Here is a 49975-nt window from a genome sequence, read left to right on the forward strand (position 1 = left end):
TGGCGCCGCCTTTCGCAACCATAGTGGGCGTTGGGAGCCGTTGCCAGGCGCAGGCTCGCTCGACGAGATGGCCCAGGTGGTCGTCACGCTCCTGGAGCCGTACCTACAGCCTGATAATTATTAAATCTATTTACGGGATGTTGTACTAGAGCGCCATCCCGCCTACTCGCTGCGCCGTGAAGCCATCGAATCCGCACGACGAAAGGATGACAGAGTGAATGTGACACCCCGCCAACTCCGGATCTTCCTGGCCCTTGCCAAGTCGCTCAACTTCAGCCGCACGGCCGAGCAGTTCTTCGTGACGCAACCATCGCTGCGCAAGGCCGTGAAGGACCTGGAGGATGCGCTGGGCGTCGTTCTGTTCGAGCGCTCGACGCGCTCGGTGCGCCTGACGCCGGTCGGCGAGCGCATGACCTCGCTGGCAAGGCGCGTCGTAGGCGAATTCGACAGCGGCCTTCAACGCCTGCAGAGCCTGACCGACCTGGAGGCCCACCATATGGCCATCGCCGCTATCTCATCGCTGGCGAACACCGTGCTTCCGGGCGTGTGCGCCAAACTGGAGAGCCGCTTCGCCGGGACACGCTTCACCATCTACGACGGCACCAACGCCTCCACGATCCAGCGCCTGATCAACTACCAGGTGGATTTCGCCCTGGCCTCCGCCGCCCCCTCGCACCCCGAACTGGAGTACGAGGAAATCATGCGCGACCGTTTTGCCCTTCTGGCACCAGCAGCATGGAAAAAGATGGTGCGGCCAGTCATGCGCATGGAAGAGCTTCCCGAACTGCCGCTCATCAGCGGCACCGACGCAAGCACCGCCAAGGAGTACGTGAACGCGGCCTTCCTGCAGCGAGGCATCGTCTTCCGGCCGAAGCTCTCGTTTGACCAGGTGGCCACCGCAGCGGGGTTCGTGCGCCAAGAGGTGGGAATCGCGATCCAACCCTACCTGGGCATCATGCCGTTGCTGGATTTGCGGGGCATGCGCCTCTGCCAGATCGAGGATGGCCCGATCCGATCCGTCGGCATCGTCAGGCGCAAGGGCTCATCCTTGTCGCCCATCATCGAGCAAGCCGTGGCAGAAGTGCGCGCGGCGGCCAAGCAATTAGTGCAGCAGCTTCCGGCCTGGATTCATCCGCCCGCGGCTTCGTGAGCGGTTCTCCTGAAGCGACGGCCTTCGACCATGATATCCCGCGGAGCCCACGCATGCGTCGTCATGCTCGGCGGCGATGGAAAAACACGGTTTCTCAACAGGAATCAATTGCGGGGCCGCCGATCTACCGCGAGCGAGGCGGAAGGCACAGCGGTCCGATTGTGTCCGGTAGCAATGTGGCACAGCCACAGCCATTGAGAAAAGGCACTGAATGCGCAGGCACTCATACTGCGGGTCGACGCTCGCAACGCGCCAAGGTGATGTATGGGACAAAATTCGTGAAAGGGTGCTACGAGGCATCGCCCACGCAAGACAGCGAGGGTATTGCACCACTGTCTGCCAACCCGGCCAGCCGCTTGGCGTCGGGACTACTTTTGTAGGACCAGATCGGGAACTGCCGGATACCATACGCACGGATACGAACCTGAGCCAAAGGCCCGCATGGCAAGAGAAGACATCAATGATTTGCTCGCTTTCGTCCATGTTGCGCGCGAGGGCAGCTTTACGCGCGCGGCGGCGAAGCTGGACGTGACACCGTCCGCGTTGAGCCATGCAGTGCGGGGACTCGAAGCCCGGCTTGGCGTCAAGCTGCTGGTCAGCACGACGCGCAATGTCTCGACCACCGAAGCCGGCGCGCGCTTGTTCGCCAGCGTCGCGCCACGGTTCGACAACATCGACGCCGAGTTGTCCGCGATTGGCGAGTTCCGGGACAAGCCGGCCGGCACGATCCGGATCAATTCGGCCGAACACGCCGCCAACAGCGTGTTGTGGCCAAAGCTGTTGGAGGGCCTGAAGGACTATCCCGACATCCACGTCGAGATTACGGTCGATTACTCGCTGGCGGACATCGTGTCGCAGCGCTACGATGCAGGCGTTCGCATTGGCGATCAGGTGGCGAAGGACATGATTGCCGTGCGTATCGGCCCAGACCAGCGCATGGCCGTGGTCGGCTCCCCGGCCTATTTTTCCGGACGCAAGCAGCCGAAGCATCCACAGGATCTGTCCGCACACGACTGCATCAATCTCCGGCTGCCAACCTACGGTAGCCTGCTGCAGTGGGAATTTGCCAAGGGCAAGCACAGTCTCAAGGCGCGCGTGAACGGGCGCTGGACCTTCAATAGCAGTTCGCCAATGTTGCGCGCGGCGCTGGCCGGGCAAGGCCTGGGCTATGTGCCTGAAGGCATGGCGCTGGAGCATATCGCCAACGGCAGCCTGATCCGCGTGCTCGACGACTGGTGCCAGCCTTATCCCGGCTACTACCTCTACTATCCCAGCCGCCGGCAATCGTCCCGCGCACTCGCCATCGTGGTCGAGGCGTTGCGGCATCGGCGCTGATTCCGTTCGGTGATGGCGTCCGGGGGCGGCCAAACTGGACGCCATTCATGAATCTGGCTCAAGATCACATGCGCCGTTGCTGTCTTAATCTGCGGCTCGGCAGTCCGTAGCATTGGGGTAACCAAAAACGCCCAGTTTGGGGGCAAACCCGCCCCTGCTTTCAGAACGCATGATCCCGCCCCAGTCACCGACCGCCCCGACCCACGCCGCACAGCCCGAGGCAACGCTGCGGCTGATGCTGATCCTCAGCGCGCTGATGTCGTTCGCATCTATCTCGACGGACATGTACCTGCCCGCGCTGCCGACCATCAGCCGGATGATGCATGCGAACCCGGCCAGCCTCCAACTGACGTTCTCCGCATTCCTGATCGGGTTCAGCATTGGCCAACTGATCTGGGGCCCCGTCGGAGACCGTCATGGCAGGCGACTGCCCATTGCACTCGGCCTGGTCCTGTTCACTATTGGTTCGGCCGGATGCGCAATGTCAACGAGCGTTTGGCAGATGATGGGATGGCGGGTGGTCCAGGCCCTCGGCGCCTGTGTCGGGCCGGTGCTGTCACGTGCCATGGTCCGCGATCTGTACGCGCGCGACGATGCGGCGCGCGTCCTGTCGACGCTGATCCTGATCATGGGCGTGGCGCCGCTGCTGGGCCCCTTGCTCGGTAGCCAGATCCTGGCGTGGTGGTCCTGGCAAGGCATCTTCTGGAGCCTTGCCATCGTGGGCCTGCTGACGATGTTTGCATTGCGGGCATTGCCGGAAACGCTGCCGCCCGCCCGCCGGACGACCACGCCGATGCGCCATGTCGTGCGGGACTACCTCGCGCTCGTCAGCGACCCGCGGCTGATCGGCTATGCCTTCTCGGGCGGATTCTTCTATGCCGGGGCCTATACGTTTATTGTCGCGACGCCGTTTGCCTACATCGACTATTACCATGTCACCCCTCGGGCTTACGGCCTGCTGTTCGGCGTGAACATCATTGGGATGATGGCGGCCAATTTTGTCAACGCACGCCTGCTGAAGACACTTGGAAGCGAGCGCCTCTTTCACCTGGGCACCTGGGTCCTGGCGATTTCGGGTGTGGTCCTTGCGCTGGACGCCCGCTTCGGCTGGGGCGGTCTGACCGGCCTGGTCCTGCCTATCTTCGTGTACATGTCCATGAACGGCTTTATCGTCGCCAACTCGGTGGCCGGCGCGCTTGCCGCGTTTCCGCACAAGGCTGGCTCGGCATCGTCGGTAGTCGGCGCCATGCACTACGGCAGCGGCATCCTGAGTGCCGCCATGGTTGGCTGGTTTTCGGACGGCACCCCCTGGACCATGGCATGGATCATGGGTGCGGCCGGCATCGGCAGCCTGGCTACGTCACTGCTCTCGCGGCACCTCGCCGCGCAAAGGGCGGGGGCGTCGTGCCCGACATAGTCATTGACGGGCCGGCATGAACGTCTCCGACGCCAGTTTTGCCAACGGAACCATCCGGGCGAACGGCCGCAGCCGCTCCCTGGCATCGTTGGCCGGCAAGGACGGCATCGTTGCGCAAGACCACATCGAGTTCGGCGATCTGGCGCGGCGATTCCAGCAATCGACGGCCGATGCGCCCGTCGACCGTTCACACGTTCTCGCGCAGCGCCTCCACCAGCACGGCAAGCGCGCGCGACGAGTGTCGGCTATTGGGGTAGTAAAGGTGATAGCCCGGAAAGACCGGCGACCAGTCTGCCAGCACCCGCACCAGCTGGCCCTGCGCAATGGCCGTATCCACGGCGCTCAGTGGCACATAGCCGATCCCGAATCCGGCCAGACATGTCGCAACGATCTGCGCGACATTGTCGAGCACGAGCTGGCCATTCACCCGCACCTGCAATGAACGCCTCCCCTTCTTGAATTCCCACGCATACAGGCCACCTTGCGTCGGCAAGCGCAGGTTGATACAGCAATGCCCGGTCAGCTCCTGTGGAGCCGCAGGTTGCGGCCGCGTCGCAAAGTATCCTGGGGTGGCGACCACCGCCATTGGCATATCCGGGCCGATGCGTACGGCGGTCATGTCCTTGGCCACTTGGTCGCCCGGCCGAATCCCTGCATCGAACCGGTTCGCCACAATGTCGGTCAGCCCGTAGTCAATGCAGACCTCGATACGGATGTCCGGATACCGCGGCAGCACGTCCACCAGTCTTGGCCACAACACCGTATTGGCCGCATGCTCGGTCGCGGTGATGCGCAGCGTTCCGGCGGGCTTGTCGCGCAACTCACCCACGTTCGATAACTCCGCCTCGATCTCTTCAAACTGCGGCGCAACGGACTGAAGCAAGCGTTCGCCCGGCGCCGTGGTCGACACGCTGCGCGTCGTACGTGTCAGCAAACGCACGCCAAGGCGGGATTCCAGAGACCGGATCGAATGGCTGAGCGCCGACTGCGAGACGCCCAGCTGCCCCGCGGCGCGCGTGAAGCTGTGCTCCCTTGCGACAGCAATGAAGGCCAGCAGATCATTGAAGTTTTCGCGTGGCATTCACGAATCCAGCTCAAGAAGATGTGTGGATTCTATCGGCTAGTTGTCTCACATCCAAGCCGATGCAGTGGTGGCACAGTCAGGGCTGCAGCAGCACCTTGATCGCCCGGCGCTCGTCCATCGCCTTGTAGCCCTCGGCCACCTCGGCGAGCGGCAGCTTCAAGTCGAACACCTTGCCCGGCTCGATCTTGCGCTGGAGCACGAGATCGATGAGGTCTGGCAGATAGCGCCGCACCGGGGCGGGACCGCCATGCAGCCGCGTCTGGGTGAAGAACAGCCGCTGGCCTTCCAGCTCGACGCCATGCGGCACCCCGACATAGCCAACCGATCCGCCCGGCCGTGTGGCATCGATGGCTTGCATCATCGCTTCGCGCGTCCCGACGCATTCCAGGACTGAATCCGCCCCGATACCATGAGTCATTTCCTTGATCCGCTGCACACCGGCATCGCCGCGTTCCGTGATGATGTCGGTCGCACCGAACTCCAGCGCAAGGTCCTGGCGCGTCTTGTGGCGGCTCATCGCAATGATGCGCCCGGCGCCCATCTGCCTGGCGGCCAGCACGCCCATCAGCCCAACGGCACCGTCGCCAACCACGACTACCGTAGAGCCCGGCCGCACGTTTGCCGCGTCCGCCGCATACCAACCGGTTCCCAGCACATCCGACACCGCTAGCAGGCTCGGTATCAGATCCTCGGGCGGCAGCTCCGCCGTCGCGATCAGCGTGCCATCGGCCAGCGGCACGCGCGCGCGCGGCGCCTGCGCACCGCTCATGAATTCGCGCTGCTGGCATGAGGACTGATATCCGAAGCGGCAATGTGGGCATGTGTTGTCGGAAAGGCAGAACGAACCGACCACAAACTGACCCGGACGCACCGACGTGACCTCGCTGCCGACCTCCTCGACGATGCCGCAATACTCGTGCCCCATCGCCTGCGGTTCCGTGACCTCGTTGAGCCCGCGATACGGCCAAAGATCAGAACCGCAGATGCAGCTCGCCGACAGGCGGATGACGGCGTCGGTTGGTTTCAGAATCCGCGGCTCCGGGCGCTCTTCGTAGCGCACGTCGCGCGGGCCATAGAGAACGGTGCCAAGCATAGCTATGTTCCTCGTTGATGTGATGTCACCCACTCGACATGCTATCGAGCGGTCCCCTGTCAGGCGCTCCCCTCGTACTGCTCGGCGCAAACTTGTTCCATCCAGTCCACTACCTTGCCATCGAGAGACTCCGCGATGGCGATGTGCGTCATGCTCGTGGCCGCCGTCGCGCCGTGCCAATGCTTGGTGGATGGAGGGATCCAGACCAGATCCCCGGAGCGGATCGTCTGGACCGGCGCGCCCCATTGCTGCACGAGGCCCGTGCCTGCCGTGACAAGCAGCGTCTGGCCGAGTGGATGGCTATGCCATGCAGTGCGTGCTCCCGGCCCGAAGATCACTGTCGCACCGCCGACGCGCGCCGGCGCTTCCGCCTGAAAAAGGGAATCGATTCGTACGCTACCGGTAAAGAATTCCTCCGGCCCGTCCTTTGATGGTTGTGAGCCGATCGGTGTCACTTTGATCATCATTACTCCTGGTGTGCCGGCGCGAGTCATGCTCGCCATCAGACTGCGCTACGGAAGCGACCGGCATTGATCCACGAAGGTTACCGTGGCAGGAGAGTTGGAACTAGCCGGGAATATCGGCAAGTTGTCGTGAATTCTATTCATGAATCCTGGCGCCCCACGCCGCCCGTCCCGACCGCTGCTTCAGGCGCGCGAAAACCATCGCGACAATAGCTGGTTGACTTCGAGCGGGCGTTCATACTGGACCCAATGCCCCGCTCCGGGTACCACGCACCAGTCGCGATGCGATACTCCGCTGGCGAGTTGCTGTGCGGCCTCGACCGCCTGCGCAGTGACATCGTGCTCGCCCCACATCAGTAGCGTCGGGCCACTGAAACTCGATAGCGCATCGCGCAGCAGCGGCTTTCTGGAAAGCGCCTTGCTATGGAACCGGGTGGCCTTGCACATGCGCTCATGCAGATCCATGGCAAGTGCGTCGATGCTGCCCTGGTCGTGCAGCATGAGCGCGCCCAGGTTGTGCCTGAGCGCAGCGAGCATCTGGCCGCGGTCGTCCGTGCGCCAGTTGACCATTTCCGCCCCCTGGCGCCGGGGGCCGCCATGGCCGGCGGAGCCCAGCAATGCCAGCCGCTCGACATTGGGCATGCTTGCCGCCATGTGAGCCGCAACGACCCCGCCAAAGGAAAAGCCTGCAAGCCCGAACCTGCTGGTGCGACCCAGTAAATCGTCGAGGCTGCCTGCCACTGTGCCGACCAGCCGCGCAAGGCGGTCGGTGGCGTGCGGATCGCCGTCGAGGGTGCCGGAGTCGCCAAAGCCGGGTAGGTCGGGCAGCCACAGCGTATGCTCCCTGCCTAGCGCCTCGATATTCCTGATCCAGTGCATCCAGCTACCATGCCCGCCATGGATCAGCACCAGCGGCGAACCTTGCCCGAACTGCCGCCACACGACCTGCGCGCCGCCGCACTGGACCCGGTGAACCACGGCCATGGCATCGAGCCGGCTGAGCAGGTCATCGGTCCCTGGCCTGTTGCAAGCGGGCGATGCCCTTGTCACCACTTCAGCACCAGTGCATCTACCGCCAGTACCCCGTGGCCTTCCGGGAACACCATGAGCGGATTCACTTCCGCCTCGGCAATCCGCAGGTCCGGCTTCACTGCGAGCTGCGAGAGTGCGGAAACGGCCCTGGCGAGGGCTTCCAGGTCCCCCCGCTGTTTACCCCGCAAACCCGAGACTGTTTTCAGCGCCTTCACCTCGGTAATCATTTCACGCGCTACCTCGACGCTGACCGGCGCGAGCCGGATACTGCGGTCACGCGCGACTTCGGCCCAGATGCCACCGGCCGCCAGCATCACGATCGGACCCGCTTCGGCATCGACGCGGTAGCCTACGAGCACTTCCGTCAGACCCTTGCTCATCGGCTGCACCAGGACTTCATCGCAGCGCTTGCCCGGCGCGCGCTCCGCCAGGTTCTGTCGCAGCGTCGCCAGTGCCGCGTCAAGCTGGGCGTGGTCCTGAATACCGAGCACCACGCCGCCGACTTCGGTCTTGTGCGGAATCTCTTCCGAGCATACCTTCGCTACGACCGGGAAATCGAACGGAAGCCGGCCTGCCGGCCCGGCCAACGGCAGCGTGACTGCAGGTGCATGCGGCACACCGACCTCGTCCAGGATGCCGTATGCCTGCGCCTCGTTCAGCGGCGTTGCCGATACCGCTGGCGCAACGCCAGCCGTGGGCTGCACCCCCGGTAACCTGCGGGCAAGCACGGACGCAATTGCATCCGCGCAGGCCTCCGGCGACCGGAAGCACGGCACGCCTGCCTTGGTCAGCGACGCAAGCGCTTCGGGCGCGTCCGGCACCAGCATTGCCGCGAGCGGCTTGCGGCTCGCCGCGCTGTCGGTGATCGGCTTGACTGCGAGCTGGGGCTGGAAGCGAGCAGAGGAGCCCACCACCGCCAGCACCACGTCAAACTCGGGGGCGTCAAACATAATGTCGAGGGCACCTTTCATGACGCCATAGTTCGTGCCGGCCAGGGTCAGATCCAGCACGCGGCCGGCGGAGACAGCGATTCCGGCTGCTTCGAGCCTGGCCAGCGTGGCCGGCGATGCCGGCTCTACCACCACGTCGCGGATGCCAAGTTGGTCGACCACCATGGCTGCGCCGCCGCCCGTCGTGGTGACGACCCCGACGCGCCGCCGCGGGGCACCCTCGGCTTCAAGCGGAATGCGCCTGGCCAGCGGGAACGCTTCAAGCAGCGCTTCGATAACGCCAACGCGGGCAATGCCCAGATCCTTCAGGAAGGCATCGGCAATGTCGTCTTCGCCCGCCAGCGCGCCGGTGTGGGTGGCAGCCATTTCAGCGGCTGCAGCTGAGCGCCCCAGCTTGTAGGCAATCACCGGCTTGCCCCGTTTGGCCGCCTCCAGCGCAAAGGCTCGCAATTTGTCACCGTGGCGCAGGCTTTCCAGGAACAGCAAATAGCCTTCGATACCCGGATCGTCCAGGGTTGCGGCACAGATCTCGCCGACACAGAGATCAGCCTCGCCGCCAACCGATACCAGGCCGGCGAAGCCCACGCCACGTGCCTTGCCCCGTGAGACCAGCGCGCCAATCATGCTGCCGCTGTGGGATGCCACGAAGACCTTCCCGCGCGGCAGCTCCGGCTCGGCAAACGCGGCATTCGCGGTGAGCACGAGCCCCGCCTCCGGATTGATTACGCCAAGACTGCTTGGCCCCAGCACGCGGACCCCGGTGGCGCGGCTCAGTTCGCGCAGCGCTTCCTCCCGTGCGGCGCCATCCGGCCCGGATTCCGAGAACCCGCTCGCCAGGATGGTGACGACCTTGACGCCAAGACGCGCGCATTCGCGCACCGCATCCAGCACCGTGTCGGTCGGCGTCAGGATAAAGACATGCTCCGGAACCTCCGGCAGCGCGGCCAGGCTCTGATATGCGGTCTCGCCCTGGACAGTCTGCCGGTTCGGATTGACCGGGTAGACCTTCCCTGCGTATCCCGCGGCACGCAAGAACTTCAGGGGCCGCCCTGCAGTCTTCGCAGCATCGTCCGAGGCACCGAACAGTGCGACGCTGCGGGGGGCCAGCAGAGCTTGGGCGAGTGCATGATCAGGTTGGTTCGAAGCGGTATTCATGTTTAGTCCAACGTTACTTTCACTGTCTTGAAGGTCTTGGCCATGTGCTCGACATCMTTGTCGATATAGGCCTTGAACTCACTCGATGTATTGCCCACCAGCACAGCCCCTTGCGGCTGCAGGTTGTCCCGCATTTCCGTGGTCCCGACCGCCTTGATGACAGCCTGCTGCAGCTTCTCGACGATAGGTCGCGGCGTACCAGCCGGGGCGAACAGGCCGCTCCAGGAATCCACTTCGAGTCCGGGCACACCGGCTTCCGCCATGGTTGGCACGTTGGGCAGCAGCGCCAGCCGCTTCGGCGCCGTCACCGCGATGGGACGGAATTGCCCGGCCTTGAGATACGGCATCGCGGAGACCGAGGTCATGAATGCCATGGAAACATTGCCTGCGATCAGGTCGGTAATCACGCCCGACGCGCCCTTGTAGGGGACATGGATCATGTTGATGCCGGCGTGTTGTTTTAGCATTTCCCCGGCCAGGTGCTGGGTGCCGCCAGTCCCGGTCGAGGCAAACGACAGCTTCCCCGGTTGCTTCTTGGCGAGCGCGATCAGTTCCGCAACCGTATGCACAGGCAAGGTCGGGCTCACTGCCAGGATCGCAGGTGCCGACATGACCTGCGAGATCGGCTCAAAGCTCTTGCGGACGTCCCACTTCAGATTCTTGTAGACGAATCCGTTCGAGGCGATCGGCGCTGCAGCAAACAGCAGCGTATAGCCGTCGGCCTTGGCGCCGGCGACCTGGTCTGAGGCGATATTGGAGCCGGCGCCGGGCTTGTTCTCCACCACGAACGGCTGCCCGAACGTAGTCTGCAATTGCTTGGCCAGCAGCCTCGCAACCACATCGGTAGGGCCGCCTGCCTGATAGCCAACGACCACGCGCACAGGCCGGTTCGGATACTCAGATGCGGGGTCCGCGCTGGCGCCGCCGCTTCCCAGTGCCAGCACCAGCGAAGCCAGCGAGAGCGCTGGGGCGCGGCTTAGTCTTGCAAACATGGTTGTCTCCGGTTCGATTTTGATTATGGGGTGCGGGCGCGTCAGCCAGCCTTGGGGGGGCGCTGCGAGAACGAACGCTCGAACACGCCTTCGGCAATCCGGTTCTTCAGCATTTCAATCGAGCCGCCGGCGATCATCCAGCCGCGGATCCGGCGCAGGCAGTATTCGACAATCGACTCCTGGCTGTAGCCCATACCACCCATTACTTGCAGCGCTTCGTTGGCGACATCCCATCCGGCCTGGTTGCAAGCCAGTTTCGCCATGGCCGTGCTATGCGCCGAAGGCAGGCCATGCTCACCCTCCATGGCGGCGCGGTACAGCAGCAGTTGCGCGGATTCCAGCTTCAATGCCATTTCGGCAAACTTCCACTGGATCCCCTGGAATTCGCACAGTTCGCGACCAAATTGCTTGCGAATCCTGGCGTGCTCCCGGGCGACGTTGAAGCAGTGGCGGCCCAGCGCCAGCGATCGCGACGAATTGCCGAGACGTTCAACGTTGAAGCCGGAAATCTGTCGCTTGAAGCCGCCTTCACCAAGCAAGAGGTTGTTGGCCGGAATGCGGCAGTCCTCGAAATAGAGCTGGCACCACGCTTCGCCGCTCATGAATTTCGACGGCTCACCCACCTGAAAGCCCGGCGCGCCGCGCTCCACCAGCACCGAGCCAATCCCGCCGACGCCCGGACCAAAGCGCACGTAGATCAGGAACAACTCTGCCTCGGGACTGTGCGTCGAGAAGATCTTGCTGCCGTTGATCACATAGTGATCGCCGTCACGCCTTGCCGAGGTCTTCAGTTCCGTGACGGCCGAGCCGGCTTCCGGTTCGGTCATGCCGAGCGCAATGAGCTTTTTCCCTGCCAGCAGGTCAGGCAGGAAACGCGCCTTCTGCTCCGCCGTTGCGTACTCCACGAAGGTGCGGATTGGACCGAAGTTGCCCGCCTGCACGATATCCGCGCTCTTGGGACACACCAGGGCCACTTCCTGGATCGCGATCACGGCGTGCATCAAGGTGCCGCCTTGTCCGCCATCTTCCTCAGGGAACGCGATGCCAAGCAAGCCCTGTTCTGCCAGCATTTGTGCGGCATCCCAGGGATATTGGGCGGAATGGGCACGTTCGAGTGCACCGGGGGCTAGCTTGTCCTGGGCGAAACGCCGCACCGATTCCGCAAACGCCTGGTGCTCTTCGCTGAGTTCAAAGTTCATGTCTGCCTCGCTTATCTGGACTGTTGACTGTTGTCAGGATCGTCCATCGGAGCAGCGTTGTGAACTTCGCGTTTGGCACCCAGCCAGAACAAAATGTAATGTCAGCTAACCTGTGTCGCCCATGGCGCCATGCGTCGAGGGCTCACCGGTCGTTCGCCCGGCCGGCCTCCATCGCGACCGTTTCAAGAAGCCAGTCGCGAAACACAGCGATCTTTCTGGCCTCACGCTGCACCTTCGGGCGTACCAGGTAGTAGGCCTTCTCACCGCGGTAGGGCAGCGCGAAGGGACGTACCAGCCGCCCTGCCTCAATCTCGGCTTTCAGCATGGCAATCTGGCCGATGGCAATGCCCAACCCGTCAAGCGTCGCCTGCCAGGTAAGAACCGAACTGCCGAAGCTCATTCGCTCGGTGCCTGTCGCGGCTTCGGCCATCCCGGCAAATATCAACCAGTCGTCCCAGTCGTTGCGGCGATAGTGGGAAACCAGCAGGCGGTGGTGCAGTAGCGATTCCAGCTTCCCCCGCGGTCCACGATGCCCCTTCAGGTAATCCGGCGTGCACACCGGCTCGATCTCGTCGGGAAAAAGAAAGTCGCTGTTTACTCGTGGCCAGCGTCCGTCACCAAATTGGATAGCCAGATCCGCGGGATCACGGTCAAAGTCCACATCGGGCGTGGCGTTGTCTATGCGCACCTCGATGCTAGGATGCTGTCGACGAAAATCGTGCAGCCGCGGAATTAGCCACTTTGCAGCGAAGGTGGTATAGGTTCGCACGCGCAAGGCGCCCTGCGAGGTACTGCCCAGCAAACGGGCCGTCGCGCCGGCGATGGCATCGAAGGCAGGAACGACTTCCTCGGCATAGTCTTTCCCCATCCGGGTCAGCGTGACGCCGTGACGCTCCCGCCGGAACAGTTCGACGCCCAGGTAGGTCTCCAGCACGGCGATCTGGCGGCTAACCGCCGATTGCGAGACATGCAACTCCTGCGCCGCCAGCGTCAGGTTCTGGGTCCGCGCAACGACCTCGAACACGCGCAAGGGATTCAGGGGGGGAATGCGTCGCGCCATGCGGCCATTGTCATGAGGAATGACTTTTTATTATATCTGAACGCATGCCCCCCAGCGCTCGCATGCCGGCCTGGCTCGCCAGTGCCCGCCCTTTGGCAAGTGCCGGATCCTTCAGAGAAGGATCTGTGCGCCTTCTCCTCGGTGTACGGCTAGAGTTCATCTAGCCCCCGCTCGCGGCCAAACGGTGGACATGGCGCCAGCCTACCCCTCCTTTGCCAACCGCGCCGCTGCGAGGTGCAGCCTCAACGGCGTCCCAGCTTCACGTAGCGTGCCAGGTGGTAGTCCTCGTCGCCCAGCGCGTGGTCGGTCATGACGAGGCCCTTGGCAAGGTGCGAAAGTGGCAGCTCCCACGTCATGCCGATACCGCCGTGCATCTGAATGCACTCCTCGGCCACGCGCGTGCCCACGCGGCCGAGCGTGACCTTGGCGGCCGACAGAGCCCGCTCGCGCTCGATGCGCCCAGCCTGGAGCGCGTTGGCCGCATTGATGACGCTCGAGCGCGACTGCGCGATGCCCAGCCAGAGGTCGACCATGCGGTGCTGCAATGCCTGGTTGCTGCCGATAGGTGCGCCGAACTGCTTGCGCGTGCGCAGGTAGTCGAGTGTCCTCGCATTGGCGGCCTCCATCGCGCCGAGTGCCTGTGCACACAGCGCCAGCACACCATGCCCCAGGGTGCGCTCGATGGCGTCGAAGGCCTCGCCCTCGATGCCGATCAGCGCCCCGTCGGAAAGGCGCACGCCGTCGAGCACAAGATCGGCACCGCGCCCCCCGTCCACAAGTGCATAGCCGCGCAACTCCAGCCCCGCAGTGTCCGCCGGCAACACGAAGAGCGACAGGCCCGCCATCTCGTCGTCGTTGCCCGCGGTGCGCGCCGAGACGATGAAGAAGCCGGCCTGTTCGCCGTGACGAACCACCGCCTTGGCACCGTCGAGCACCCAATGCCCTTTGACACGGCGCGCCCGCGTCGCCACGCGCGCGTGCTCGTACCGCGAACCAGGCTCGCCGTGTGCGAAAGCCGCCAGGACGCGACCGCCGAGGATGTCGGCCAGCAAGTCGCGATGCGCACCGCTGCTGTTTAGCGCGAGGGCCGTGCCGCTCATCAGCGTAGCCAGGAACGGTTCGAGCACCAGTCCGCCGCCAATGGTCTCAAACACCACCGCGATGTCAAAGCCACTGCCGCCGAAGCCACCATCGATTTCCTCGAAGAGTGCGCCGACCGCGCCCAGTTCGACGAAGCGCTGCCACAGCGCTGCGCTGTAGCCCTCGGCCGATGCGGCGATGCGCTCGCGCCGCTCGAAGCTGTACTGCTCCGCGATGAAGCGGCGCAGCGTGTCGGCCAGCATCCTCCGCTCGTCGGTCAGTTCGAAGTTCATTCGCCCTCCTTCACAGGTGCAGCATCGTCTTGGCGATGATGTCGCGCTGAATCTCGTTGGAGCCGCCGAAGATCGACAGCTTGCGGTTGTTGAGGTATTGCGCGCTCGCGGTCGCGGCCTCCACCGGCCCACCCGCCAGGGCCTGCGCATCGCCCAACTGCGGCTGCGCGTATGGCCCGACGGCGCGCCGGATGAGCGAGGCCAGTTCCTGCCGGATCTCGCTACCCAGAATCTTCAGCGCGGAGCTTTCCGGTCCCGGCGCGCCACCGTTCGCGACCGCGGCAGTGACGCGCAGATTGGTCGTCTTGAGGTTCTCCAGGTCGATCTCGACGCGCGCCATGCGTGCCGCGAAGGCCGGGTCGTGGCCCAGCGGCTGGCCGTTGCTCATGACCTTGGCCGCTACCGCCTTCAGGCGCTGAAGCGCCACGACCGAGAAGCCGATACCCGCGTTGCGCTCATGCGTGAGGAGATACTTGGCGCAGGTCCAGCCGTCGTTCTCCTCACCCACAAGGTTTTCGACCGGCACGCGCACGTCGGTAAAAAACACCTCGTTGACTTCATGCTCGCCATCCAGCGTGACGATCGGCCGCACCTGGACGCCGGGCGAAGTCATGTCGATCAACAGGAAGCTGATGCCGGCCTGCTTGCGCTTCTCCCTGGCGGTGCGCACCAGGCAGAAGATCATGTTGGCGTGCTGCGCCAACGTGGTCCATGTCTTCTGGCCGTTGACGATGTAGTGGTCGCCGGAGCGCACGGCCGTGGTCGTCAGTGACGCCAGGTCCGACCCCGCTCCGGGCTCGGAATAACCCTGGCACCACCAGTCGGAGCCGTCGAGGATGCGCGGCAACCAGTGCTTCTTCTGTGCCTCGGTGCCATACCGGATCAGCACCGGCCCGAGCATGATCAGGCCGAACGGCACGGTGCGCGGCGCATCGGCCAACGCGCATTCGTACTCGAAGATGTAGCGCAGGACCGCGTTCCAGCCCGGCCCGCCGTGCTCGCGCGGCCAGTGGCTCGCGAGCCAGCCGCGCGACTGCAGGATGGCGTGCCACTGCTGCATCTCGGCTTTGCCCAGCGTCCGGCCCTCGGCCACCTTGGTGCTTAGCGAGGCGGGCAGCCGCTCCGCGAGGAAGGCGCGCACCTCGGCCCGGAAGGCCTCTTCGGCGGTAGTGAAGTTCAAGTCCATCGCAAGCCTCGGAATATTTCAAAGAGCCCGGCCGCACCCATGCCGCCGGAGCACATGGTCACCACCGCATACTTCGCCCTGCGGCGCCGTCTTTCGAGCAGCACGTGACCAGCCAGGCGCGCACCGCGTGGGCGGCCAGTGCCGGACCGGGCGTGATGTTGAACTCGCCGCGAAACGACCTGGTGAGCGGCGTGCGGGCAGTGGCGACGATAACGGCTTCGCGCATGACCTTGGCCTCATTCCAGCGCGATGCCGCCGATGCGCTGGATCAGTTGACCCCACACCTGCGTGTCCTGTTGCACTGTCTTTGCGAAACCGGCGGCGGACGGGCCGCCTATCTCGTAGCCAACCTGCGCGAGTGCGGAGCGCATGTCCGCGGTCTTCATCACGCTCCCAAAGTCGGCCACGAGCGCATCGACCAGCGGCTTGGACATATTGGCCGGCCCGAAAATGCCGAGCCAGCCGACCAGCGGGCCGAGCGTGGGATAACCGGCCTCGGAAAAGGTCGGAACAGTGGGATATGCCGTGATTCGCCGTGTGCCGGTGATGGACAGGCCGCGCAGTCGGCCGCCCGGCTGCAGGAAAGCGGCGGATGAACCGATGTCGCAGAACACTGCGCTCACCTGCCCGCCGATCAGGTCATTGATGGCAGCGGCACAGCCCTTGTAAGGCACGTGGACCAGGTCGACGCCAGCCTCGTGCTTGAAGACCTCGCCGATCAGGTGGCCGAGCGTGCCGTTGCCATAGGAGCCATAGCTCAGCGTGCCGGGCCTGGCCTTGGCCGCGGCGACGAAGTCGGCGAGATCTTTCGCCGGGCTCTCGGCCTTGACCAGCATCACCAGCGGCGTGACACCGATCTGTGTGATCGGCGTGAGATCCCTGGTCGCGTCGTAGGGCATCTTCTTCATCAGATGCGGCAGCACCGTGATGGTGGAGCCCGCGGCCAGAATCAGCGAACTGCCATCCGGCGCCGACTTGACGATGTTGTCCACGCCGAGCATGCCCGATGCGCCTGGCCGGTTCTCCACGATCACCGGCTGTCCGACTGCGGGCGCCACCTTGGCCGCCAGGCGGCGCGCAATGGTGTCGATGCCACCACCCGGCGGCACCGTGACGACGATGCGGACCGGCTTGCCCGGCGTCGGGGTGGCCGTGGCAGCTTGCGCCCAGATGGGCGGCTGCAGGGCGAGCGCGCCGGCCAGGCACAGCGCGGCCTTGATCCTGATTTTCTTCATGCTTGTCTCCTTCTGTTGTCCCCGGCAAAGTCGAACTCAGATTCGACGGGCTTGATCGCGCCAGTAAGGCTCGCGCAGCAGGCGCTTGAAGATCTTTCCCGTGTCCTCTCGTGGCAGCGCCGCGTGGAAGTCGATGACGCGCGGTACCTTGAAGTTGGCGACGTGCTCGCGCAGGAAGGCCTTGATCCCGCTCGCATCGAGCCGCGCGCCGGGCCGCAGTTGCACCGCCGCCGCGACGGCCTCGCCGTACTCGTCGTCGGGGATGCCGAAGACCGCGCAGTCGGCCACCCCGGGCATGCCCTGCAGCACGGCTTCGACCTCGGCAGGGTAGATGTTGACGCCGCCCGAGATGATCATGTCGGTGCGGCGGTCGCAGATGTACAGAAAGCCCCGTGTGTCGAGGTAGCCCACATCGCCGAGCCCCACCAGGCCATCCATTTCCATCGCGTCGCGCGCTGCCTGGTTGTTGACGTAGGTAAAGTCGGGCAGCGCGGGCTGGCGCACGTAGATGGCACCGACCTGACCGGCCAGCAGCGGTTGGCCCTCATCATCGAGGATGCGCAGCTTCGCCGGCCCTAGCGCCCGGCCGACCGAGCCGGGGTTCTCCAGCCAGGTGGGCGAATCGATGAAGGTGACATAGCCGGTCTCGCTGGCGCCATAGGCCTCGGTGATCACCGGGCCGAACCACTCGATCATCCTGCGCTTCACCTCCGGCGCGCACGGCGAGCCCGTGGACGCCACGTGGCGCAGCGTGGCGACGCTGTGGCGCACACGCTCCGCATCGCCGAGCGCGAGAAGCCGGCGGTACATGGTGGGCACCAGGTAGGCGTGCGTCACCGCGTGTTGCTCGATGAGCTGGAGCGTGCGCAGCGCGTCGAAGGCCGGCTCCAGGATCAGCGTGGCACCAGCGTCGCAGGCCTGTACCAGGTACTGCGTCGACGCGCTGTGGTAGATCGGCGCGCAGAGCATAGCGGTCACCCCGGGCGCCATGCCCGAGGCGATGCGCCCGATGCGGCGCGACTCCTGCTCCAGCTCTTCGCGCACTTCGGGAGACAGCGCCAGGCGCCGCACGCCCTTGGGCTTGCCGGTGGTGCCTGAAGTGTATTGCACCGAACCGAAATGCAGGCGCGGCCGCGGTGCCATCGGCGGTGCACCGACGCCGAAGGTGGCCCACGACGCAGCGCGCCCCGAGACATCGGGCAGTGGCTTCGCTTCGTCGGCCGACACGCTCACGATGGCGACGCGCTCGGGCACGCCCGCGATCACCTGGGCGATCAGGTCGTCGTGGACGAAGAGCAGGCCGGCCCCGCTGTCCTCCAGCATGAACGCTGCCTCCGGCGCCTTGCAATGCCAGTTGAGCGACACGAAGTACACGCCAGCACGCCGGCAGGCCAGGATCAGCGCAGCATAGGCCGGGCAGTTGCGCATCATCACGGCCACGGTCTGTCCGTGCTGCACGCCGGCTGCCTGCAGGCCGGCGCTCACGCGCTCGACCTCGGCTTCCATCCACTCGGGCGTGAAAACCCGCCCTGAAAAAATGATCTTGGGGTAGCTCACTTTGTTGTCTCCTTTTTCTTCTCGCCGAGGGATGAGATGGCGTCAACCGGTCCGCGCCGTCGGGGCAAGTTGCGCGAACGCGTCCTCCGCATGGCGCGCGCCGACGGTCAGAGCCCGCCGCAGGTACAAGCCCGCGTCGTGCTCGTCGGCGAAGCCGATCGCGCCGTGGAACTGCACCACCTCCTTGGTGACACGCAGCGCAGCCGCGGCGGCGCGGTGCACGCTCGCAGCCGCAGCCCAAGCCTCGCGCCCGCCGCCGAAGGCGCGCGCCGATTCGTGCACCAGCGCGCGCGTGGCCTTGAGGTCCACGTAGCAAGCGGTGGCACGGTGCTGCAGTGCCTGGAAGCTGCCGATGGGCACGCCGAACTGCCGGCGCAGGCACAGGTAGTCGAGGGCAAGGCGCAGCGCCGCGTCCATCAGGCCGCAGAGGTAGGCGGCGTCGCCCAGCCACAGCAGGTGCCTACCGCTCTGCCATGCCGCCTGCCCGACCGAGCCCGACAGCACACGCGGCGCGTCGCTCCAGGCGGCGTGATCGATGGATAGGTCGGCGAGCCGGCTGCCGTCTACCGCGGCGCGGGTGTTGCAAACTATTCCAGGCAGGCCCCTGCGCAACAGCCGCACCTCGAAATCACGACCCTCGCCTAGTGCCACCAGCCACTGGTTGGCGGCGTCACCGTCCGGCACCAGCGGCGCCCTGACCGTGGCATCCGTCCCGACCGCAGCGGCCGCAAACGCGACGTGCCCCGCGCCCATCATCAGCGTCTGCAACGCCTCCTCGGCGGCGCCCTGGCCTTTGGCAAGCAAGAACGCGGCGGCCATGCCCATCGTCAGCGGTGGCGTCATCAGCGCGCGCCCGGCCTCTTCCGCGACCACTGCGGCGGCCGGGGCGTCGAGCGCAAGTCCTCCATTCGCCTCGGGCACCGCGATGCCTAGCCAGCCGAGTCCGGCGATGGCCTTCCACGTGGCCGCCTCCAATGCCGCACCGCCCTCATGCACCTGCCGTGCACGTGCGGTACCGCCGTGCGTGGCCGCGAAGCCCGCGGCGCTCTCGCCAATCATGCGCAGCTGCGCGGCGTGTTCGGCGTTCATGCCTTGCTCCCAGCGACGGGCAGGCCGAGCACCCGCGTCGCGATGATGTTGCGTTGCACTTCGCTGCTGCCGCCATAGATGCCGAGGCGGCGTGCCTGCAGGAACATTTCCGTGGCGTCGAGCAGGTCGTCGCCATGGCGAATGGCGTCGCGCAGTGCGGCGCCCTGGCCCGCCACCCGCTGCACCAAGTCGAGCAGCAGGTGCACGGTGTCGGTAGCGAGCAGCTTGAGATAGGAGCTGTCGGCGGCGACACCCTGCTCCGCGGCTTCGGCGGCTTCGAGATAGGCGGCGACCAGCGTCTCGACCTCCACCTCGGCCAGAGCGGCGGCCTCGTGCACGCTCTCACGCAAACGGCCTTCCGGCGCGGCGCGCAGCATCATGCGCAGGCGCTCCAGCGCGCGCAGCGCCTGGGCCGGGGAGCCGATGCGCAGACGTTCTTCGCTCAGCACCGCGGTCGCCACCTGCCAGCCCTTGTCGATCTCGCCGACCACGTTCTCGATCGGCACCACCACGTCGTCGAAGAACACCTCGGCAAACTCCTCGTCGCCGGCGATGGTGCGGATCGGCCGGCGCCGGATGCCCGGCGTCGTCATGTCGATCAGCACGAAGGTGATGCCGTGCTGCGGCTTGCCGGCGCTGGAGGTGCGCACAAGCGCGAACATCCAGTCGGCGTGGTGGCCCCAGGTGGTCCAGATCTTGTGGCCGGTGATGACCAAGGTATCGCCACGCAGCTCCGCGCGGGTGCGCAAGCTGGCCAGGTCCGAGCCCGAGCCGGGTTCGGAATAACCCTGGCACCAGATCGCGTCGCCAGAGAGGATCGGCGGCAGGTGGCGCCCCTGCTGCGCCGGTGTGCCGCGCGCGATCAGCAACGGGCCGATGTGGTTCAGGCCCTGCGTGGGAAAGTCAGGCGTGCCTGCGCGCGCCATCTCCTCCATGAGGATGACCTGTTGCACCGGGCTGGCCCCCATGCCTCCGTGCGCGCGCGGCCAATGTGGTGCGATCCAGCCGCGCTGGTAAAGAGCCCTGTACCACTGCATGCCTTCTGCGGGCAGCGGCCTGAAGGTCTTGTGACGCAATGCATCGGGTACATGGGCGGCGAGCCATTCGCGCACCTCGTGCCGGAAGGCTGCTTCCGTGGTCGATTCGGGTCTCAGCATTTTGCAATAGCGGCGGCGTCAGAGGCTGCCGATCTCCTGATAGACATGTTTGATTTCGAGGAAGTCGTGCATGCCCTCGGCGCCATGGAGGCGACCGAAGCCGCTTTCCTTATAGCCACCGACCTCGGCCTCCGCGAAGAGCTTGTTATGCGCGTTGATCCACACCGTGCCGCAGCGAAGTTCTCTGGCGATACGATGCGCCCTTACGCTGTCGCGCGACCACACGCTGGCCCCCAGACCGAAGCGCGTGGCATTGGCCAGCGCGAAGCCGGTGCGGTCGTCGTCGAACACCTCCAGCGTCATCAGGGGCGCGAAGTGCTCGGCCTGAACGGCTTCGCTTTGCGGATCGTCGACTTCGACCAGCGTCGGCGAAACAAACGCCCCATGGGCCGGCAGATTAGCCACCGGGCCGCCCCGCACCAGCATGCGATGGCGGTCGGCAAGTTCATCGACAAGGGCGAGGATCCGGTCGCGGTTTGCCATATCGATGACGGCGCCCATTTGGCTGTCCGGCAGATGGCCCGGCCCGACGGGGAAGTGCCGCATCGCCGCGACCATGGTGTCGCGGAAATCGTCATAAATCCTCCTGTGCACCAGGATGCGGCTCGCCGCCGTGCATTGCTGGCCCGACAGGATTGTCCCCGCTTCGAGGATGGCTGGGATAGCAATGGCCAGATCCGCGTCGTCGCACACCACGCAGGGCGCCTTGCCGCCGAGTTCCAGCGACAGACGCTTTAGCTGCGGCGCCGCCGCGGCCATGATGGTCTTGCCAACGGCGGTGCTCCCGGTATAGCTGACCACGTCGACATCAGGCGAGGCGACGAACGCCTGAGACACGTCGCTGCCAGGCTCATGCACAACGTTGATCGTGCCCGGTGGCAGATCCACGGCTTCAGACAGGCGTTGCGCCACGCGATGCATAAAGAGCGCTGTCTGCGGCGCCGCCTTGACCACCACAGTACAACCCGCTGCAAGCGCGGGGGCTAGCGAGCGCACGAAGAGAATCAACGGCGCATTCCAGGGCACGATGATCGCCACTACACCCGCGGCCTCGTGCGTAATCAGCGAGCGCACGCCTGGCATGGGCTCCACCACGCGGCCGGCCGCACTCCGAGCCATACCGGCGTAATAGCGCAGCTCTGACGCAGCCCCCTCGACCTCGCCGGCCGACTCGCGCAGCAACTTGCCGTTCTCCAGTGTGAGTAACCGCGCAAGCGCGGGAGCATCGTTCTCCAGCCGGAAGGCCATGTCGAGCAGTACCCGAGCGCGCAGACGCGGACTGTAGCGCCAGGCCGTGGTATAGAAGACATGCCGGGCTGCGTTGACCGCAGCCTTCGCCTCGGCCGTTCCCCCAGCCGGTGCGCTTCCAATCAGCGAAGCGTCGGCCGGGTTGGTCGAATCGAAGTACGCGCCCGAAGACACCCACTCGCCTCCTATCCAGTGCGACGCCTTTGCATCCAGACGAAGCTCCATGTTCATGTTACCGGCTGTGCCAGCCGCGCAAGCGCGATCTCGCGCAGATCGGCCTTGAGCACTTTGCCAACGCCGTTGCGCGGCAGCGCGTCGACGAAGAAGACATGCCTAGGCTTCTTGTAGCTGGCGATGCGCGACTTGGTATGTTCCTGGATCGCATCCACGCTCAACGCCCTGCCGGGATGCCGCTCGATGAAAGCGGCCACCGCCTCTCCGAAGATGTCATCGGGCACGCCCACCACGRCCGCATCGGCGACGTCGGGGTGCTCCGCCAGCACTTGCTCGACCTCTTTCGTATAGATATTGAAGCCGCCGCTGAGCACCATGTCCTTCTTGCGGTCGACGATATAGAGGTAGCCGTCGGCGTCGAAGCGACCCATATCGCCCGTGTGAACCCAGCCATCGACGATCGTCGCAGCAGTCGCCTCCGGCCGCCCGAAATACCCCTTCATTGTGGTGAACCGACCTGCCTCGCCGGACCGCACCAGAATCTCGCCGACATCATCGACGGAGACCTGCTGGCCCTTCTCGTCAATCAACTTCACCTGCACACCGGGTGTCACGCGACCGACCGACGCAGGGTGCGTGAATTGCTCCTCGTGATTGAGGACCGTGACAGATCCCACCTCCGTCATCGCGAAGAACGAGTGAAGCCGTGCCTTTGGCAGATGATCGATCATCCGGCGCTTGAGTTCCACGGGAAATGCTTCGCCGGTGACGATGATGTGGCGCAGGCTGGCACAGCGCGCGGCCTGCTGTTCGAGCACCGGCATCAACATGCGCGCGACGGTGGGCACCATGCCGGCAGCACTCACCTGCTCGCGCTCGATGATGTTAACCGCCGCCTGGGCGTCAAAGCGCTCCATTACCACCAGCGTGGCACCCAGGCCCATGGAGTTCATCAGGCGCGCAAGGCCCGTGCGATGCGCCAGTGGCGTGGTGACGAGAAACACATCGTCGGCCGTGACACCCCACTCCACCGCGTTGACGAAGGCATTGCCGATCACGAAGTTGGCGTGCGTAAGAATGGCACCCTTGGGCTTCCCGGTCGTGCCCGACGTGTACAGGATCATGGCGTCGTCGGGCGTCAATGCCAACTCGGGCAGCCGTTCGTCGGAACGCGTCAGGAGCGTCTCGAGGGATTCGGCGCCGGCCACGTCGCCACCGACCGACAAGCGCCGAACACCCATGAACTCGGAAGATAGCTCTTCGATCGCCGCCGCGCTCTCGGCGTGAAACACCAACATGCGCGCCTGGCTGTCCTGCGCGAAATAGACCAGCTCGCGTGGCGTGTTGCGCGTGTTCACCGGGATGACGATTGCACCTAGCGTGAACGCCGCATACATGACCTGCACGAACTCGATGCAGTTGGGGAGGTACACGACGATCCGGTCGCCTTGCACCACGCCGGCGCGCCGTAGCCCGGCGGCCAGGGAACGCGAACTGCAGAGCAGATCCTCGTAACTCAACCGCTTATCGCCGACGACCACGGCCGCCTTCGCTGGCGTGCGCAACGCATGCGCCGCCATAAATTGTTCGAGACGCATGGCGTTCCTTATTCGAGTTCGAAGGCCGGGTACGGATGCTCGGGCGCCAAGTGGTCGATGGCCAGCTTCACGCGCTTGCCGATCGCCATGTCACTTGGCGCGCATCTCAAGACATTGGCGATGATGCGGACGCCCTCGTCCAGTTCGACGGTCGCGACGCACAACGGAATGCGCCCCTCGACACCGGGGCCGGCGATTCGCACCACGGTGCACGCGTAGATCGTGCCCTTGCCGGAGACTTCGCGCCACTCCAGCGTGCGTCGGCCCGTGAAGCCGCTGACCGGCTTCGGATAGTGCTGGAAGCGCTGGGCGACTGTGCAGTACTGCAGCATCAGCTTGCCTTGCGCGATGCCGTCCCAGAACGGCTTGCTGTCGACAAAGACGCCCTGCTTCGGGATCGGGCGGGACGGGGGAGTGTTCATCGTTTCGTTCATGCTGTTCATGCCTCCAGGACCATGGCCGAGCTGGTACCCCAGTTCCGACCGTAGGGAATGACGCCAATGCCGGTAACCAGCGCGTTGCGCGGATCGTTCACCTGGCGGGCGCCGCCTTCGCCGAACATCTGGCGCACGGCTTCCGCAAGGTTGAGCCCGCCGCTTGCGAGTCCTGGCTGGCCRGCGGAAATCTGGCCGCCGCCAGTGTTGAGCGGCAGGTCACCGTCGAAGGAAAGATCGGTGCGCAGCGTGTAGGCCGAGCCCTGGCCGCGCTCGCAAAAGCCGAAGGCCTCGAACTGCATCATCACGGCAATCGTGAAGTCGTCGTAGGGCTGGAACATGCGGACGTCCCTGGGCGCAAGCTCTGCCTTGCGCAGAACCTCGGGGCCTATCCTGGTGAAACCGGACAGCGTGATGTCGGCCAGCGGATCGGCCCCGTTGAAGTTGGTGACCTCCCCATAGGCGACCGGGTAGACCATCTTCTTCAAACCCAGGCGCCTGGCATTCGCCTCGGTGGTGACGATAAAGGCGTTGGCCCCGTCGCAGAACATCACGCTGTCGAGTACGCGCAGCGGGTCCGCGATGACACGCGACTGCATGTACTCCTCCATGGTGAGTTCTTTCTGGAACTTTTTGTAACCGTTCGGGTTGTGCAGGGCATGCGCGCGCTGCGTGATCGCGATCTTCCCCAGCGCTTCGGGGTCCAGCCCGTACTGGTGGATATAGCGACTCATCAGCAGGCCGAAGGTGGCGGGCGGCCCCTGCACGCCCGGAGGGTCCTGGAACTCGCTGCGGTAAGCGCCGTAGTTCGAGCGCCAGTCGGAACTGGGCGCATCGGAGGACATCACGACAGCCAGCTTGCACATGCCGTCGCGGATTGCCGACATGGCACGCGCCACGCCACCCGTAGCCGAGCAGCCGCCGATACCCCCGTAGTTCAGCCATGTTGGTGTCAGGCCAAGCGCTTCGGTCATGTAGACAGCGAAGAACGGATTCTGGGCTTCCGACAAGGCGGTGGTTACCGACAGCCCATCAATCTCACTCTTGTCGATGCCTGTCTTCGCAAGCAATTGGTCGAGTGCTTCCCCGGCCAGGTCATACGCGCTGCGGCCCGTCTTGTAGTCGATGGGAGTTTCTGCGTATCCCCCAATCACGATATCCTTTTGCTTCATGCTCTCACTCTCCTCGGAAATCCGGTGTACGCTTTTCGCGGAAGGCATTCAGACCCTCCTGGCGATCTTTTGTGAAGTACAGCATGAAGGACACATCTCCTTCCGCCGCCATCCCTTCCATGAGCGGAAGGTCCATCCCGCGGTCGATGACCGTCTTGGTAAACATCACCGACAGAGGTGCATTGCCGCTGATCGTGCGGGCTAGTTCGCGCGACTTCTCCAGGGCCATGCCTGCTTCGGTAACGTGGTTAACCAGCCTGTACTCGCGCGCTTCGGCAGCTGTGATGCGTCGACCGGTCCACATGAGTTCCTTGGCCAACGCGGGGCCAACAAGACGCGGCAGCGTCTGCGTGCCGCCGCCACCGGGCATCAGGCCCAGCCGGATCTCGGGCAGGCCGAACTTCGCGTTGGCGCCAGCGACAATCAGGTCGCCGACAAGCGCCAGTTCCAGCCCTCCGCCTAGAGCGAAACCCTCAATGGCGCTGATGATCGGCTTCGAGAAACCAGGGAGTTCCCGGAACAGTTGGTTCACCTTGCGCAGGCGCCGACGCTTGCGATAGAAGTCAAAATACTCGTTGTCACCGATCGTGAACTCGCTGGTGTCGATACCCGTGCAGAAGGCCTTTTCACTCCCCTTGAGAATCACGGCCGCTATGTCGCGACGCGATTCCACCTCGCTCAGCACGCCCAGAATCTCTTCCGCGGTCGTCTCTCGCAGCGAGTTCAGTTTCTCCGGGCGATGGATGGTGATCTCCAACCAGCCTTCTACTTTTTCGACAATGATGTCCTGATGGTCCTGATTTTCCCGATGGTCCTGATGGCTCATGTGATGCTCGCTTTCTCACTTAGTCTGGGTTGTTGTGGCTTTGGCTAGGTCGACCTGGCGGTCGGGTTGCGTGCCCCCTAATGCACAAGTGACTCGCCTCCGATAGCACGCTCGATTTGTTCATGCATCTCGGCCATGCGAGTGGCATCTCTTCTCTGTTCTGCGTCAATGGATAGCTCAAGACAGACCCGGGCAGGTGCCGCGAGCACAATCACCCGATCAGCAATCTCCAGTGCATCTTCAATACGATGCGTGACGAAAACACAGGTCTTGCGTTGCTCACGCACGATCTCGGAGAAATCGCGTCGCAATGTTTGCGAGGTGACGTGATCGAGCTGACTGAACGACTCGTCGAGCAAGATAAGTGCTGGATCGACTGCCAGGGCACGAGCTAGCGATACGCGCTGGCGCATGCCTCCCGAGAGTTCCACAGGGTACTTATTGCATGCGGAACCAAGTTTCACTCGATGCAGCCATTCCTGTGCGCGCTGCTGTGCCTGCTTCCTTGGGTAGTTCAACAACAGCAGGCCAAGCTCGACGTTTTCTTGCGCAGTGCGCCACGGCAGTAGCCGATCCGTCTGAAAGCTAACGGCCAACTTGCCACGAAGTGCCGTGAACTCGCTAGCTGGATCGACACCAGCAACCATTACCGAGCCCGCATCCGCGGTGGCCGTTCCCATCAGCAGCGACATTACCGTGCTCTTGCCGGCGCCAGTTTGACCAAGCAGCGCAACGGTTTCACCCTCCCGGACCGCCATCGAGAGGTGGTCGATCGCCGTGTAGCTGCCGAAGCGCTTTACTACATCGCGCAGTTCAATAATCAGACAATTCGAATCTTTCATTAGCGCACCTTTGCTTCCTTACGCCAACCGAGGAGCCGGCTTTCCGCGAATGTGGCCACCCACTGAATCGCCAGGTTCAATAAGACCAGAAGGAATGTCCACGCCATCACCTGATCAATCCGGAACGTGGACTGGGCGAAACTCATTCGTGACCCTATTCCGAAAGCCGACGCCACCAGTTCCGCGAAGATCACCATGCGAATGGCATAACCGATCACGGATTTTGTCGTCAGGAATATGTACGGGATAATGTGCGGCGCAACCAGGAAGCGCAGCATCTGCCAGCGTGATGGCCGGAAGCTTTCCAACATGTCAATCCATTCTGTCGAGAGAGCACGAACACCTTCGTACACATTCATGGCATAGAACGGCAGCAAGATCACCGTGAGTATGAAGAAGATGCGGGCTTCCGGATCTTTGAACCAGAAGACGGCAAGCAGCATCCATGAGAGCGCAGGAATGCCTGTATCGATCATTACGATGGCTTTCAAGTAGGGGCCGACGCGCTTCGAGGTTCCCATGAGGAGTCCGACAACGACCCCCGTCACGGCGGAAAAGACGATGGCCGCCACAAGTCTCCCGAGCGTGATCGCTATGTGCAGCAGATCGGCCCCGATCAGCTCGGTTAGCGCCCTGGCAATGACTACCGGAGAGGGCATCACGTAGTCGGGGACGTACCCGCTAGCTACCTGCATCAGAATGCAAAGTAACGCCACCACAATGACCAAGGCTTTCGCGTCGCGACGGTCGTGTTTCCTGGCCGTCGTGCTGGACTGCTTGGTCGAGGAATCCAAAGACTCCACTGGGGACTCGGCGACGTTGGTCCCCGTGATATCTGCCTGCTTCATAGCGCAAAGAATCCGTTGTCAACCGTCTTGGCCAGGGCGCCATTGCGCACCAGGAACTCACTCGCCGCGATAACGGAACGGCGGCCCTCTTCTGTCTGCATCGATGCGTGCTTGAACTCCAGGCGCCGGGAAGCAATTGCCGCCTTTAACACATCCGGCGGCGTTCCGGAGTTCACTCCTGCAATTGCGACGGCTTCATCGGGTCTTGTGGTGATGCCCTCAATGCATTGCGCAAAGGCTTTGTTCAACCTCGCGACAAGAGTGGGGTCACGCGCGATCGCTTCCTTGCGAGCCGCAACGCCAAAATAGGGCAGATCGAGATTGAGCTTGCGGCGATATTCTTCGCCAGCGTTGTAGAGAACGCGCATGTCGGGAACGCGCTTGATCCCCACAGATACATTGGGTTCCCAAGTGAGTCCCGCATCGGCGCGGTTGGCCATCACCAGGGTGATTGCGGCGGCTGGATTGTCGACGTTCTGAACGACTGCGTGCTTCTCGATATCGATCCCGCTGAGCTCTTTTACAACGGCACGCATCATGCGGTACGTGCCTGTCGACTGCGGAGCGGCAAGGGTCTTTCCTTTGAGGTCTCTGACAGCGGCGAGTCTCGTTTCCCGCGTTACGATACTGATCATGTTGCCCGTGGTGACGGAGCAAACGTACTGCAGCGGCACACCCGAAAGATAACGGGATGCAAAGGTGTCCCAGCTGCCGATACAGATATCGTAATTTCCCGCAACGAAGTCGTTGTAGTAGGTCGTAACCGATGTGTAGGCCGTGGGTCTTCCCAGCTGGAGACCGTTTGCCCTGTCGATCCCCTTGGCAACCATGTATTCCGTCAGCAAGGTGGTAAAGCCAGGCGCGAGGTTGGCCCATCTAAGCGGCGTTTGAGCCAAGGCACGTGGAATTCCGAAGGCGCCGAGTCCGAAGGCTGCAGCAGGTGCAAAGACGGATGCCTCCTTCAGCAGCGCCCGTCGCGAGAGTGTGCGTCTGTTCATTGGTTGTCTCCGTATTGTTCTTTTCTGTTCGGGCGCATCGGCGAAGCATTTGCGTCCGGTGTCAAGCTGTGGCCAATGGTAGGATGGTGTCTGCGTTCCGAATAGCTGCAAAAATGGGCGGGGCGTTCCAGTTGTGGAACGCATTGCCGGTGCCTCGCTGGAATGTGCAGCGACTTATCCTGTGTTCCAAATTTTCCCGGTCATGGCAGAAAAACTGGATCTCAACTCCCTTCGTCTCTTTTTTGACGTGGTCAATGCGCAGAGCATCACGCGCGCCGCGAACGAGCTGGGTCTGCCCAAGTCGACGATCAGCCGCAAGTTGACGCAGCTCGAGCAACACATGGGGACAGCGCTTTTAAAAAAAGGCCCGAGGAAGCTGACCACGACGGAGATTGGGGCACGCCTTTACGAACATTGCCGCCGCGTAGTGGATGAAGTCGAACAGGCGGGTCTGGATACGCTCGAACTTCAAACAGAGATGCGTGGGGCCCTGCGAGTCAGCATCCCCATCGATTTCGGGGTGTCCTGGATCGGCCGGGTGATATCCGAATTTGTGCTGGCGTATCCCGAGATTGAATTGGAGGTGGATGTGAACAGCCGCACGGTCGATCTCCGTGAAGAGCCGTACGACCTCACCATCCAGCTCGGCCCACTCAAGGACACCGATTTGACCTATCGGCGCATTGCGACGCTCACCCGCGGTGTCTATGCGAGTCCGGAGTACCTGGCTCGTCGTGGCACGCCGTTGGCGGTGGACGATTTGCACAGGCACGATTGCATCATCACCGCTCAGCAACGCCTGGATGGCATCTGGACTCTCCGCAATCAGGCAACGCACCGCTTTGCCACGATCCACGGAAAGGTGGTGGTGAACAATATCTCCATTGCGCGAGAGATGGCCATCGGCCATGTTGGCATGAGCATGCTACCCAACGTCATGTGTGCAAATGATTTGCGCACGGGCCGGTTAAAGCGAGTGCTGGAGAACTGGGAAAGTCCCTCGATGCATGCGACTGCCATGGTCCTGGGCCGGAAGGGAATGCCCAGCAAGATCCGCACCTTCCTGGACTTTCTTGCCGATCGCCTGAACGTAGACGAATCGAGCCTTCGGCAACGCTAGGCGGGAGCCAGTGATCCGGGCGCCAGGAACAGAAGAATGGCGTTGGCCACGCAGATGATCCAATGGGGCCCGCGAGGTTCCATTATTGCTTTTGGGGCAACCTCACTGCCCAAATGCAAAATGCAGAACGCCCCTGGGATCTTTCATCCCCGGGGCGTTTTGCTACTGCATGGTCGCACTCACGCGGCAAAGAACATGTCGTCCCGGGACACCGCGGCATGCCCCCAGGCGGCCCGGGCGGTCACCGGCCTCAGCAACAAAAAGCGCTGATCTCTGGCCGGCAGCCCGCCCGAGCCACCACGATTTCCCCTCTCTTTACGCCAGCCATGGAAGGCTGTTCAGTGCGCCGCCCATTCGATTTTCGAAAGGTCTGTCCCTTCCTGGTACATCTCCCACAGCGGGCTGAGACTGCGCAGCTTCTCGACGCATGCGCGTACCTGCGCGACAACGGCGTCGACTTCCTGCTCCGTGGTGAAGCGGCCGAGCGTGAACCGGATCGAGCTATGGGCCAGCTCATCGCTGCGACCCAGTGCACGCAGCACGTAGGATGGCTCCAGCGAAGCCGAGGTGCAGGCGGAGCCCGAAGACACGGCGATGCCCCGGAGCCCCATGATCAGCGACTCGCCCTCGACGAAGTTGAAGCTCAGGTTCAGGTTGTGCGGGATGCGGTGTTCCAGGCTGCCGTTGACGAAAACCTGCTCGAGATCGCCCAGGCCTTGCCAGAGGCGGTCGCGCAACGCACTCACCCGGCCCGCCTCGGTGGCCAGCTCTCGCCCCGCCAGGCGGAACGCTTCGCCCATGCCAACGATCTGATGGGTCGCCAGGGTGCCGGACCGCATGCCGCGTTCGTGGCCTCCGCCATGGATCTGCGCTTCCAGCCGGACCCGGGGCTTGCGCCTGACATACAAAGCGCCGATGCCCTTGGGGCCGTACACCTTGTGCGCGGTGACGGTCATCAAGTCGACCGGCAAGGCAGACAGGTCGATCGGGAGCTTGCCGGCCGCCTGTACGGCGTCGCAGTGAAAGACGATGCCGCGCTCGCGACACAGGGCGCCGATCTCGCCAATCGGCTGGATCACGCCGGTTTCGTTGTTCACCATCATCACCGAGACCAGGATGGTGTCGGGCCGCAGAGCGTTTCGCAGCACGTCCAGATCCAGCAGGCCGTCCGGGCCGACATCGAGGTAGCTCACTTCAAAGCCCTGCCGCTCCAGTTCCCGGCAAGTGTCGAGCACCGCCTTATGTTCGGTGCGGACAGTGATCAGGTGGCGCCCCTTGCCGCGGTAGAAATGCGCGGCGCCCTTTAGCGCCAGGTTGTTTCCTTCCGTCGCCCCGGACGTCCAGACAATTTCGCGCGGGTCGGCGCCCAGTAGTCGGGCCACGTGCTCGCGCGCTTCCTCGACCGCCGCCTCCGCTTCCCAGCCGAAGGCATGGCTGCGCGAAGCCGCATTGCCGAATCGCTCATAAAGGTAGGGAACCATCTTCTCCACGACGCGCGGATCGACCGGCGTGGTGGCACTGTAGTCCATGTAGATCGGCGTGTCGGGGGCTGGCATGGCGGAAGGCTTTGGGGATATGGGAAGGGAGTCGGGAATGCACTGGCGGCCTTGGCAACGCGCCTGTCGGTCATGCCGGCGCGGCAAGGCCGCGCCATGTGCCGGTTCCCGATGCTGGCTCAGGCAGCGAGCTTCAGGTCAAGCAGCGAGACATCCTGCTCGACGTATGCGCGATACAGCTCGCCCGTGTAGAGCAGGCGCATCTGCGCGCCGTTCTCGCAGGCCTTCAGGCAACGCTGCTGCAGCTCAGGCGTGGTCGCATGTTCCAACACGATCTGGTAACCGCGCTCGCCGTGGATCTCGTCGGAGACGATGTGGAGATCGAAGAACTCTGCCTCTTCGTCCGTGAAGCCATATTGTTCCCGCAGCGCAGGCGCCTGCTTGCGGTAGATCGATGGCACCTGGGACTCCAGCCCGATCACGATGCCCGCCACCGCCACGACGGGGTCTTCCCGCATGGCCATCGCGTAGCACCAGCTCTGCAGCCCGCGCGTGGCTGCCAGCATGTTGTCCGGATTGACGATGCGCTCGCGCGTGGAGCCGCAGGCCTCGGCAAAGCGGATGAGCAAGTCGGTATGGCGGTCCCCGCCGATCTCTTCCTCGTACATGTTCGCCAGCAGGAAGTCCTTGACATCGGTATAGCCATCGGCCGGCGTGCGCGCGTAGATGTAACCCAGGTAGTCGGCAAACGGGCCGACGTACTGGTAGTGGTTCTCAGCCCAGCGTGCCAGGTGCGTGCGGCTGAGCTTGCCCTGGGCCCAGGCCTGGCTGAACGGCGACAAGTTGGCACTTTTGCCCCGCACGAGGTCTTCGAGGACGGTTCGGAAGCTGTCTTTATCGAGCAATTGGGTCACGGTTGTCTCTCCTTGGGGAATGGGTAGTGGCTCAGGCACACATTGCAGCGATGGCCGGGGCGTGCTTCACAGCATAGTTACAGATGATTTAATAATCAATACGTATCATTTTTTATGATACTTATATCAGCGAGTCTGATTTGCGTCAGGCATCTTTCCTCATCTATGCTTTGCAACAAGTTCACTTGCGATGATGAACAGTCAAAGTGAAATCATTTTCAAGAATGGAGAGGAGGCATATGCCGAAAGTGACCTTTCAGAAGGATGGCGTTGCCCACGAGGGCGAGGTGCGCGCCAACAGCAACCTCGTGGTGCGCGCGGGCATCAAGCAGTTTCCGCACCCCCACCTGCGCTACGCCTGCGGGATGGGCAAGTGCGCCAGTTGCGCGTGCAAGGTGGTCAGCGGGGCCGAGCACCTGCCGGCGCCTAACTGGAAGGAGAAGAAGATGCTCGGGGACCGCCTGGAAGAAGGTTTCCGCCTGGTGTGCCAACTCTGGATCAACGAGGACATCACCCTCAACCAGGATGTGGATCTGCGTCCGGCCGTGGCCGCCAGCGCCACGGCACAGGCCTGAACATACCGTGGAGACCCTGATGTACGTGATTCTCTCAAGCCGTGACGGCCACTACCGGACCGAGCTGGATGGCAGCATGGCGCCGGTTGAAAGCTACGACTACCTGTTCTACGGCCGCCGCCGCGCGCGCTTTGTGATCGCCAGCCTGGCGCAGCCGGTCAAGGTCCGCATCGTTGACTGCGGTCCGCCCGAACGCGTGAGCCTGGTTCCCTCGCGACTTTTGCCGCAGTACCCCACGCTGGAAGCGGCGCGCAGCGCGCTGAACGAACTGGTTAGCTTCGGCACGCTCGACGTGCGCCTGGAGCGCAGCGCAGTGGATGCCACCGGAGAGCCCGCATGATCCGCATCACCTTTCTCAGCAATCAGGAACGGGTCGCCGAAGTGCCCGAGAACAGCAACCTGCTGCGGGCGTCGATGCGCCATCAGGGCGGCATCCCGTTCAAGTGCGGCGGGGGCGTCTGCGGGACGTGCAAGTGCCGCATCGAGACCGGTGTAGAGCATGCCGACGCCGTCAAGCCAAAAGAGCGCAAGCATCTCAACGACGCGGATATCGCCGCGGGCTACCGCATGGCCTGCCAGACTTTCCTGAGTGGAGACGCCAGCGTTTCCTGGGAGGCGCGCGCAGTGGCTGCCAAGACCGCCCCTCAGGCCGTCCCGCAGCCCGCCGCCGTCACGAGCTAGCTTGTTCGCCGCCCAGCGCGCGGATGCGCTCGGTGAGCAGCGCGACGAAGGCAGCGGTTGCCGGTGGCAGCGGGCGGCGCGGGTTGGTCACCGCCACGACCAGCCGCGACAGCCGTGGCGACACCACGGTGCGGGCATGCAACCGCCCCTGCTCCAGCAAGGCGCGCACGGCGACACGGGGCAACACCGTCGCCAGTTGCGAGGACTCGACCAGTTCCACGATGGCGTTCAGCGAATCGGTTTCGAATACGGGCGACAGTTCCATGTTCTCGCTCTGCGCGAAATGCTCGAGCAACGTGCGCAGCCCGTGCTGGCGCGTCGGCAGGACCAGCTTCAGCGAGGCCAGCGTGCGCAGCGGCGTCTGCTGCGGCAGCGACAATTCGCGCTGGGCACTGGTGAGCAAGAGCAGGTCCTCGTCAACGATCGGCTCGATCTGCAAGGGCAAGGCGCGCCGCGGGTTGTTGATGATGGCGGCCTCGAGCTGGCCACCCGCCACCCAGTCGGTCAGAACGCTGCTGTAGCCCTCGGTGACCGACACAGTGACGCGCGGGTTCAGTTGGGCAAAGTCGGTCAGTGCGCCCGCCAGCACGCCCTGCGCGATCGAGGCGATCATGCCCACCCGCACATGGCCGCTGAGCTCGTCGTCCACGCGCAGGATCGCCTCCTGGGCGCTGGCAAAGTCCTGCAGCACTGGCTGGAACAGGCGGTACATCTGCAGACCGGAAGCGGTCGGCACCATGCCCTGCGTACTCCGCTCGAACAGCTTCTGGCCCAGCTCCTGCTCCAGCTTGCCGATCTGCATGCTAAGCGCGGGCTGCACGATGCCGAGCCGTCGGGCGGCGCGCGTCACACTGCCTTCCTCGAACAAGCAGGCGAAATATTGGATCTGCCGGAACTCCATCGTTTCTCCTTGACACGCCGATGGGCAATTCTACTGATTTTTCCCTGCTTCAAATCAGAATTTCTGATGTGCCCGGCGAGCGGCAGTCCTCGCCACCCAGCCATATTGCCCAAGAATGCGACCAATCATCACATCATTAATATTGATATACACCATCATACATGATTATTTGACGTGATATTAGGTTGGATCTAGAATCGATTCACAACATGCCGGATCCCACGGGCAGACAGCGCGGCATCGGTTCCACGACGCAGGCCGCGCCAGCGCGCGGCGACGCGCCAACAGACAAGACAAGACAAGATCGACTGGAGACAACCCCATGCGCTTTACCCGCCCCTTCCGCATCGCCACCTGCCTCATGTTCGGCGCGCTCGCCCTGAACGGGCGCGCCACCGCAGCGGACGCCCCCGCCAGCTATCCGGCGAGCACCGTGCGTATCGTCGTCCCCTACCCGCCAGGCGGTTTCAACGATACCCTGGGCCGCGTCGTCGCCAACGAACTGTCGAGGACCTGGGGCAAGCCGGTCATCGTCGACAACAAGCCGGGAGCCGGCACGATCCTGGGTACACAGGCAGTGGCCCGCGCCCCGGCCGACGGTCTCACGGTGCTGGTGGCGCAATTCCCCTTCGCCGCCAACCCCTGGCTGTACCAGAAGCTGCCCTACGACAGCATGCGGGACTTCACGCCGGTCGTACTCGCCGGCCATTCGCCGATGCTGCTGGTCGTCAACGCCGGCTCCAAGGTGCGCTCCGTCAATGACCTGCTGAGCGCAGCCCGCGCGGCACACGGCAACCTGCCGTACGGCTCCTCGGGCAGCGGTTCGTCCAATCACCTCGCCATGGCGTACTTTGCGCGGATGGCGAAGGTCGAAATGAACCAGGTGCCTTACAAAGGCAGCACGCCAATGCTGACGGATCTCGCGGGCGGACAGGTGGAAGTCGCGTTCGACGCCCTGCCGCATGCCCTGCCGTTCATCCAGTCGGGCAAGCTGCGGCCTATCGCCATCGCCGATGCGAACCGCTCGAGCCTGATGCCGGACATCCCGACCGTGGCCGAGAGCGGCGTGCCGGGATACGACGTGTCGTCGTGGCATGGCTTCATGGTGCGCACGGGCACGCCGCAAGCGATCGTCGACAAGCTCAACGCCGACATCAATGCCATCCTCCGGCGCCCGGAAATCCAGAAGCAGTTCGCGACGCACGGTGTAGCCGTCGACGGCGGTAGCCCGGCCCAGTTCCAGGCCTTCATCGGCCACCAGATGGTGCTGTGGAAACGCGTGGTCGCGGATGCACACATCCCTGCTCAGTAACCGCGAACTCGTGCGCTAGCCCCGAGCGCACGGCTTCCCGGCATCGTCCCCTCCCGCCGTTTCGCGCATTTCGCGCGGGCGGGTGGCAACGTTCATCCCAGCCTTTCTAATTTTCGCTACCCACAATGAGCGACTTTCAAGCCCCCAACCTGATTGGCGGCCAATGGCAGCCTGCTGCCTGCGGCGCCACGGCCGTTAGTCTCAATCCCGCCGACGGCACCTCGCTCGGCCACCTGGCAGACAGTGGCGAGACCGATGCGCGTGCCGCCATCGCGGCCGCCCGGGAAGCTTTCGAGAAGCCGGGCTGGTCCCAGAATCCGCGCTTGCGCCAGATGGTGATGCTGCGCTGGGCCGACCGCGTCGAAGCACGCGCGGAGGCGCTGGCCAACCTGCTGACGCGCGAGAACGGCAAGGTCCTGGCGCAGGCCCGCGCCGAGATCGCCGGCGCGGTCTCGGAGATCCGCTACTACGCCGGCCTGGCACGGCATATCCCCGGCCATGCGCTGGAAGTCGAGCCGGGCGTGTTCTCCACCATGCTGAAAGAGCCTGCCGGCGTGGCTGGCCTGATCATTCCGTGGAATGCCCCGGTCGTGCTCCTTGTGCGCGCACTGGCACCCGCGCTGGCGGCCGGCTGCACCTGCGTGATCAAACCCGCCGCCCAGACCGCGCTGATCTCGACCGAAATCCTCCGTGCCTTGCACGCGGACGAGGCGCTGCCGCCAGGCGTCGTCAACCAGGTCAACGAGACGGGCAGCGCGGTGGCCCGCTGCCTGGTCGCCTCGCCCGAGGTGGACGTCATCAGCTTTACCGGTTCCAACGCCGTGGGCCAGCGCATCATGGCCGATGCCGCGTCCACCATGAAAAAACTGTCGCTGGAACTGGGCGGGAAGTCCTGCTGCCTCGTGTTCGAGGATGCCGACATCGCCAGCGTCGCCCCTCAGCTGGCACGGGCGGCCACGGTGATTTCCGGCCAGCAGTGCACGGCAGCACGCCGCGTGCTGGTGCACGGCTCGCGCTACGACGAGATGAAGCAGGCCCTGGCGCAGGCGCTGCAATCGCTCGAGATCGGGCCCGGCTTGGCCTCGGGCGCCGCGATGGGCCCCCTGATCGACCGCGCTGCAGCCACCCATGTGGCCAACCAGATGGCGGCCGCGATGGATGCCGCCGACGAGGTCATCGTGCGCGGCGGCCCGCTGGGCGGTGCGCTGTCCGCGGGGCACTTCGTCAGCCCTGCCCTGGTCGCGCAACGCGACACCAGCGCCTTCTTCGTGCAAGAGGAAATCTTCGGCCCCTTCGTTGTGCTGGAGCGCTTCGACGACGAGGCCGAGGCCGTGGCCCGCGCCAACCATACCGAGTTCGGCCTGTCCGCCAGCGTCTGGACGCACGACGGCGCGCGCGCATGGCGTGTCGCCCGTGCATTGCGCAACGGGACGGTCTGGCTGAACGACCACAACAAGCTGTTCGCGGAGGCCGAGACCGGCGGCTACCGGCGCAGCGGCATCGGCCGCCTGCATGGCTATGACGCCCTCATCGACTTCGTCGAGATCAAGCACATCTACCACAGCGTCGGCACGATCCGGATGCCAGGTTGACTTAGCCACGACGCGCCTCCCGAGCGCGCGCCAGAACAGACTCCAGGAGACAACCGCCATGAAACCCATCCCCCGCATCCTGACGCTTGCCCTCGGCGCGCTGATCGCCGCTGGCGCGCATGCCCAGCCTGACAGTTATCCGTCCAAGCCCATTACCATCGTCGTGCCGTACACCCCCGGCGGCTTCAACGACACCATGGCGCGCGTCTTCTCCCGCAAGCTGCACGCCGCCCTCGGGCAGCCCGTGGTGGTGGAGAACCGGCCCGGTGCCGGCACCATCGTCGGCACGGAGTTCGGCGCACGGGCCGCGCCAGACGGCTACACCCTGACGGTGGTCGGCTTTCCGCTCGTGGTGAACCAGTATCTCTACAGGAAGCTCGCCTACAACGCGGACCGCGACTTCGCCCCGATCATCCTTGGCGCCCAAACCCCGAACCTGCTTGTCGTGCGCAAGGACTCACCCTACAGATCGATGCGTGAGCTCGTGGACAGGGTCAAGGCCACGCCGGGCAAGGTCAACTACGCCACCGCGGGCAACGGCACCTCCAACCACCTGACGATGGAGTACTTCAAGAGCCTCACGTCCACAGATATGCAGCAGATCCCCTACAAGGGCAGCTCGCCCATGGTGAGCGACCTGCTGGGAGGCCAGGTTGACGTGATGTTCGACAACACGCCCAACGTGCTGCCCCACCTGCGTGCGGGCAAGATGCGCGCGCTGGCGGTGACCAGCCCCCAGCGCTCGCCGCTGACGCCAGAGGTGCCGACGGTGGCGGAACAGGGATACCCCGGCTTCAATGTCTCGGTCTGGTACGGGCTGGCGGCGCCCGCCGGCACCCCGCAGGCGATCGTGACCCGACTGAATGCGGAACTCAACAAGGCACTGCAGTCGGACGACGTCAGGCAGGTGTTCACCCAGCAGGGCGTCATGCCGATGGGCGGTTCGGTCGCCGATTTCAAGACCTTCTTCCAGGCGCAGTCCCGGCTTTGGGAAAAAGTCATCCGCGACAACCGGATCTCGGCGGAATGACAGACATGGCAGTCCTGGAGACGACGCGATGAGCGCACCACGGATACTCTCGCTGGCCGATCTGGAGCGTGCCGCGCGGCGGCGCCTGCCGGCCAGCGTCTTCGGCTACGTCAGTGGCGGCAGCGAGGACGGCAGTTCCCTGGACGGCAACCGCGCAGCGTTCGCCCGTTGGCGGTTCCTGACACGGCCGCTGGTCGATGTGTCGGCGCGCTCGCAGTCCGCAGAGCTGTTCGGCACGCGCTTTGCCGCGCCGCTCGGTATCAGCCCCATGGGCGCCAGCGTACTATGCGGCTTCGACGCCGACTGCGCGCTGGCCGCCGCGGCGCGGCTCGCGAACGTGCCGTTCGTGCTTAGCGCGGCCTCGACCACGCCGTTGGAGAGGGTGGCGAAGGTCAACCCGGACATGTGGTACCAGGCCTACCTGCCGGCGCGCACGGAGGTGATCGATCCCCTGCTGGAGCGGCTGCGCCGGGCTGCGGTTCGTGTGCTGGTCGTGACCGTCGACGTACCGATTGCGTCCACCCGGGAGAACGAGATCCGCAACGGCTTCAGCCTGCCCCTGCGGCCCAGCCCGCGCCTGATCCTGGGCGGTCTCGCACGCCCGCGCTGGCTGGCGGGAACCTTCGCCCGGACGCTGCTGCAACACGGCGTGCCTCACTTCGAGAACTTCGCCGCCACGCGCGGCGGCCCCATCGTGACCGCCATGAAGGGGGACCACCGTGCAGGCCGGGCAGCTCTCACGTGGGAGCACATCCGCCATATCCGCAAGGCTTGGCCGGGCACGCTGCTGCTCAAGGGCATCCTGCGCCCGGAGGATGCACTGGCCGCACTGCGAGCCGGCGCCGACGGCATCTTTGTCTCCAACCACGGTGGGCGACAGCTCGACGGCGCGCTTGCGCCGCTGGACGCCCTGCCGGCCATCGCCCACGCCGTGGCCGGCAGCGGCCTGAAGCTGATCCTGGATGGTGGCATCCGGCGCGGCACCGACGTGCTCAAGGCCCTGGCCCTGGGTGCCGACGCGGCGTTCTGCGGCCGCCCGCTGCTCTATGGACTGGCGACGGGTGGGCGCGCCCTGGCGCAGGAGGCGCTGGAAGTGCTCAAGCGCGAGATCGATGTCAATCTCGCGCTGCTCGGCTGCCCCGACGTCGCGGCGCTCGACCCGTCCTATCTGTGCGCCATCGGCGCCCCCGCCATGCTGGCCAGCGCAGCCTCTATGGCCACTCATCGACACGAACATGCGGAGCTTCCCCATGCAGCCTGACCTCAAAGACCGCACCGGCGGCCAGATCCTTATCGACGCCCTGCTCGCCCAGGGTTGCGACACCGCTTTCTGCGTGCCCGGCGAAAGCTTTCTCGCGGCCCTCGACGCCATGCATGATGCGCGCGCGCGCCTGCAACTGGTCGTCTGCCGGCAGGAAGGCGGTGCCGCCCACATGGCCGAGGCCTACGGCAAGCTCACCGGACGCCCCGGCATCTGCTTCGTGACACGTGGGCCGGGCGCGACCAATGCCAGCATCGGCGTGCATACCGCCAGCCAGGACTCCACGCCGCTGATCCTGTTCGTCGGCCAGGCCGCGCGCGGCCATCGCGGGCGCGAGGCATGGCAAGAGATCGAGTTCCGCCACATGTTCGGCCACATGGCCAAGTGGGTGGACGAGATCGACTCGCCCGCACGCATCCCGGAACTGGTAAGCCGCGCCTACCATGTCGCCATGTCGGGCCGCCCCGGTCCGGTCGTGCTGGCCCTGCCCGAAGACATGCTGGAAGAAGTTGCCTGCGTGGCCGACTGCCCGCCGGCCAGGCCTGCCCAGGCGTGCCCGGATGCCGATGCGATGACGCGACTGCAGGAACTGCTGGCCGGGGCGCGCCATCCTCTGATGGTGCTGGGCGGCGGCGGTTGGACCGAACAGGCGTACGCCGACATCGCGGCCTTCAGCGAGCGCCACGCGCTGCCCGTCATTTGCGGGTTCCGCCGCCAGGGCCTGTTCGACAACCGTAGCCCGCGTTACGCCGGCGAAGCGGGACTGGGCATGAACCCCGCCCTGGCGCGCCGGATCACCGAAGCCGACCTGATCCTGTCCGTGGGCGCCCGCCTGGGCGAGACCAGCACGAACGGCTACACGCTGTTGCAGGTGCCGCGCCCCGCGCAGACGCTGGTGCACGTCCACGCCGATCCGGATGAACTGGGCCGTGTGTACTGGCCGGAGCTGCCGATCAACGCCACCATGCCGGCCTTCGCCCGCGCGGCGCGCGCGCTGCCCGCCCCAGCGGCGGCGCCCTGCTGGCAGGCCTGGACCGAGGCCGCCAATGCCGACTACCGGGACTTCCTGCGTCCCACCGCCATGCCCGGCGAAGTCAACCTCAGCGAGATCATGGCGTGGCTGCGCGAGCGGCTGCCCGCCGACAGCATCCTGACCAACGGCGCCGGCAACTACACCCTGTGGGTCCAGCGCTTCTACCCGTACCGCGGCCTCAACACCCAGCTTGCGCCGACCAGCGGCACGATGGGCTACGGCCTGCCCGCCGCCATTGCCGCCAAACTGCGCCATCCCGGCCGCACCGTGGTCTGCTTTGCCGGCGACGGCTGCTTCCTGATGAACGGCCAGGAGTTCGCCACCGCCATGCAATACGGCGCCAACGTCATTGTCGTGGTGGTCAACAACGGCATGTACGGCAGCATCCGCATGCACCAGGAGCGCCACTATCCACGCCGCGTGTGCGGCACCGACCTGTGCAATCCCGACTTCGCGCGGCTTGCCGAGTCCTACGGCGGTCACGGCGAGGTGGTGGAACGCACCGCCGATTTCGCCGCCGCCTGGGATCGCGCGGTGCAGGCGGGACGGCCCGCGCTCATCGAGTTGCGCACCGACCAGCAGGCGCTGACCCCGCGCCTGACCATTGCCGACCTGCACAACACGGGCACGACGCGCTGAGTGCCCGCGCCAGACTTTCACCGCCTTATGGAGACTCCCATGTCGGATTCCGAAACCTTCACCGCCCGTATCCTCGCCACCCGCACCATCGCCGAACATACCGTCGCCTTCGACCTCGAACGCCCGCCCGGCTTCGAGTTTGAAGCCGGCCAGTTCCTCAGCGTGCAGATTCCGGGCTTCACGCCCACCGAGGAAGACGATGGCGAACGCATGCTCTCCATCGCCAGCGCCCCGCACGACGGCCATCTCACGGTGGCGATGCGGATGCGCGATTCGGCGTTCAAGCGCCATCTCGGGCAAGGCCAGCCAGGCGCGTCATCGGTGCTGATCAGTCCGGCGATGGGCGACTTTGTCCTGCAAGACGACCAGCGACCGGTAGTCATGGTGGCCGGCGGCATCGGCATTACGCCGTTCTACAGCATGCTGCGGCACCTGCAGCGCAACGGCGCAGGTGCTGCGCGCCGGGTCACCCTGCTGTACGGCAACCGCTCGCCGGCTAGCGTGGCCTGGCGCGAAGAACTGGACGCCCTGACGGCCGAACTGGAGAACTTCGAAGTGGTGCATGTGTTCAGCGAAAGCAGCGAAAGCAGCGAAGGCTGTGGCGAACACGACGCTGCGCACGCGAAGGTGCGCACGCGCGGCGGCTTCATTGACGCCGGGCGCATCCGTGCCGACGTGGCGGACTGGCAGGACAGCATCTACTACGTGGTCGGGCCGACCGCGATGGTGGGTGCGCTGCAAGACTCGCTGGACGCCTGCGGCGTGCCGCCCGAACAAGTGGTTGCCGAGTTCTTCGCCGGCTATTGAGGAGAGCACGATGCCTGACTTCACCCCCCGCATCACCACCGTTGCGCTGTCCGGGCGCGGTCGCCTTCATGTCGTGCGCGCAGGCGACCCCCGCGCGCCGGCGGTCTTTCTCAGCCATTCGATCCTTTCCAGCCACGCCATGTGGGACGCCCAGGCAGCACTGCTCGCCAGCCGCGGCTGGCAGGTCGTTCGCGCCGACATCCGCGGCCACGGCGACTCGACCGTCGACACCGCGCCGGCCAGCATGGACGACCTGGTGGCCGATACCGTGGCAGTCCTGGATACACTGGACCTGGAACAAGTCCACTACGTGGGCTTGTCACTTGGCGGCATGATCGGCTTCGGCCTTGGCCTGCACCACGCCGAGCGCCTGCTCAGCCTGTGCCTGTGCGATGCCCGCGCCGATGCACCGCCGGAAGTCGCCGCGCCGTGGGATGCGCGCATCGAGCAGGCCCGCGCAGGCGGTTGCGCCGCATTGGCCGATGGCACCCTTGAGCGCTGGTTCGGCCTTCCGTTCCTGACCCGGGAACCAGAGACCGCGGCGCGGCTACGCGCCATTGCGGCTTCAACCTCAGTGACCGGCTTTGCAGGCTGCGCCCGGGCCATCCAGCAACTGAACTACCTGCCGGCGCTCGCCGGAATCCGCACCTGCACCACCCTGCTGGTCGGCGCGAATGATGGGGTACTGCCGGAAGCCAACAAGGCAATCCAGACGATGATCCAGGGAAGCCGGCTCGACCTGATCGAAGGGGCGGGCCACTTGCCGAATATCGATCAGCCGGAACGATTCAACGCGGCCTTGCTAAGACATTTGGCAAGGAAAGACTAGGACGGCCAGGGCGGACAAAGGTCACCGCCCAGAGGTCAAGTGTCTGATCCCGTGCGCGGTCCTGCAGTTGGGCAACCCGCTGTCCTCGCTCACGCACGAATCTGCTGTCGCCGCTGCCACTGTTCCGGCACATGAAGCTACCTGAAACCCCTCTTTTGGAATGCGAAATTGGCGAGGCGCTGAAGATAGCCGATGCTCGACGCCTGCCAATGCAAAAGTTGGCGATACCGCAAGCGCCCCACCCCGGGAGGGGCCGCAAGACCAAACGGAGACAAGGCACATGATGCAATCGCGCACCGTCGGCGACCTGAAGATCACCCGCATCCTCGAATACGCGGGACCGACGCACGACCCCGCCTTCCTCTTTCCGGACATCGACCGCGCCGTGCTCGACGCCAATGCCGGCCTGATGGCGCCGCACCATTGGATACCGCACATGAACAAGCTGATCGTGACGATCCAGTTCTGGGTGGTGCACGCCGGCGACGACATCATCGTGGTCGATACCGGCGTGGGCAACTTCAAGCCGCGCGCCGGCATTGCGCGCATGAATATGCTCAACACGCTGGTGCGCGAGTGGATGATCGCCGCCGGCGCGCCGCCGGAGAAGGTCACCCATGTGGTGATGACGCACCTTCACGCGGACCACGTCGGCTGGAACACCACCTGGCAGGACAACCGCTGGGTGCCAACCTTCCCCAATGCGCGCTATTACATCCCCAAGGATGACTTCGTCTTCTGCGACGAGGGCCGCAACAAGGAGCCGGGTGTGGTGGACGTGTTTGGCGAGTCCTTTTTTGACAGCGTCATGCCAGTGGTCACGGAAGGTCTGGCGGAAATGATGGTGCCCGGGCAGGAGATCGCCGGCTGCCTGCAGGTCGAGCCCGCCGAGGGGCACAGCCCCGGCCAGGTCGCGTTCCGCATCCGCTCGCGGGGCGAGGAAGCGATCTTCTGCGGCGATATCCTGCACAGCCCGCTGCAAATCGTGCGCCCTGACGTGAATTCCGGCTACTGCATCCGCCCGGACCTGGCGCGCAGTACGCGCCTGGCCTTCCTCAACCAGGCCGCCGACCGCGAGGCGCTCATCCTGCCGGTGCATTTCGGCGAGCCCTACTGTGGCTATGTCAGGCGCCAGGGCGCGGGCTTCCGCTTCGAGCCGGCCACCTGGTAGCTACGGGGCGGCCGCTTGCCCGCCGCGTGCCTTCCCGCCGTCACGGGTATGATCGTGGCACACCCAGTTTGCCGCGAGTCCAGCAGCATGGCCGTTCCCTTCGACATCACCGATTTCCGCCTCTTTGTCAATGTAGCGGAAACACGAAGCCTCACCCGTGGTGCGGAGCGCTCCTTCCTCTCCGTGCCGGCGGTCAGCAACCGCATCAAGAATCTCGAAGACACGCTGGGCGTGCGCTTGCTGGAGCGCTCGCCCCAGGGCGTATCGCTGACAGCGGCCGGCGAGGTTTATCTCCAGCACGCCCGCGTCGTGCTCGCCGAGCTAGAGCGGCTCACAGGCAATCTCCAGCCGTTTACCGCGGGCCTTTCGGGGCAGCTCAAGCTGGTAGCCAACACCACGGCCATCACCGAGTACCTGCCCCCGGTGATCGGCGACTACCTCGCCAGCCACCCGGACGTGCGCATCGACGTGCGCGAGCGCCTGAGCGACGACATCGTCCGCCTGGTGCGCGAAGGCGCCACCGATCTCGGCATCATCTCCGGCAATGTGCCCACCGCGGGCCTGCAAGCGGTGCCCTTCGTCAAAAGCGCACTGATTCTGGTCGCGCCGCTCGGCCATCCGCTGCTCGCGCAACGCGAGGTCTGGTTCGAGCAGTTGCTGGAGTACGCCTTCGTCGCGCTGCTCGAAGGCAGTGCCTTCCAGATGTTCATGATGCGTGCTGCCGGCGCGCTGCACAAGCCCATGACCATCCGGGTGCATGTGGCCAGTTACGATGCCATCTGCCGCATGGTCTCCGCCGGGGCCGGCATCGCCATCATGCCAAAGGCCGCGTTCGCGCGCCTCAAGGGCGAGCAGCCGATCGGAGCCTGTAACCTGCGCGATGACTGGGCCATACGCACCTTCCAGGTTTGCGCACGAGACCTGGAAGGCCTGTCCAGCTTCGCCCGTGAGTTCGCCAACCGGCTGATCGGCCGCTACGCACCGGGCGGCATCGCCAGCTAGCTCGCGCCCTTCCCTGCTTGCACCTGCCCCCGCTCGATCTCCGCCCCGAAACTGGCTAGCGGGGCGCGGTGTCGCCCGCGCTTCGAAGCAGGGACTCTGACAACGCAGCCCTTCTCAACACGCAACCGGGCGTGCAGTCGCCCCGCTTCGCCACGCCTTAAGCCAGCGCTAAGGCAGCTTGCAGAACCCGAAATTGTTAGGCCGCCGACTGCATGGCAACCTAGTCTCGCCAAACAACAATGAAGCGAGACATGATCGATAAGCTCTACAGAACGGCGCGCGAAGCCGTGGACGATGTCCACGACGGCGCCACCATCGCGATCGGCGGATTCGGCGGCGCCGGCATGCCCGATGCACTGATCGACGCCCTGATCGAACAGGGCGCCACGGATCTCACGGTAGTCAGCAACAACGCCGGCAACGGCGACCACGGGCTGGCCGCACTCCTCAAGACCCGCCGGGTACGCAAGCTGGTGTGCTCGTTCCCGCGCCAGCGCGATGCCTACGTCTTCGAAGCACTGTACCGCGCCGGCCAGATCGAGCTGGAAGTCGTGCCACAGGGCACGCTGGCAGAGCGCCTGCGCGCCGCCGGCAGCGGCATCGGCGCCTTCTACACGCCAACGGGCTTCGGCACGCTGCTGGCTGAAGGCAAGGAGACACGCCAGATCGACGGACGCGGCTACGTGCTCGAGTACCCCATCCACGTCGACGTCGCGCTGATCAACGCCGCGGCGGCCGACCGCTGGGGCAACCTCGTCTACAACAAGACCGCGCGCAACTTCGCGCCCGTCATGGCGATGGCGGCAAGCCAGACCATCGCCGCGGTAACGCGGGTCTGCGAGCTGGGCGAGATGGACCCGGAAGCCATCGTGACCCCCGGGATCTTCGTCAGCCGCGTAGTGCTGCGCGACAACGCCGGCACGCAAGCGGCACTCTTGCAAGCGAGTTGAACACCATGGACCAAGTGGCAAAGAACCTTCTGGCCGCGCGCGTGGCGCGGGATATCCCCAACGGCTCTTATGTGAACCTCGGCATCGGCCTGCCGACCCTGGTGGCCAACCACCTGCCCCGCCACCGCGAAGTCATCCTGCACAGCGAGAACGGCGTACTCGGGCAATGGTCGGCAGCGGAGCCGGGACAGGAAGACTGGGACCTGATCAATGCGGGAAAGGAGGCGATCCGGCTGGAGAAAGGCGCGGCCTTTTTCCATCATGCCGACGCCTTCGGCATGATGCGCGGCGGCCATCTCGACATCTGCGTGCTCGGCGCCTTCCAGGTATCGGAGCGCGGCGACCTGGCCAACTGGCACACCGGGGCGCCCGATGCCATTCCGGCCGTGGGCGGCGCCATGGACCTGGCCATCGGCGCCAGGCGCGTGTTCGTCATGATGGACCACATGACCAAGGACGGGGCCAGCAAGCTGCGCCACCAATGCAGCTATCCGCTGACGGGCCTCGCCTGCGTAAGCCGCATCTACACCGAACTCGGCACCTTTGCCATCGGGCCACAAGGCGTCTCGGTCATCGAGATCATCGGTGACATGTCGCCGCAGGCCCTCCAGTCAGTCACAGACGTAGCGCTCGACTTCACCACCCTCGCCATGGCAGAGCCTGCCTGATATCCGCCGGAAAGGCCGGCGCTCGAGGCAGCGATGCCTCGGAACGCGGTGGCACAACACTGACAAAGAACGAGACACAAACAGGAGACAACCATGCTAGCTTGGTACAAGACTGGGACACCCCAGCAGAAGAAGACGTTCTGGGCCTGCTATTCGGGCTGGGCGCTGGATTCCTTCGACATGCAGATGTTCAGCTTCCTGCTGCCTGCCCTGACGCTTGCGTGGGGGCTGACCAAGGCGGAAGTCGGCGTGCTTGGGACCGTGGCGCTCATCGTTACCGCCGTTGGCGGCTGGGGTGCCGGCATCCTCAGCGACCGCTACGGCCGCGCGCGCATCCTGGTGCTGGCGATCATCTGGTTCACGTGCTTCGGCGTGCTCGCCGGCTTCGCCCAGACGTATCAGCAACTCGTGGTCGCCCGTACGCTCCAGGGCCTGGGCTTTGGCGGTGAATGGGCGGTCGGCGCGGCGCTGATGGCGGAAGTGATCGACCCGAAGCACCGGGGCAAGGCCATGGGCTACGTGCAATCCGGCTTCGCGCTGGGCTGGGCGCTGGCGGTCGTCGTGGCCACGCTGCTGCTGGCGTGGCTGCCTCACGAGATGGCATGGCGCGTGGCGTTCTGGAGCGGCATCATCCCCGCGTCGATCGTGCTGTTCATCCGGCGCCATATCAAGGACGCGCCGATGTTCGAGCGCGCCCGGCAGAGCCACGCACCGCGTGCCACGCTGGCATCGGTGTTCAACCGCAAATACGGGCGTTCACTGGTCCTGTCGAGCATCCTGGTAATCGGGCTGCAGGCCGGCTGCTACGCCATCCTGGTCTGGTTGCCGTCCCTGCTTAACCAGCGCGGGGTCGCAGCCACATCGATGATCGTGACCGTCTTCATCATGGCCTTCGGCTCCTTCTGCGGCTTCGCGGTGGCGGCCGACCTTTGCGACCGGATCGGCCGGCGCCCCACGCTGATCCTGCTCTCCATCTGCGCATGGATCGTCACCGTCAGCTATATGCTGCTGCCGCTGAATACCACGATGGCCACCATCCTGGGCTTCCTGGTCGGCTTCTCCGCAATCGGCATGTTCGCCGCGCTCGGGCCCTTTCTCAGCGAACTGTTCCCCACCCATGTGCGCACCACCTGCATGGGATTCGCCTATAACGTAGGCAAGTCGGTGGGAGCGGGCTCCGTCGTCGGCGTCGGCGTGCTGTCCACCCATATCGGCCTCGCCAATGCCATGGGCACCTTCTGTCTGGTGGCCTATGCCTTCGCAGTGTTCGGCATACTGCTATTGCCCGAGACGCGCGGCATTGCCATCGAGAGCATCGGCGAAGAGGACGAGCGCCATGCAGCGGCACCGCTGGCCGCACCGGCGCAGGCGCATACCTGACACGCAGCGCGCTCCCGGCAAGGAGCGCATAAACACGACTGAGCCAACCCCAAACCGAGAGGAGCCAACATGATTCGCCTGCTGTACCTGCTGGTCAAGCCAGAAGGCATGTCCGACAAGACCTTCCGCGCGGAATGCCTGCGCCACTACGAGATGTCGCACGATGTGCCGGGCCTGCACAAATATGAGGTCCGCCTCGTCGCCGCGCAGCCCACCGATACCCATGTGCCCTTCTTCGACATCGGCCACGTCGACGCCATCGGCGAATGCTGGTTCGAGAACGAAGCTGCCTACGAGACCTACCTGGCGTCGGACGTCCGCAAAGCCTGGTTCGAGCATGGCAAGACGTTTATCGGCCGCCTCAAGCCTTTCCGCACAACGCCTGTCACCGGTGACGACAGCGCGGGCTGAAGGCCCGTCCACCCCACTTTCAACAAACAAGGAGACACCATGCTTTACTGCGTACAGATGGACGTGAAGATCCCCGACTCGCTCGCGGCGGAGCGCGCCGAGGCCATCAAGGCTGCCGAGAAGGCGCGCGCCATCGAGATCCAGAAGTCTGGCAAGTGGCCCCACCTGTGGCGCGTGACCGGCCGCTATGCCAACGTCAGCATCTTCGATGTGGGAAGCAACGATGAACTGCACGAACTGCTGTCTTCGCTGCCGCTGTTTCCCTACATGACCATACAGGTCACGCCGCTGGCGCGGCATCCGTCGGCGATTTGAGAACTAGTTGTGATGCGTCAAGACGTTATTTATCGAGGCTGCGAGTGGGGCTAAATCGGCCTGATGTGCGTTTTGTCACAACTTGCCCTCCCGTCCTGGACGGACGGGAGGCAACAGCATGTCTCCGTGCAAGCACGCCAATATCAATCCGCCGGCTTCAACTCGATCAGCAGATCCTTCGCGGCCACGCGGTCACCCTGCTTCACATGCACTGCGGCAATCTCGCAGTCGCGATCCGCGGTGATGTGGGTTTCCATCTTCATCGCCTCCAGCGCCATCAGCGTCGTACCCGCCGCCACGCGCTGTCCTGGCTGGACCGCCACCGTCACGATCGAGCCCGGCATGGGCGCGGCGATATGCAGCGGATTGCCGGGCTCGGCAACCGGACGGCTGCTGCGCACCACGCTCGCRTGCGTGGTACTACGCTGCTCGACCAGCGTTGTGCGCGATTGTCCGTTGAGCTCGAACTGGACCTTGATGACCCCCTCTTCGGCGTCAGGGTGCGTGCCTTGCAGCGAGACCAGCAGCGTCTTGCCGGCGGCGATGTCGATGCCSACTTCTTCCTGCGGCTGCAGGCCRTACAGRAAKGCCGGCGTCGGCACCACCGAMGTATCGCTGTAGCTGCGCACATGGGCGTGGTAGTCCGCGGCYTGCTTCGGATACATCAGGTACGAAGCCAGCTGGCGGTCGTCGAGCGCCTGCTCGCAGGCCGCTTCGCCKGCGGCGCGCGCWGCGTCGAGATCGACTGCCGGTATCTGGTCSCCCGGCCGGTAAGGCGCGGGCGGCTCGCCGCGCAGCACCTTGCGCGAGAGCCCGGCGGGGAAGCCGTCRGGCGGAAAGCCCAGTTCCCCCTTGAACAGCGAGACCACCGACTCGGGGAAGGCGATCTCCTTGGCCGGATCGCACACATCGGCGGCGCTCATATCGTTGGCCACCATCATCAAKGCCATGTCCCCCACCACCTTGGACGTCGGCGTCACCTTGACGATGTCGCCGAACATCTGGTTGACGTCGGCGTAGGCGCGCGACACCTCGGTCCAGCGATGCTCGATGCCGAGCGAGCGGGCCTGCTCGCGCAGGTTGGTGTACTGGCCGCCCGGCATCTCGTGACGGTACACGTCGGCGGTGCCTGCGCGGATCTCCGATTCGAACGGTGCGTAGTAGCGCCGCACCCCTTCCCAGTACATCGACGCTTCGTGCAGGCGTTCCAGGCTCAGGCC

Annotated in this window: 48 protein-coding genes; 21 read left to right on the forward strand and 27 right to left on the reverse strand. The window is 64.7% G+C overall.

Going from position 1 to position 49975, the window contains the following annotated elements; genetic code table 11:
* Positions 1–220: 220 nt before the first annotated feature.
* The 3 genes from AB4Z48_RS34180 to AB4Z48_RS34190 all read left to right on the forward strand — a co-directional run bounded on the left by AB4Z48_RS34180 (position 221) and on the right by AB4Z48_RS34190 (position 3902).
* Complete coding sequence (locus AB4Z48_RS34180; RefSeq protein ID WP_441622373.1) at positions 221–1150, forward strand: LysR family transcriptional regulator; 930 nt, start codon at positions 221–223, stop codon at positions 1148–1150.
* Between the two features lie 441 nt (positions 1151–1591).
* Complete coding sequence (locus tag AB4Z48_RS34185; RefSeq protein ID WP_441622283.1) at positions 1592–2485, forward strand: LysR family transcriptional regulator; 894 nt, start codon at positions 1592–1594, stop codon at positions 2483–2485.
* Between the two features lie 169 nt (positions 2486–2654).
* The gene (locus tag AB4Z48_RS34190) at positions 2655–3902 is read left to right on the forward strand and encodes a Bcr/CflA family multidrug efflux MFS transporter (protein ID WP_441622285.1); all 1248 of its coding nucleotides are present in this window, start codon (positions 2655–2657) and stop codon (positions 3900–3902) included.
* A gap of 187 nt (positions 3903–4089) precedes the next feature.
* Here the strand turns inward: AB4Z48_RS34190 and AB4Z48_RS34195 are convergent, their stop codons facing one another.
* From AB4Z48_RS34195 to AB4Z48_RS34305, 23 genes are all read right to left on the reverse strand, one after another.
* The gene (locus tag AB4Z48_RS34195; RefSeq protein WP_441622287.1) at positions 4090–4983 is read right to left on the reverse strand and encodes a LysR family transcriptional regulator; all 894 of its coding nucleotides are present in this window, start codon (positions 4981–4983) and stop codon (positions 4090–4092) included.
* 79 nt (positions 4984–5062) lie between these two features.
* On the reverse strand, positions 5063–6079 hold the full coding sequence (locus tag AB4Z48_RS34200; protein ID WP_441622289.1) for a zinc-dependent alcohol dehydrogenase family protein: 1017 nt from the start codon (positions 6077–6079) through the stop codon (positions 5063–5065).
* 59 nt (positions 6080–6138) lie between these two features.
* On the reverse strand, positions 6139–6546 hold the full coding sequence (locus tag AB4Z48_RS34205) for a (R)-mandelonitrile lyase (RefSeq protein ID WP_441622291.1): 408 nt from the start codon (positions 6544–6546) through the stop codon (positions 6139–6141).
* A gap of 180 nt (positions 6547–6726) precedes the next feature.
* Entirely contained in the window at positions 6727–7452 is a 726-nt protein-coding gene (locus AB4Z48_RS34210; protein ID WP_441622293.1) for an alpha/beta fold hydrolase, read from the reverse strand.
* A gap of 137 nt (positions 7453–7589) precedes the next feature.
* Complete coding sequence (locus AB4Z48_RS34215; RefSeq protein WP_441622295.1) at positions 7590–9680, reverse strand: acetate--CoA ligase family protein; 2091 nt, start codon at positions 9678–9680, stop codon at positions 7590–7592.
* Positions 9681–9682: 2 nt separating this feature from the next.
* Entirely contained in the window at positions 9683–10624 is a 942-nt protein-coding gene (locus tag AB4Z48_RS34220) for a Bug family tripartite tricarboxylate transporter substrate binding protein (protein WP_441622297.1), read from the reverse strand.
* 89 nt (positions 10625–10713) lie between these two features.
* Positions 10714–11871 (reverse strand): acyl-CoA dehydrogenase family protein, encoded by a 1158-nt coding sequence (locus AB4Z48_RS34225; RefSeq protein ID WP_441622299.1) that lies wholly within the window; start codon positions 11869–11871, stop codon positions 10714–10716.
* Between the two features lie 142 nt (positions 11872–12013).
* A complete protein-coding gene (gene gcvA / locus AB4Z48_RS34230) occupies positions 12014–12931 on the reverse strand; it encodes a transcriptional regulator GcvA (protein WP_441622301.1) in 918 nt (305 codons plus the stop codon).
* 242 nt (positions 12932–13173) lie between these two features.
* A complete protein-coding gene (locus AB4Z48_RS34235) occupies positions 13174–14304 on the reverse strand; it encodes an acyl-CoA dehydrogenase family protein (protein ID WP_441622303.1) in 1131 nt (376 codons plus the stop codon).
* Between the two features lie 10 nt (positions 14305–14314).
* Positions 14315–15490 carry an acyl-CoA dehydrogenase family protein gene (locus AB4Z48_RS34240; RefSeq protein ID WP_441622305.1) on the reverse strand — a complete coding sequence of 392 codons (1176 nt, stop codon included), beginning with the start codon at positions 15488–15490 and terminating at the stop codon, positions 14315–14317.
* Positions 15491–15548: 58 nt separating this feature from the next.
* A complete protein-coding gene (locus tag AB4Z48_RS34245) occupies positions 15549–15716 on the reverse strand; it encodes a hypothetical protein (RefSeq protein WP_441622307.1) in 168 nt (55 codons plus the stop codon).
* A 10-nt stretch (positions 15717–15726) separates the two neighbouring features.
* Complete coding sequence (locus AB4Z48_RS34250; RefSeq protein ID WP_441622308.1) at positions 15727–16725, reverse strand: Bug family tripartite tricarboxylate transporter substrate binding protein; 999 nt, start codon at positions 16723–16725, stop codon at positions 15727–15729.
* 36 nt (positions 16726–16761) lie between these two features.
* Complete coding sequence (locus tag AB4Z48_RS34255; protein WP_441622310.1) at positions 16762–18282, reverse strand: AMP-binding protein; 1521 nt, start codon at positions 18280–18282, stop codon at positions 16762–16764.
* Positions 18283–18324: 42 nt separating this feature from the next.
* Positions 18325–19371, reverse strand: coding sequence for an acyl-CoA dehydrogenase family protein (locus AB4Z48_RS34260; protein ID WP_441622312.1), 1047 nt, complete (start codon positions 19369–19371; stop codon positions 18325–18327).
* On the reverse strand, positions 19368–20528 hold the full coding sequence (locus AB4Z48_RS34265; RefSeq protein WP_441622314.1) for an acyl-CoA dehydrogenase family protein: 1161 nt from the start codon (positions 20526–20528) through the stop codon (positions 19368–19370). The genes AB4Z48_RS34260 and AB4Z48_RS34265 overlap by 4 nt, the downstream gene beginning before the upstream one ends.
* 18 nt (positions 20529–20546) lie before the next feature.
* Complete coding sequence (locus tag AB4Z48_RS34270; RefSeq protein WP_441622316.1) at positions 20547–22007, reverse strand: aldehyde dehydrogenase family protein; 1461 nt, start codon at positions 22005–22007, stop codon at positions 20547–20549.
* Positions 22004–23548 (reverse strand): class I adenylate-forming enzyme family protein, encoded by a 1545-nt coding sequence (locus AB4Z48_RS34275; protein ID WP_441622318.1) that lies wholly within the window; start codon positions 23546–23548, stop codon positions 22004–22006. Before AB4Z48_RS34275 ends, AB4Z48_RS34270 begins: the two co-directional genes overlap by 4 nt.
* Before the next feature lie 8 nt (positions 23549–23556).
* The gene (locus AB4Z48_RS34280) at positions 23557–23991 is read right to left on the reverse strand and encodes a Zn-ribbon domain-containing OB-fold protein (protein WP_441622320.1); all 435 of its coding nucleotides are present in this window, start codon (positions 23989–23991) and stop codon (positions 23557–23559) included.
* Complete coding sequence (locus AB4Z48_RS34285; RefSeq protein WP_441622322.1) at positions 23988–25154, reverse strand: thiolase family protein; 1167 nt, start codon at positions 25152–25154, stop codon at positions 23988–23990. The genes AB4Z48_RS34280 and AB4Z48_RS34285 overlap by 4 nt, the downstream gene beginning before the upstream one ends.
* Positions 25155–25158: 4 nt before the next feature.
* Positions 25159–25980, reverse strand: coding sequence for an enoyl-CoA hydratase/isomerase family protein (locus AB4Z48_RS34290; protein WP_441622324.1), 822 nt, complete (start codon positions 25978–25980; stop codon positions 25159–25161).
* A 77-nt stretch (positions 25981–26057) separates the two neighbouring features.
* Positions 26058–26822: an ABC transporter ATP-binding protein gene (locus tag AB4Z48_RS34295; RefSeq protein ID WP_441622326.1), complete on the reverse strand. Its 765-nt coding sequence runs from the start codon at positions 26820–26822 to the stop codon at positions 26058–26060.
* Complete coding sequence (locus tag AB4Z48_RS34300; protein WP_441622328.1) at positions 26822–27670, reverse strand: ABC transporter permease; 849 nt, start codon at positions 27668–27670, stop codon at positions 26822–26824. Before AB4Z48_RS34300 ends, AB4Z48_RS34295 begins: the two co-directional genes overlap by 1 nt.
* On the reverse strand, positions 27667–28668 hold the full coding sequence (locus AB4Z48_RS34305) for an ABC transporter substrate-binding protein (RefSeq protein WP_441622330.1): 1002 nt from the start codon (positions 28666–28668) through the stop codon (positions 27667–27669). The genes AB4Z48_RS34300 and AB4Z48_RS34305 overlap by 4 nt, the downstream gene beginning before the upstream one ends.
* A 133-nt stretch (positions 28669–28801) precedes the next feature.
* Between AB4Z48_RS34305 and AB4Z48_RS34310 the strand changes: the two genes are divergently transcribed.
* Positions 28802–29788, forward strand: coding sequence for a LysR family transcriptional regulator (locus AB4Z48_RS34310; protein ID WP_441622332.1), 987 nt, complete (start codon positions 28802–28804; stop codon positions 29786–29788).
* A 338-nt stretch (positions 29789–30126) separates the two neighbouring features.
* On the opposite strand, the gene AB4Z48_RS34315 is transcribed toward AB4Z48_RS34310, so the two are convergent.
* Together AB4Z48_RS34315 and AB4Z48_RS34320 are read right to left on the reverse strand one after the other, a co-directional pair.
* On the reverse strand, positions 30127–31344 hold the full coding sequence (locus AB4Z48_RS34315) for an IscS subfamily cysteine desulfurase (RefSeq protein ID WP_441622334.1): 1218 nt from the start codon (positions 31342–31344) through the stop codon (positions 30127–30129).
* 119 nt (positions 31345–31463) lie between these two features.
* A complete protein-coding gene (locus AB4Z48_RS34320; RefSeq protein WP_441622336.1) occupies positions 31464–32198 on the reverse strand; it encodes a TenA family transcriptional regulator in 735 nt (244 codons plus the stop codon).
* A 239-nt stretch (positions 32199–32437) separates the two neighbouring features.
* Between AB4Z48_RS34320 and AB4Z48_RS34325 the strand changes: the two genes are divergently transcribed.
* From AB4Z48_RS34325 to AB4Z48_RS34335, 3 genes are read left to right on the forward strand one after another with little or no spacing between them, the layout of a single operon-like run.
* Positions 32438–32773 (forward strand): 2Fe-2S iron-sulfur cluster-binding protein, encoded by a 336-nt coding sequence (locus AB4Z48_RS34325; protein WP_441622338.1) that lies wholly within the window; start codon positions 32438–32440, stop codon positions 32771–32773.
* Positions 32774–32792: 19 nt separating this feature from the next.
* Positions 32793–33113 carry a ferredoxin gene (locus tag AB4Z48_RS34330; protein ID WP_441622340.1) on the forward strand — a complete coding sequence of 107 codons (321 nt, stop codon included), beginning with the start codon at positions 32793–32795 and terminating at the stop codon, positions 33111–33113.
* The gene (locus tag AB4Z48_RS34335) at positions 33110–33454 is read left to right on the forward strand and encodes a 2Fe-2S iron-sulfur cluster-binding protein (RefSeq protein WP_441622342.1); all 345 of its coding nucleotides are present in this window, start codon (positions 33110–33112) and stop codon (positions 33452–33454) included. Before AB4Z48_RS34330 ends, AB4Z48_RS34335 begins: the two co-directional genes overlap by 4 nt.
* Here AB4Z48_RS34335 and AB4Z48_RS34340 read toward each other — a convergent pair.
* Positions 33444–34355 (reverse strand): LysR family transcriptional regulator, encoded by a 912-nt coding sequence (locus tag AB4Z48_RS34340; RefSeq protein WP_441622343.1) that lies wholly within the window; start codon positions 34353–34355, stop codon positions 33444–33446. The two genes, AB4Z48_RS34335 and AB4Z48_RS34340, sit on opposite strands and share 11 nt — an antisense overlap.
* 322 nt (positions 34356–34677) lie before the next feature.
* On the opposite strand from AB4Z48_RS34340, the gene AB4Z48_RS34345 reads away from it, so the two are divergent.
* From AB4Z48_RS34345 to catC, 14 genes are all read left to right on the forward strand, one after another.
* Positions 34678–35667, forward strand: coding sequence for a tripartite tricarboxylate transporter substrate binding protein (locus AB4Z48_RS34345; protein WP_441622345.1), 990 nt, complete (start codon positions 34678–34680; stop codon positions 35665–35667).
* Positions 35668–35792: 125 nt separating this feature from the next.
* The gene (locus AB4Z48_RS34350) at positions 35793–37259 is read left to right on the forward strand and encodes an aldehyde dehydrogenase family protein (RefSeq protein WP_441622347.1); all 1467 of its coding nucleotides are present in this window, start codon (positions 35793–35795) and stop codon (positions 37257–37259) included.
* A 58-nt stretch (positions 37260–37317) separates the two neighbouring features.
* Positions 37318–38289 (forward strand): tripartite tricarboxylate transporter substrate binding protein, encoded by a 972-nt coding sequence (locus tag AB4Z48_RS34355; protein WP_441622349.1) that lies wholly within the window; start codon positions 37318–37320, stop codon positions 38287–38289.
* 28 nt (positions 38290–38317) lie between these two features.
* Positions 38318–39550, forward strand: a complete 1233-nt coding sequence (locus AB4Z48_RS34360; protein ID WP_441622351.1) for an alpha-hydroxy acid oxidase — start codon at positions 38318–38320, stop codon at positions 39548–39550.
* Positions 39540–41222 carry a thiamine pyrophosphate-binding protein gene (locus tag AB4Z48_RS34365; RefSeq protein WP_441622353.1) on the forward strand — a complete coding sequence of 561 codons (1683 nt, stop codon included), beginning with the start codon at positions 39540–39542 and terminating at the stop codon, positions 41220–41222. The genes AB4Z48_RS34360 and AB4Z48_RS34365 overlap by 11 nt, the downstream gene beginning before the upstream one ends.
* A 39-nt stretch (positions 41223–41261) precedes the next feature.
* The gene (locus tag AB4Z48_RS34370; RefSeq protein WP_441622355.1) at positions 41262–42029 is read left to right on the forward strand and encodes a ferredoxin--NADP reductase; all 768 of its coding nucleotides are present in this window, start codon (positions 41262–41264) and stop codon (positions 42027–42029) included.
* A 10-nt stretch (positions 42030–42039) separates the two neighbouring features.
* Entirely contained in the window at positions 42040–42858 is an 819-nt protein-coding gene (locus AB4Z48_RS34375; RefSeq protein WP_441622357.1) for an alpha/beta fold hydrolase, read from the forward strand.
* A gap of 280 nt (positions 42859–43138) precedes the next feature.
* Positions 43139–44029 carry an MBL fold metallo-hydrolase gene (locus AB4Z48_RS34380; protein WP_441622359.1) on the forward strand — a complete coding sequence of 297 codons (891 nt, stop codon included), beginning with the start codon at positions 43139–43141 and terminating at the stop codon, positions 44027–44029.
* Between the two features lie 87 nt (positions 44030–44116).
* Positions 44117–45031: a LysR family transcriptional regulator gene (locus AB4Z48_RS34385; RefSeq protein ID WP_441622361.1), complete on the forward strand. Its 915-nt coding sequence runs from the start codon at positions 44117–44119 to the stop codon at positions 45029–45031.
* Positions 45032–45282: 251 nt separating this feature from the next.
* Positions 45283–45981, forward strand: a complete 699-nt coding sequence (locus AB4Z48_RS34390) for a 3-oxoacid CoA-transferase subunit A (RefSeq protein ID WP_441622363.1) — start codon at positions 45283–45285, stop codon at positions 45979–45981.
* 5 nt (positions 45982–45986) lie between these two features.
* Entirely contained in the window at positions 45987–46649 is a 663-nt protein-coding gene (locus AB4Z48_RS34395; protein ID WP_441622365.1) for a 3-oxoacid CoA-transferase subunit B, read from the forward strand.
* Positions 46650–46742: 93 nt separating this feature from the next.
* Positions 46743–48029, forward strand: coding sequence for an MFS transporter (locus AB4Z48_RS34400; RefSeq protein ID WP_441622367.1), 1287 nt, complete (start codon positions 46743–46745; stop codon positions 48027–48029).
* A gap of 69 nt (positions 48030–48098) precedes the next feature.
* Entirely contained in the window at positions 48099–48440 is a 342-nt protein-coding gene (locus AB4Z48_RS34405; RefSeq protein ID WP_441622368.1) for a 4-methylmuconolactone methylisomerase, read from the forward strand.
* A gap of 39 nt (positions 48441–48479) precedes the next feature.
* A complete protein-coding gene (catC, locus tag AB4Z48_RS34410; RefSeq protein WP_441622370.1) occupies positions 48480–48755 on the forward strand; it encodes a muconolactone Delta-isomerase in 276 nt (91 codons plus the stop codon).
* 143 nt (positions 48756–48898) lie between these two features.
* Here the strand turns inward: catC and AB4Z48_RS34415 are convergent.
* On the reverse strand, positions 48899–49975 hold a 1077-nt coding region (locus tag AB4Z48_RS34415), incomplete at its 5' end, for a biotin/lipoyl-containing protein (RefSeq protein WP_441622371.1).

The sequence above is a fragment of the Cupriavidus sp. 2TAF22 genome (assembly GCF_052115045.1).
GTDB lineage: Bacteria > Pseudomonadota > Gammaproteobacteria > Burkholderiales > Burkholderiaceae > Cupriavidus.

Excerpts from the sequence above, each read along its gene's own strand:
- AB4Z48_RS34235 (WP_441622303.1), bottom strand. The coding sequence starts at position 14,304 with ATGAACTTCGAACTGACCGACGAGCGGAGGATGCTGGCCGACACGCTG.
- AB4Z48_RS34300 (WP_441622328.1), bottom strand. The coding sequence starts at position 27,670 with ATGAAGCAGGCAGATATCACGGGGACCAACGTCGCCGAGTCCCCAGTG.
- AB4Z48_RS34370 (WP_441622355.1), top strand. The coding sequence starts at position 41,262 with ATGTCGGATTCCGAAACCTTCACCGCCCGTATCCTCGCCACCCGCACC.
- AB4Z48_RS34280 (WP_441622320.1), bottom strand. The coding sequence starts at position 23,991 with ATGAACAGCATGAACGAAACGATGAACACTCCCCCGTCCCGCCCGATC.
- AB4Z48_RS34225 (WP_441622299.1), bottom strand. The coding sequence starts at position 11,871 with ATGAACTTTGAACTCAGCGAAGAGCACCAGGCGTTTGCGGAATCGGTG.
- AB4Z48_RS34195 (WP_441622287.1), bottom strand. The coding sequence starts at position 4,983 with ATGCCACGCGAAAACTTCAATGATCTGCTGGCCTTCATTGCTGTCGCA.
- AB4Z48_RS34305 (WP_441622330.1), bottom strand. The coding sequence starts at position 28,668 with ATGAACAGACGCACACTCTCGCGACGGGCGCTGCTGAAGGAGGCATCC.
- catC (WP_441622370.1), top strand. The coding sequence starts at position 48,480 with ATGCTTTACTGCGTACAGATGGACGTGAAGATCCCCGACTCGCTCGCG.
- AB4Z48_RS34290 (WP_441622324.1), bottom strand. The coding sequence starts at position 25,980 with ATGAGCCATCAGGACCATCGGGAAAATCAGGACCATCAGGACATCATT.
- AB4Z48_RS34395 (WP_441622365.1), top strand. The coding sequence starts at position 45,987 with ATGGACCAAGTGGCAAAGAACCTTCTGGCCGCGCGCGTGGCGCGGGAT.
- AB4Z48_RS34365 (WP_441622353.1), top strand. The coding sequence starts at position 39,540 with ATGCAGCCTGACCTCAAAGACCGCACCGGCGGCCAGATCCTTATCGAC.
- AB4Z48_RS34205 (WP_441622291.1), bottom strand. The coding sequence starts at position 6,546 with ATGATGATCAAAGTGACACCGATCGGCTCACAACCATCAAAGGACGGG.
- AB4Z48_RS34295 (WP_441622326.1), bottom strand. The coding sequence starts at position 26,822 with ATGAAAGATTCGAATTGTCTGATTATTGAACTGCGCGATGTAGTAAAG.
- gcvA (WP_441622301.1), bottom strand. The coding sequence starts at position 12,931 with ATGGCGCGACGCATTCCCCCCCTGAATCCCTTGCGCGTGTTCGAGGTC.
- AB4Z48_RS34350 (WP_441622347.1), top strand. The coding sequence starts at position 35,793 with ATGAGCGACTTTCAAGCCCCCAACCTGATTGGCGGCCAATGGCAGCCT.
- AB4Z48_RS34355 (WP_441622349.1), top strand. The coding sequence starts at position 37,318 with ATGAAACCCATCCCCCGCATCCTGACGCTTGCCCTCGGCGCGCTGATC.
- AB4Z48_RS34315 (WP_441622334.1), bottom strand. The coding sequence starts at position 31,344 with ATGCCAGCCCCCGACACGCCGATCTACATGGACTACAGTGCCACCACG.
- AB4Z48_RS34405 (WP_441622368.1), top strand. The coding sequence starts at position 48,099 with ATGATTCGCCTGCTGTACCTGCTGGTCAAGCCAGAAGGCATGTCCGAC.
- AB4Z48_RS34190 (WP_441622285.1), top strand. The coding sequence starts at position 2,655 with ATGATCCCGCCCCAGTCACCGACCGCCCCGACCCACGCCGCACAGCCC.
- AB4Z48_RS34185 (WP_441622283.1), top strand. The coding sequence starts at position 1,592 with ATGGCAAGAGAAGACATCAATGATTTGCTCGCTTTCGTCCATGTTGCG.
- AB4Z48_RS34375 (WP_441622357.1), top strand. The coding sequence starts at position 42,040 with ATGCCTGACTTCACCCCCCGCATCACCACCGTTGCGCTGTCCGGGCGC.
- AB4Z48_RS34200 (WP_441622289.1), bottom strand. The coding sequence starts at position 6,079 with ATGCTTGGCACCGTTCTCTATGGCCCGCGCGACGTGCGCTACGAAGAG.
- AB4Z48_RS34240 (WP_441622305.1), bottom strand. The coding sequence starts at position 15,490 with ATGGACTTGAACTTCACTACCGCCGAAGAGGCCTTCCGGGCCGAGGTG.
- AB4Z48_RS34380 (WP_441622359.1), top strand. The coding sequence starts at position 43,139 with ATGATGCAATCGCGCACCGTCGGCGACCTGAAGATCACCCGCATCCTC.
- AB4Z48_RS34215 (WP_441622295.1), bottom strand. The coding sequence starts at position 9,680 with ATGAATACCGCTTCGAACCAACCTGATCATGCACTCGCCCAAGCTCTG.
- AB4Z48_RS34325 (WP_441622338.1), top strand. The coding sequence starts at position 32,438 with ATGCCGAAAGTGACCTTTCAGAAGGATGGCGTTGCCCACGAGGGCGAG.
- AB4Z48_RS34400 (WP_441622367.1), top strand. The coding sequence starts at position 46,743 with ATGCTAGCTTGGTACAAGACTGGGACACCCCAGCAGAAGAAGACGTTC.
- AB4Z48_RS34360 (WP_441622351.1), top strand. The coding sequence starts at position 38,318 with ATGAGCGCACCACGGATACTCTCGCTGGCCGATCTGGAGCGTGCCGCG.
- AB4Z48_RS34340 (WP_441622343.1), bottom strand. The coding sequence starts at position 34,355 with ATGGAGTTCCGGCAGATCCAATATTTCGCCTGCTTGTTCGAGGAAGGC.
- AB4Z48_RS34385 (WP_441622361.1), top strand. The coding sequence starts at position 44,117 with ATGGCCGTTCCCTTCGACATCACCGATTTCCGCCTCTTTGTCAATGTA.
- AB4Z48_RS34265 (WP_441622314.1), bottom strand. The coding sequence starts at position 20,528 with ATGCTGAGACCCGAATCGACCACGGAAGCAGCCTTCCGGCACGAGGTG.
- AB4Z48_RS34335 (WP_441622342.1), top strand. The coding sequence starts at position 33,110 with ATGATCCGCATCACCTTTCTCAGCAATCAGGAACGGGTCGCCGAAGTG.
- AB4Z48_RS34260 (WP_441622312.1), bottom strand. The coding sequence starts at position 19,371 with ATGAACGCCGAACACGCCGCGCAGCTGCGCATGATTGGCGAGAGCGCC.
- AB4Z48_RS34250 (WP_441622308.1), bottom strand. The coding sequence starts at position 16,725 with ATGAAGAAAATCAGGATCAAGGCCGCGCTGTGCCTGGCCGGCGCGCTC.
- AB4Z48_RS34390 (WP_441622363.1), top strand. The coding sequence starts at position 45,283 with ATGATCGATAAGCTCTACAGAACGGCGCGCGAAGCCGTGGACGATGTC.
- AB4Z48_RS34245 (WP_441622307.1), bottom strand. The coding sequence starts at position 15,716 with ATGCGCGAAGCCGTTATCGTCGCCACTGCCCGCACGCCGCTCACCAGG.
- AB4Z48_RS34330 (WP_441622340.1), top strand. The coding sequence starts at position 32,793 with ATGTACGTGATTCTCTCAAGCCGTGACGGCCACTACCGGACCGAGCTG.
- AB4Z48_RS34345 (WP_441622345.1), top strand. The coding sequence starts at position 34,678 with ATGCGCTTTACCCGCCCCTTCCGCATCGCCACCTGCCTCATGTTCGGC.
- AB4Z48_RS34270 (WP_441622316.1), bottom strand. The coding sequence starts at position 22,007 with ATGAACATGGAGCTTCGTCTGGATGCAAAGGCGTCGCACTGGATAGGA.